Source organism: Denitrobacterium detoxificans (genome assembly GCF_001643775.1).
Classification (GTDB): Bacteria; Actinomycetota; Coriobacteriia; order Coriobacteriales; family Eggerthellaceae; genus Denitrobacterium; species Denitrobacterium detoxificans.
Map to the genome: position 1 here is coordinate 1,316,371 of NZ_CP011402.1, position 57,671 is coordinate 1,374,041.

General features: G+C 57.8%; 49 protein-coding genes and 1 tRNA gene (2 of these 50 only partly in view). 16 read left to right on the forward strand and 34 right to left on the reverse strand.

What is annotated here, in order from left to right:
* The 6 genes in view from AAY81_RS05630 to gluQRS are tightly spaced (at most 34 nt apart) and all read left to right on the forward strand, a layout consistent with a single transcriptional unit that may run on beyond the window.
* Positions 1–1,519 carry the 3' portion of a VanW family protein gene (locus tag AAY81_RS05630; protein WP_169815798.1) on the forward strand. Its footprint begins 380 nt before the window's first position, so only the last 1,519 of its 1,899 coding nucleotides appear in the window; the start codon falls outside the window, past its left edge; the stop codon is at positions 1,517–1,519.
* 12 nt (positions 1,520–1,531) lie between these two features.
* Positions 1,532–2,932 carry a D-alanyl-D-alanine carboxypeptidase family protein gene (locus AAY81_RS05635; protein WP_082867883.1) on the forward strand — a complete coding sequence of 467 codons (1,401 nt, stop codon included), beginning with the start codon at positions 1,532–1,534 and terminating at the stop codon, positions 2,930–2,932.
* A 26-nt stretch (positions 2,933–2,958) separates the two neighbouring features.
* A complete protein-coding gene (locus tag AAY81_RS05640; protein ID WP_066662458.1) occupies positions 2,959–3,414 on the forward strand; it encodes an FHA domain-containing protein in 456 nt (151 codons plus the stop codon).
* A 34-nt stretch (positions 3,415–3,448) separates the two neighbouring features.
* Positions 3,449–5,203 carry a thiamine pyrophosphate-dependent enzyme gene (locus AAY81_RS05645; RefSeq protein WP_066662461.1) on the forward strand — a complete coding sequence of 585 codons (1,755 nt, stop codon included), beginning with the start codon at positions 3,449–3,451 and terminating at the stop codon, positions 5,201–5,203.
* Positions 5,200–5,805 (forward strand): indolepyruvate oxidoreductase subunit beta, encoded by a 606-nt coding sequence (locus AAY81_RS05650; RefSeq protein WP_066662464.1) that lies wholly within the window; start codon positions 5,200–5,202, stop codon positions 5,803–5,805. Before AAY81_RS05645 ends, AAY81_RS05650 begins: the two co-directional genes overlap by 4 nt.
* Positions 5,806–5,813: 8 nt before the next feature.
* Positions 5,814–6,758: a tRNA glutamyl-Q(34) synthetase GluQRS gene (gluQRS, locus tag AAY81_RS05655; protein ID WP_066662465.1), complete on the forward strand. Its 945-nt coding sequence runs from the start codon at positions 5,814–5,816 to the stop codon at positions 6,756–6,758.
* 35 nt (positions 6,759–6,793) lie between these two features.
* On the opposite strand, the gene AAY81_RS05660 is transcribed toward gluQRS, so the two are convergent.
* Entirely contained in the window at positions 6,794–7,738 is a 945-nt protein-coding gene (locus AAY81_RS05660) for a prenyltransferase (RefSeq protein ID WP_066662466.1), read from the reverse strand.
* Between the two features lie 166 nt (positions 7,739–7,904).
* Here AAY81_RS05660 and galE point away from each other — a divergent pair, with 166 nt between their 5' ends.
* The 5 genes from galE to AAY81_RS05685 all read left to right on the forward strand — a co-directional run bounded on the left by galE (position 7,905) and on the right by AAY81_RS05685 (position 14,971).
* Positions 7,905–8,924: a UDP-glucose 4-epimerase GalE gene (gene galE / locus AAY81_RS05665; protein WP_066662467.1), complete on the forward strand. Its 1,020-nt coding sequence runs from the start codon at positions 7,905–7,907 to the stop codon at positions 8,922–8,924.
* Between the two features lie 12 nt (positions 8,925–8,936).
* A complete protein-coding gene (locus tag AAY81_RS05670; protein WP_066662470.1) occupies positions 8,937–10,619 on the forward strand; it encodes a phospho-sugar mutase in 1,683 nt (560 codons plus the stop codon).
* Positions 10,620–10,682: 63 nt separating this feature from the next.
* Complete coding sequence (locus AAY81_RS05675; RefSeq protein ID WP_066662472.1) at positions 10,683–11,660, forward strand: biotin--[acetyl-CoA-carboxylase] ligase; 978 nt, start codon at positions 10,683–10,685, stop codon at positions 11,658–11,660.
* A gap of 154 nt (positions 11,661–11,814) precedes the next feature.
* Entirely contained in the window at positions 11,815–12,018 is a 204-nt protein-coding gene (locus AAY81_RS05680) for a hypothetical protein (RefSeq protein ID WP_066662474.1), read from the forward strand.
* Positions 12,019–12,130: 112 nt separating this feature from the next.
* Positions 12,131–14,971: a clostripain-related cysteine peptidase gene (locus AAY81_RS05685; RefSeq protein WP_066662476.1), complete on the forward strand. Its 2,841-nt coding sequence runs from the start codon at positions 12,131–12,133 to the stop codon at positions 14,969–14,971.
* 525 nt (positions 14,972–15,496) lie between these two features.
* Here AAY81_RS05685 and AAY81_RS05690 read toward each other — a convergent pair.
* The 4 genes from AAY81_RS05690 to AAY81_RS05705 all read right to left on the reverse strand — a co-directional run bounded on the left by AAY81_RS05690 (position 15,497) and on the right by AAY81_RS05705 (position 17,490).
* The gene (locus AAY81_RS05690; RefSeq protein ID WP_066662477.1) at positions 15,497–15,895 is read right to left on the reverse strand and encodes a MerR family transcriptional regulator; all 399 of its coding nucleotides are present in this window, start codon (positions 15,893–15,895) and stop codon (positions 15,497–15,499) included.
* 179 nt (positions 15,896–16,074) lie between these two features.
* Positions 16,075–16,518 (reverse strand): dUTP diphosphatase, encoded by a 444-nt coding sequence (dut, locus tag AAY81_RS05695; protein ID WP_066662479.1) that lies wholly within the window; start codon positions 16,516–16,518, stop codon positions 16,075–16,077.
* A gap of 20 nt (positions 16,519–16,538) precedes the next feature.
* A complete protein-coding gene (gene nrdR, locus AAY81_RS05700; RefSeq protein ID WP_066662481.1) occupies positions 16,539–16,982 on the reverse strand; it encodes a transcriptional regulator NrdR in 444 nt (147 codons plus the stop codon).
* Between the two features lie 160 nt (positions 16,983–17,142).
* Entirely contained in the window at positions 17,143–17,490 is a 348-nt protein-coding gene (locus tag AAY81_RS05705; protein ID WP_066662483.1) for a hypothetical protein, read from the reverse strand.
* A gap of 109 nt (positions 17,491–17,599) precedes the next feature.
* Between AAY81_RS05705 and lexA the strand changes: the two genes are divergently transcribed.
* Complete coding sequence (lexA, locus tag AAY81_RS05710; protein WP_066662485.1) at positions 17,600–18,238, forward strand: transcriptional repressor LexA; 639 nt, start codon at positions 17,600–17,602, stop codon at positions 18,236–18,238.
* On the opposite strand, the gene hflX is transcribed toward lexA, so the two are convergent.
* From hflX to dapB, 18 genes are all read right to left on the reverse strand, one after another.
* The gene (hflX, locus tag AAY81_RS05715; protein WP_066662487.1) at positions 18,222–19,526 is read right to left on the reverse strand and encodes a GTPase HflX; all 1,305 of its coding nucleotides are present in this window, start codon (positions 19,524–19,526) and stop codon (positions 18,222–18,224) included. The two genes, lexA and hflX, sit on opposite strands and share 17 nt — an antisense overlap.
* Before the next feature lie 14 nt (positions 19,527–19,540).
* Positions 19,541–20,461: a diaminopimelate epimerase gene (gene dapF / locus AAY81_RS05720; RefSeq protein ID WP_066662489.1), complete on the reverse strand. Its 921-nt coding sequence runs from the start codon at positions 20,459–20,461 to the stop codon at positions 19,541–19,543.
* On the reverse strand, positions 20,458–21,459 hold the full coding sequence (miaA, locus tag AAY81_RS05725; RefSeq protein ID WP_066662491.1) for a tRNA (adenosine(37)-N6)-dimethylallyltransferase MiaA: 1,002 nt from the start codon (positions 21,457–21,459) through the stop codon (positions 20,458–20,460). Before miaA ends, dapF begins: the two co-directional genes overlap by 4 nt.
* Entirely contained in the window at positions 21,459–22,808 is a 1,350-nt protein-coding gene (miaB, locus tag AAY81_RS05730; protein ID WP_066662493.1) for a tRNA (N6-isopentenyl adenosine(37)-C2)-methylthiotransferase MiaB, read from the reverse strand. The genes miaA and miaB overlap by 1 nt, the downstream gene beginning before the upstream one ends.
* 23 nt (positions 22,809–22,831) lie before the next feature.
* Positions 22,832–23,152: a stage V sporulation protein S gene (locus AAY81_RS05735; RefSeq protein WP_066662499.1), complete on the reverse strand. Its 321-nt coding sequence runs from the start codon at positions 23,150–23,152 to the stop codon at positions 22,832–22,834.
* Between the two features lie 166 nt (positions 23,153–23,318).
* A complete protein-coding gene (locus AAY81_RS05740; RefSeq protein WP_066662503.1) occupies positions 23,319–24,440 on the reverse strand; it encodes an ATP-binding protein in 1,122 nt (373 codons plus the stop codon).
* 1 nt (position 24,441) lies between these two features.
* Complete coding sequence (rny, locus tag AAY81_RS05745) at positions 24,442–26,013, reverse strand: ribonuclease Y (RefSeq protein WP_066662511.1); 1,572 nt, start codon at positions 26,011–26,013, stop codon at positions 24,442–24,444.
* Between the two features lie 241 nt (positions 26,014–26,254).
* Positions 26,255–26,827: a regulatory protein RecX gene (locus tag AAY81_RS05750; RefSeq protein ID WP_082867885.1), complete on the reverse strand. Its 573-nt coding sequence runs from the start codon at positions 26,825–26,827 to the stop codon at positions 26,255–26,257.
* A gap of 6 nt (positions 26,828–26,833) precedes the next feature.
* On the reverse strand, positions 26,834–27,898 hold the full coding sequence (recA, locus tag AAY81_RS05755) for a recombinase RecA (RefSeq protein WP_066662516.1): 1,065 nt from the start codon (positions 27,896–27,898) through the stop codon (positions 26,834–26,836).
* Between the two features lie 139 nt (positions 27,899–28,037).
* Entirely contained in the window at positions 28,038–29,207 is a 1,170-nt protein-coding gene (gene pgsA / locus AAY81_RS05760) for a CDP-diacylglycerol--glycerol-3-phosphate 3-phosphatidyltransferase (RefSeq protein ID WP_066662518.1), read from the reverse strand.
* 1 nt (position 29,208) lies between these two features.
* On the reverse strand, positions 29,209–30,498 hold the full coding sequence (rimO, locus tag AAY81_RS05765; protein WP_066662521.1) for a 30S ribosomal protein S12 methylthiotransferase RimO: 1,290 nt from the start codon (positions 30,496–30,498) through the stop codon (positions 29,209–29,211).
* A gap of 78 nt (positions 30,499–30,576) precedes the next feature.
* Positions 30,577–31,074: a YajQ family cyclic di-GMP-binding protein gene (locus AAY81_RS05770; protein WP_066662522.1), complete on the reverse strand. Its 498-nt coding sequence runs from the start codon at positions 31,072–31,074 to the stop codon at positions 30,577–30,579.
* A 38-nt stretch (positions 31,075–31,112) separates the two neighbouring features.
* The gene (locus tag AAY81_RS05775) at positions 31,113–32,270 is read right to left on the reverse strand and encodes a helix-turn-helix domain-containing protein (RefSeq protein WP_066662525.1); all 1,158 of its coding nucleotides are present in this window, start codon (positions 32,268–32,270) and stop codon (positions 31,113–31,115) included.
* A gap of 2 nt (positions 32,271–32,272) precedes the next feature.
* Positions 32,273–34,726, reverse strand: coding sequence for an FtsK/SpoIIIE family DNA translocase (locus tag AAY81_RS05780; RefSeq protein ID WP_066662528.1), 2,454 nt, complete (start codon positions 34,724–34,726; stop codon positions 32,273–32,275).
* A 228-nt stretch (positions 34,727–34,954) separates the two neighbouring features.
* Entirely contained in the window at positions 34,955–39,157 is a 4,203-nt protein-coding gene (locus AAY81_RS05785) for a S8 family serine peptidase (protein WP_066662534.1), read from the reverse strand.
* A gap of 246 nt (positions 39,158–39,403) precedes the next feature.
* Entirely contained in the window at positions 39,404–41,248 is a 1,845-nt protein-coding gene (locus AAY81_RS05790) for a ribonuclease J (RefSeq protein WP_082867886.1), read from the reverse strand.
* A 15-nt stretch (positions 41,249–41,263) separates the two neighbouring features.
* Positions 41,264–42,160, reverse strand: coding sequence for a 4-hydroxy-tetrahydrodipicolinate synthase (gene dapA / locus AAY81_RS05795; protein ID WP_066662536.1), 897 nt, complete (start codon positions 42,158–42,160; stop codon positions 41,264–41,266).
* A 119-nt stretch (positions 42,161–42,279) separates the two neighbouring features.
* Positions 42,280–43,041 (reverse strand): 4-hydroxy-tetrahydrodipicolinate reductase, encoded by a 762-nt coding sequence (dapB, locus tag AAY81_RS05800; protein ID WP_066662538.1) that lies wholly within the window; start codon positions 43,039–43,041, stop codon positions 42,280–42,282.
* Between the two features lie 147 nt (positions 43,042–43,188).
* Here dapB and AAY81_RS05805 point away from each other — a divergent pair, with 147 nt between their 5' ends.
* Positions 43,189–44,550, forward strand: a complete 1,362-nt coding sequence (locus AAY81_RS05805; RefSeq protein ID WP_066662541.1) for a radical SAM/SPASM domain-containing protein — start codon at positions 43,189–43,191, stop codon at positions 44,548–44,550.
* Positions 44,551–44,615: 65 nt separating this feature from the next.
* Here AAY81_RS05805 and AAY81_RS05810 read toward each other — a convergent pair whose 3' ends face one another.
* The 7 genes from AAY81_RS05810 to ybeY all read right to left on the reverse strand — a co-directional run bounded on the left by AAY81_RS05810 (position 44,616) and on the right by ybeY (position 50,774).
* On the reverse strand, positions 44,616–45,182 hold the full coding sequence (locus AAY81_RS05810; RefSeq protein ID WP_066662544.1) for a TetR/AcrR family transcriptional regulator: 567 nt from the start codon (positions 45,180–45,182) through the stop codon (positions 44,616–44,618).
* Positions 45,183–45,288: 106 nt separating this feature from the next.
* Positions 45,289–47,535 (reverse strand): polyribonucleotide nucleotidyltransferase, encoded by a 2,247-nt coding sequence (locus AAY81_RS05815; RefSeq protein WP_066662547.1) that lies wholly within the window; start codon positions 47,533–47,535, stop codon positions 45,289–45,291.
* Positions 47,536–47,724: 189 nt separating this feature from the next.
* On the reverse strand, positions 47,725–48,012 hold the full coding sequence (gene rpsO / locus AAY81_RS05820) for a 30S ribosomal protein S15 (protein ID WP_074777282.1): 288 nt from the start codon (positions 48,010–48,012) through the stop codon (positions 47,725–47,727).
* Positions 48,013–48,257: 245 nt separating this feature from the next.
* Positions 48,258–49,025: a DNA repair protein RecO gene (gene recO / locus AAY81_RS05825; protein ID WP_066662550.1), complete on the reverse strand. Its 768-nt coding sequence runs from the start codon at positions 49,023–49,025 to the stop codon at positions 48,258–48,260.
* Positions 49,025–49,933 (reverse strand): GTPase Era, encoded by a 909-nt coding sequence (gene era, locus AAY81_RS05830; protein WP_240480557.1) that lies wholly within the window; start codon positions 49,931–49,933, stop codon positions 49,025–49,027. Before era ends, recO begins: the two co-directional genes overlap by 1 nt.
* A 2-nt stretch (positions 49,934–49,935) precedes the next feature.
* Entirely contained in the window at positions 49,936–50,316 is a 381-nt protein-coding gene (locus AAY81_RS05835) for a diacylglycerol kinase family protein (protein WP_066662555.1), read from the reverse strand.
* Entirely contained in the window at positions 50,313–50,774 is a 462-nt protein-coding gene (gene ybeY, locus AAY81_RS05840; protein ID WP_066662557.1) for an rRNA maturation RNase YbeY, read from the reverse strand. Before ybeY ends, AAY81_RS05835 begins: the two co-directional genes overlap by 4 nt.
* Positions 50,775–51,252: 478 nt before the next feature.
* Here ybeY and AAY81_RS05845 point away from each other — a divergent pair, with 478 nt between their 5' ends.
* The gene (locus tag AAY81_RS05845) at positions 51,253–52,626 is read left to right on the forward strand and encodes an ISL3 family transposase (protein ID WP_066660379.1); all 1,374 of its coding nucleotides are present in this window, start codon (positions 51,253–51,255) and stop codon (positions 52,624–52,626) included.
* A 587-nt stretch (positions 52,627–53,213) separates the two neighbouring features.
* Here the strand turns inward: AAY81_RS05845 and AAY81_RS05850 are convergent.
* The 3 genes from AAY81_RS05850 to AAY81_RS10450 all read right to left on the reverse strand — a co-directional run bounded on the left by AAY81_RS05850 (position 53,214) and on the right by AAY81_RS10450 (position 54,949).
* Positions 53,214–53,286: transfer RNA gene (locus AAY81_RS05850), tRNA-Trp, on the reverse strand.
* 202 nt (positions 53,287–53,488) lie between these two features.
* The gene (locus AAY81_RS05855) at positions 53,489–53,731 is read right to left on the reverse strand and encodes a hypothetical protein (RefSeq protein ID WP_066662559.1); all 243 of its coding nucleotides are present in this window, start codon (positions 53,729–53,731) and stop codon (positions 53,489–53,491) included.
* Positions 53,732–54,622: 891 nt separating this feature from the next.
* Positions 54,623–54,949 carry a hypothetical protein gene (locus AAY81_RS10450; RefSeq protein ID WP_143117411.1) on the reverse strand — a complete coding sequence of 109 codons (327 nt, stop codon included), beginning with the start codon at positions 54,947–54,949 and terminating at the stop codon, positions 54,623–54,625.
* Positions 54,950–55,897: 948 nt separating this feature from the next.
* On the opposite strand from AAY81_RS10450, the gene AAY81_RS05865 reads away from it, so the two are divergent.
* Both AAY81_RS05865 and AAY81_RS05870 read left to right on the forward strand, forming a co-directional pair.
* Complete coding sequence (locus AAY81_RS05865) at positions 55,898–56,341, forward strand: hypothetical protein (protein ID WP_066662563.1); 444 nt, start codon at positions 55,898–55,900, stop codon at positions 56,339–56,341.
* Between the two features lie 118 nt (positions 56,342–56,459).
* Positions 56,460–57,140: a TIGR00266 family protein gene (locus AAY81_RS05870; protein WP_066662565.1), complete on the forward strand. Its 681-nt coding sequence runs from the start codon at positions 56,460–56,462 to the stop codon at positions 57,138–57,140.
* 131 nt (positions 57,141–57,271) lie between these two features.
* Here the strand turns inward: AAY81_RS05870 and amrS are convergent, their stop codons facing one another.
* Positions 57,272–57,671: the end of an AmmeMemoRadiSam system radical SAM enzyme gene (gene amrS, locus AAY81_RS05875; protein ID WP_066662572.1), read on the reverse strand. Its footprint extends 431 nt past the window's final position; the window shows 400 of its 831 coding nt (coding positions 432–831); its start codon lies off the right edge, out of view — the gene reads right to left on this strand; it ends in the stop codon at positions 57,272–57,274.

Consider the following 57,671-nt stretch of genomic DNA (forward strand, 5'->3'; position numbering starts at 1 on the left):
GGTGTGGAACACCAATGCAGCGAATCTGAATGCGTCCATTAACTATGACGCGCTCATCGATGCGGCTATGGCCGAAGGTCGCGGCGGCATCTTCGATCGCATTGGCTTGTTCTTTGGCGCACGCGAGCTATCCGTCGTCGTGTCGTTCGGCGAAGACGACCTGGAATGGCTGGCGAGCCAGATAGACTCGTCCATGGGCGAAGCCTACGAAAACTACGGCATCACCATTTCGAAGGGGCAGGCCAGCGTTACCGAAGGCCACGACGGCATGATGGTCGACCGCTCCTGGTTCGCCGATAAGCTATCGACGTTGCTCACCAGCGACGACAGCGTAACGCGTGCGTTCGTTGCCGAGGTAGTGTATACCCCCATGAAGATCAACGAGGCAGCCGCGCAGGCCACCTGCAACACCATCAACAACGCCATCGCTTACGGCCTTACGTTCTCGGAAGAGGGGAGCGAATGGCATGCCACGTCTTCCGACCTGGGAGACATGATTACTACCGACATCGTTCAAAATGACGACGGCACGTATACGCTTGCGCCCACGGTCGATAGCTCCAAGGTAAAGCATTACCTGGTCACTCAGTCGCTTTCGGGCGCCGATGCAAACAATCTCACGGTGGCCTTCGAAAAGGAGAGCGACGGCATTTACGTAAACGTGACTTCTGGCGGGCTTATGCCCGAAACCGAAGATGCGGTAGCCCAGATTACGAATGCGCTCTTCGGTGGCGAAGCCCCCAGCTCAACGCCCACCATCACGCTGAAGCTCGTGGATATGCCCAGTCACATCTCGGTAGACGAGGCCATTTCCCTGGGACTTATCACGAAGATCAGCTCATATACCACCGAATACACCGCTCGCTCGGAGGCGCGCAACCATAACATCCACCTGGCTGCCGACCTGCTCGACAACTCCATCGTATCGAGCAACGGGGGAGTCTGGAGCTTCAATGACACGGCTGGCGAATGCAACCAGGAAGCCGGATTCCAGGTAGCGGGCGTCGTGGTGAACGGCGTAAGCGAGGAGGACTTCGGAGGAGGCATCTGCCAGGTTGCCACTACCGTATTCAACGCGGTATACAACGCCGGCTACCCCGTGAAAGAACGCCATAACCATTCCAGCTACATCGCCTCGTATCCCGCAGGTCGAGACGCCGCCATCAGCTACCCGTCCCCCGATCTGAAATGGACCAATGATGGCACTTCAGATGTTTTGCTGGACATGTCTTACACCGACACGACCGTTACCGCTACACTGTATGGAATCGACCCAGGGTACGTTGTCTCCACCGAGACTGGCGAATGGCAAGAAGGCGCCGCCTATGGCACCACGTACACCTACGACGACACCATTGCCGCGGGCACGCAATACGTGCAGACCGAGGGCAAGAACGGCTCGAGCATCAGCGTTACGCGCACGGTGAAGGATTCCGAGGGTAACGTCCTGCACAAGGACCTCTTCCAATCCACCTACGTTGCCGTGAACGAGGTCGTTGTTGTCGGAACGAAAAGCTAGAGAGGTCACCACGTGAAGCAGCTTTCATCCAAACGAATCACCATCTCGTTCGGCATGCTTGCCCTGGCACTTGCCACCGTACTGGCGCTTGCACCTGCGCAGGCTTACGCAAACGTGCAGAAGAGCGACGTCATCGCAGGCGAAGCAGTAGCGAACCGCAATCTTTCCGCAGCCCAATGCCCCAGCGTAGAAGCCACGTCGGTGCTGCTCATGGATTCCGATGGTAACGTGCTCTTCGAGCGAAATGCCGACGAACACGTAAACATCGCCAGCATCACCAAGGTCATGACGGCCGTAACCGCCGTAGAGTACGCAAGCCTCGACACCGAAATCACGGTGAGCAGCACGGCCGCCGCAATCGGCGAATCCTCGGCAGGCCTGCAAGCGGGAGATACCCTTACGCTGCAGGAAGCCCTGAAAGCCATGCTCTGGCCCAGCGGCAACGACGCAGCTCAATCCATCGCCGAATGCGTGGGTGCGCTCATCCTGAAGGAACAGGGCAACGCTTCGCCTACGTCCACCGAATCCGTTGAGGCATTCGTGCAAGCCATGAACGATACGTCGGCCAAGCTCGGCATGACGAATTCGCTGTGGGCGAACCCCCACGGTCTCGACGATGGCGTATACGCCAGCCAGGAAATGTACAGCACCGCACGGGATGTGGCCACCTTGGCCAACTACGCCATGAAGATTGATGCCATCAGGTCCATCACCAGTCAGGACGGTGGTACGGTAACCGTCATCCGCGATGGCGCGACCACGGGCGTCGAGCTGGAATCCACCGATGAGCTGTTTGGCGTGGTCGACGGCGTCCTGGGCGTGAAGACGGGCTTCACCGACGCAGCAGGCGAGTGCTTTGCTGGTGCCGTCGAGCAAAACGGCACGCGCCTCATTTCCGCCGTGCTGAACTCCACGTCGTCTTCCATGCGCTTCACCGATACGCGCACGCTCTGGGAATGGGCATACGAGAACATGATCGATTATGCCGCCGCGCAGACGACGCAGACTACCGTCAATGCGAATGGCACTACGGTTCCCCTGGTGGCGGAAGTAGCTGATGCGGCTTGGACCGACAAGACGGTTCCCGCAACGCTCGAAAACCCCAACCAGACGTTCCGCGTATTCGCGCTAGCTGGCAACGTGAGCCAGGAAGTTACCTACTACGACATCAACGGCAACGTGAAGGCTGGCGACGTCGTGGGCAAAATCACGTACTACCAGCAGAACGAAGTCATCGGCACGGCCAACCTGGTAGCCACTCAGGATGTGGCCGCTCCCAACCCGCTCGAGGCCCTGGGAATCTGGTGGTCTCGCCTGATAGGGGGCTTTTCTGGGGATGACGGCGTAGCCGATAGCGTATGCTATAACGAAGTAGAACTCATTTACGACAAGTCGAGTCTCTCTGCCGCATAGCAAGACTCCGCGTGAAAGGATGTCACATGGAAACATGCCCCGTATGCAATGGTCCGGTGAGCCCGCAGGATGCGGCGTGTCCGTCGTGCGGTTTCAAGCTCACGGGCTCCACGCAGAAGTTCCAGCCCATCAACCTGAACGACGACGCACCGCGCGACAAGCAGGCTGCTGAGGCCAAGGTCGCTGCGCAGCCGAGCGCATCGTTCACCGTGGTACGCGGGCCGCAGCAGATCGACACGAAATACTCCCTCGAGGCGCGCGAGCTCACCATCGGACGCTCGCCCAAGTGCGATATCTTCCTGAACGACATGACGGTTTCCCGTCATCATGCCGTTGTCATGCCCGTAGGCGACCGCTTCGCCATCCGCGACGAGGATAGCTTCAACGGCGTTTGGATCAACAACGAAAACGTCACCCAGCGCGTTCTGGAAAAGGACGACATCGTTCAGATTGGGGCATTCTGCCTCCTGTACAGCGAATAAGCCTGCACAACAAAATCCAAGAGAAGGGGATCGCATGCAGCTCTTGTCCGGCAACGAGGCCATCGCCCAGGGCGCCTGGGAAGCAGGCGCGCGCATAGGCGTTGGATATCCGGGTACGCCCAGCACGGAAACCATGGAGTCCTTCGGCGCGAAGGAAAACGTGTACGCCGAATGGTGCGCCAACGAGAAGGTTGCCGTGGAGGTTGCCGTAGGGGCAAGCGCCGCCGGCGCGCGTGTACTGGCCACCATGAAGCATGTGGGCGTAAACGTTGCCGCCGACCCCCTGTACACCGCAGCCTACACGGGTGTAAACGGTGGCCTAGTAGTGCTTGCCGCCGACGACCCGGGCATGCATTCCAGCCAGAACGAGCAGGACACGCGCTTCCACGCGCAGGGCGCGCATATTCCCGTCGTGGAGCCCTCCGATTCCGCCGAAGCACGTGAATACACCATGCAGGCGTTCGAAGCGTCCGAGCGTTTTGACATTCCGTTCTTCGTACGTAGCACCGTGCGCGTGAGCCATGCTAAATCCCCTGTTGAAGTAGGCGAGCGCGTTGAACGCGACCTTATTCCCTACGAAAAGGACCCATCCAAGTGGGTCATGATGCCGGCATATGCCAAACCGCGTCGCACGTCGCTCGACGCCCGCATTGCGCAGGTGGCACAATGGGCCGAAACGAGCCCGCTGAACCGCCTCGAGCTCAACGATACATCCATCGGCGTAATCTGCGCCGGCGCATCGTACCAGTACGTGCGCGACGCACTTCCCAACGCATCCATCCTGAAGCTTGGCATCACCTGGCCCATTGCCACGGGACTCATCGCCAAGCTTGCCAACCACGTAGATGCTCTCTACGTGGTGGAAGAGGGTTCCGACTATCTGTCCATGCAGGTAAAGGCTACGAGCGTAACGGTTTCCGAGCCTCCCGCGCATGCGCTTCCGAAGGAGGGGGAACTTACCCCTGGAATCATTCGCTCGGCGTTTGGCTTGGCTCTCCCCGAAGAGCTTCCCACCCAGCAAGACGTCCCCGGCCGTCCGCCGGCGCTGTGCGCTGGCTGTCCGCACCGCCTGGTATTCAAGGAGCTCTCGCGTGCGAAGTGCATCGTAACGGGCGACATCGGCTGCTACACGCTGGGTGCGCTGCCGCCGCTCGCAGGCATGGATTCCACGCTCGACATGGGCGCGTCCATTTCCATGGCACACGGTTTCGAACTGGCGCTTGCCGGAACCGAACATCACCCCGTCGTTGCCGTCATCGGCGATAGCACGTTTGGCCATTCTGGCTTCACGAGCCTGCTTTCCACGGCATACAACAAGGGGGCAGGCACCATCTGCATCCTCGACAACCGCACCACGGGCATGACGGGCCATCAGGGAAATCCCTTCAATGGCATCACGCTGCAGAACCGCCCTTCGCGCGAACTCGACCTAGAGGGCATGGTTCGTTCACTGGGCATCAGCGATGTCCAGGTGGTAAACCCCAACAACATGAAGGACGTACGCGCCGCCATCAAGGGAGCCACGTCCCGCACCGAAGAACTATCGGTCATCATCTTCCGCAGCCCCTGCGTGCTGCTCAAGAAGGTATTCGAACGTCAGGCACCGTACACGATCACGTCCGATTGCCGTGCCTGCGGCGTATGCGTAACGCTGGGCTGTCCGGCCATCGCGCGCATCGAGGAAACGGGCGAGGCCTGCATCGACCCCGACCAATGCGTCGGTTGCGGCCAGTGCCAGGCATACTGCGGATTTGGCGCCATCGTGCGCATGGAAGGAGCACTTCGATGAGCGTGTACAGTGACGGCGCCACTACGGTACTGCTGGCGGGCGTAGGCGGGCAGGGCACTATCCTTGCCGCCGATCTGCTAGCGAAAACGGCCATTTCCAACGGCCTTCAGGTGAAGCTCTCCGAAATCCATGGCATGGCTCAGCGTGGCGGCTCGGTTACCACCGTCGTGCGTCTTGGCGAGCAAGTGCACTCCATGGTCTGCGACCGTGGTTCGGCCGACTACCTGCTCTGCTTCGAGGCAACGGAAGCTCTGCGTAATCTGCCGTTCCTGGCGCAGAACGGAAAGCTTCTGGTCAATGACGTGTCCATCAAGCCGCTGCCCGTGCTCACCGGCAAGGCATCCATGCCCAAGCGCGTTCACGAGCGCCTGGGTGAATACAACGCGCAGCTAGTCGACGCCAACAAGCACGCACGCGAAGCTGGCTCCCTGAAGTGCGCAAACGTCGTACTGTTGGGCGCCTTGGCTGCCAACATGCCCTTCTCGATGGAAAGCTGGGAAGAGCAGATTCGCCTGAAGGTGCCGCCCAAAACGATCGACATGAACATCGACGCCTTCCATCGTGGCGTTCAAAGCGTTGCAAGCGAGGCGAACCGCTCGTAGCGGCGCGCATGACGCTTCCCGAAACACCCGATAGCAGCCATCCCGTTCCACGAGGGCGTTTTGCGCCTTCGCCCACGGGCCGCATGCACGCGGGTAACATCTACGCATCCCTGGTTACCTGGCTCTATTGCAAGCAGCGGGGTGGGGAAGTGGTACTTCGCATTGAAGACCTGGATCCGCAACGCTGCAAGCCCGCCTACGCCGAGCAGATTATGGCGGATTACAGCATGCTCGGCCTGGGATGGGATGGCCCCATCATGTACCAGAGCACGCGAACTAACGTGTATTGCGATGCGTATAACGAACTGGGGAAGCGCAATCGCATCTACCCATGCTTCTGCACGCGTGCCGACCTGCACGCCGCCTCGGCGCCGCATAAGGGCGAGAAGCATGTCTACCCAGGTACGTGCCGCAAACTTTCACCCGAAGAAAGAGAGGCGCGTTCGCAATCGCGTAAGCCCGCGTGGCGCATTCAGGTACCAGAGCGCACCATACGCCTACACGATATCTTCCAAGGAGACTACAGCCAGCAGCTCAGCGAAGACTGCGGTGACTTCCTCATCCGGCGCAGCGATGGTGCATACGCGTACCAACTCGCCGTGGTGGTAGACGACGCGGCCCAAGGAGTAAACACGGTTATCCGCGGCGTCGATTTGCTCTGCAGCACGCCCCAGCAGATCTTCCTGCAGCAGGAACTAGGTTTTGACCAGCCAAAGTACGGTCACGTACCGTTGCTGGTGGAGCGGGAAAACAGGCGCCTTTCCAAACGCGATCACGACGCCTCGCTCGAGCAGTTGCTTGCCCAATACGGCAGCGCAAGGGGAGTGGTGGGGCACATCGCCCACGTAGCGGGCCTCATTCCCGAATTCGAACCGCTTACGCCCGAAGAGCTGCTTCCACGTGCGTCGTTCGACAACCTGCACAACCTCATTCAAATCGCATGGCAGGCATAGCCCAAGTTGCTTAGAGTTACTCTAAGCAACAAATCCTAGAACGTGAGCGTCACCGTAGAGGCAAGAATGCAAAGGCTGTAAAACGAGCCGAACAGAATGTTCAGGGTGGAGCACTGGCCAAAGGCACCCGCGCGAGACTGCGCGGTAAGCGGATTCGCAAGCAGCATACGACCCGGAGCGTGAGCCGCCAGCAACATGAACGGGAGCACGATGGCGCCAGGCGTGAAGGCTACGGCAACGATGATGCAGATGGAAAGCACCCAGGCGTACACGACGCCATGATAGAGCTTCACCGTACGCTCATGGCCAAGCAGCACGGGGAGCGTCTTGCGATTCGCTTCCGTGTCCTTTTCGATGTCGCAACCGTTGTTCGTGAGCATGATGAGCCCGATGCCCAGAATCTCGGGGATGGAGTAAACGAGGACCATAAAATCGAGGGAGCCCGTGAGCACCTGGTAGCTTGCCAAGGTAATGAGGCCGCCCATGGTGAAGCCGCTGGCTAGCTCGCCCAACGGCAAGTAGGAAATGGGAAGCTTGCCACCCGAGTACAGGAAGATCACGACGACGCCAATGAGCGCGATAACAAGCGGGGCGATGCCCGCAATGACGATGCAGTATACGCCCAACGCAAAGGCAACAACGATGAGGGCGATGGCATAGGCAAGCGCATGACGAGGATTGACGTTGTTGTACACGAGCACGGCATCGGTGGGGTCGAGCTGATTCTCCTCGGTGTCGGTGCCCTTCACATAATCGAAGTAGTCGTTGATGGTGTTCACGGCGCTCTGCAGCAGCACGCTAATGGCAAGCAGAACCAGAACCGAGGAAACGCTCGTGGGCTTGCCCATCGACGCATTGAACACGAAGGCAAGGCAGGTGGCCAGAAGAACGGGAAAGATGGAAGCCGCCCACGTATGGGGCGCAGCAAGCTGCACCATGAACGTAGGGGTAAGAGGTTGATACGCATTCTCTTTGGCCATGAAATAACTCTCTCTTACTGCAACACTCGTCTAAGCCGTATGTACTATACCCTAAACACCAGAAGAGAGTGATGTTTTCACGCAAGTTAGGCGCGGGCGAACCGTTGGCGCTACACTGGGGAATGGCCGAAAGGCCGTTTCTACTACCTAACGCAAAGGAGCGTGCATGGAAACCATCCTGGTTACCGGTGGCACGGGCTTCATCGGAAGCCACACCTGCGTCGAGCTCATCAACGCGGGTTACGATGTCGTCGTCTTTGACAATCTCGTTAACTCGAAGGAAGAATCCCTGAATCGCATCGAGCAGATCACGGGAACCCGTCCGCGTTTCTACAAGGCCGACATGCTCGATCGCCCCGCGATTGAGGCGATCTTCGACGCCGAGAACATCTCCTCGGTTATCCATTTCGCTGGCCTGAAGGCAGTGGGCGAGAGCGTCGTAAAGCCCTGGGAGTACTACCAGAACAACATCGAGGGCACGCTGATCCTCCTCGACGTTATGCGCAATCATGGCGTAAAGAACATCGTCTTCAGCTCTTCGGCAACGGTGTACGGCGACCCTGCTTTCGTGCCCATCACGGAAGAGTGCCCGCTGGGCAACCCCACGAACCCGTATGGCCAGACGAAGAAGATGCTCGAGCAGATGCTTCATGACATGTGGGTGAGCGACAACGAATGGAACGTTTCGCTGCTTCGCTACTTCAACCCCATCGGTGCGCATCCTAGCGGCCTTATGGGCGAAGACCCGAACGGCATCCCCAACAATCTCATGCCCTACATCACGCAGGTGGCATTGGGCAAGCTGGAATGCCTGGGTGTCTTCGGCGATGATTACGACACCCCCGACGGAACGGGCGTGCGCGACTACATCCACGTAGTCGACCTGGCGCGCGGCCACGTGAAAACGCTCCAGGCCACCGCAGGCCAAACGGGCGTGCACGTGTGGAACCTGGGCACGGGCGTGGGTTATAGCGTCCTCGACGTAGTGAAGGCGTTCATCTCCGCCACGGGCGTCGACGTTCCGTACCAGATCAAGCCTCGTCGCGCAGGCGACATCGCCCAGTGCTACGCAAGCGCAGCCAAGGCCGAAGCCGAGCTTGGCTGGAAGGCGGAATACGGCATCGAGACCATGTGCCGAGATAGCTGGAACTGGCAGAAGAACAACCCCAACGGATACGCCGACTAGATAGGTAGCCTCATGATCAGGGAAGACGTAGTAAACCGCTGGAACGAGAAGGTCACCGACCCCATCGTTCGCGAACAGCTCGACGCACTGCTGAATGCCAACGACGAATCGGCCATCGACGATGCCTTCTTCCAAGACCTGGAATTCGGCACCGCGGGCCTGCGTGGCGTTATCGGCGCTGGCACCAACCGCATGAACGCCTACACGGTGGGCAAGGCAACCATGGGCGTTGCCGCATATCTGAACAGCACGTTCAGCGAACCCACCGTTGCCATCGCACGCGATAGCCGTAACATGGGCAACGAATTCGTGCGCCACACCGCGCGCATCCTGGCCTCGCAGGGCATCAAGAGCTTCATCTACCCCCGTATCGAGCCCGTCCCCGCACTCAGCTTCGCCGTGCGCCACCTGGGCACTTCCGCGGGCATCTGCATGACGGCCAGCCATAATCCCGCCGAATACAACGGCTACAAGGTCTATGGTGCCGACGGTTGCCAGATCACGAGCGATGCCGCCAGCAACATTTCCGCTGCCATCGCCGGCATCGATGAATTCAGCACGCTGGAAATGGCTTCCTTCGAGGAATACGAAGAGCAGGGGCTCATCACCTGGATCGACGATAGCGTAATCACCGCATTCATCGACGCCGAACTGGAAGCCAGCATGGCCGACCCCGATGCTTCCGATGTATCGCTGAAGCTCGTGTACACGCCGCTGAATGGCTCGGGCCTGGAATGCAATTCGCTCATGTTCGAGCGCATTGGCGTCACCGACGTCACCGTGGTGGAAGAGCAGGCCGAACCGAACGGCGATTTTCCCACGTGCCCGTACCCGAACCCCGAAATCCGCGAAGCCATGGAAAAGGGCATCGAGACGTGCGAGCGCGTGCATCCCGACCTGCTGCTTGCCACCGACCCCGATGCCGACCGCGTGGGCATCGCCGTGAAGAACGGGGGAGACTACCAGCTGCTCACGGGCAACGAAGTGGGCATCCTCATGCTCGACTACCTGTGCCGCATGCGTAGCAAGGCAGGTAAGCTTCCCAGCGATGCAGTTGCCGTGAGCACTATCGTCTCTACGGTTATGATCGACAAAATCGCAGCTCACTGGGGTGTTCGTATCCAGCGTACGCTTACCGGCTTCAAGTACATCGGCAACGTGATCACCGACCTGGTGAACGCCGGGCGCGAAGAGGCCTACGTACTGGGCTTCGAGGAAAGCTACGGCTACCTGGCCGCCACGCACGTGCGCGACAAGGACTCCATCTGCGCCAGCATGATCATCTGCCAGATGGCCCAGCACTACCGCAAGCGCGGCATGAACCTGGCTCAGGCCATCGAAGAGCTGTACCGCGAGTACGGCTACTTCCGCAACAAGACGGTGAGCATCTCGTTCCCCGGAGCCGACGGCGCACGTAAGATGGCCGGCATCATGTCCACGCTGCGTACGCAGGCCCCCTCGGATATCGCGGGATATCCCGTCCAGGAGGTCATCGATTACCAAGACGGCTACAACGACCTTCCAAAGGCCAACGTGCTGGAATTCCGTCTGCCGAACATGAACAAGGTCATCATTCGCCCCAGCGGCACGGAGCCCAAGATCAAGGCATACCTGTTCAGCAATGGCGAAACGGCCGAGCTTGCCGACGAGCTTACTGGCAAGCTGGAAGCAGCCGCACGCGAACTGCTTTCGTAACGCATCAGAACATCTAGCAGGGTAGGGCGCACCTTGAGTGCGCCCTACGTATGGGAAGGCACCATGAGTACCCGAGAACAGCTTCTAACGCTCCTTTCGCAGGCCGCACTCAACCAGACCTGGGTGTCAGGAGAAGACGCCGCACGTCAGCTCGGAGTATCGCGCGCTGCCATATGGAAGGCCATCAAGACGCTGGAAGAAGAAGGGTATCACTTCGAGGCGCAGCGAAATCGTGGGTACCGCTTGGCCGAACACCAAGATGTCATCACGAAAAGCGACTTGGACGTCGCTTTGTCAAACGCAAAGCTTCCCGTGGAAACGCAGGTTGTCTTTTCCACGGGAAGCACCAACAACGACGTAAAGTCCCTTGCCGAGCAGGGGAAAGAAGAGTTGTTCGCCCTAGTTGCCAGCAAGCAGGAAAGCGGAAAGGGAAGGCGAGGGCGCTCGTTTTTCAGCCTTGGCGACCGCGGCGTGTACCTGAGCATCCTCATCCGTCCGTCCATGCCCATCGCCCAGGCTTCCGCCATCACTGCCGTAGCGGCCGTGGCAACCTGCCGAGCCGTAGAATCGCTGTTCGACGTGAAGCCATCCATCAAATGGGTAAACGATGTCTATCTGGGAAAACGTAAGATTTGCGGCATCCTCACCGAAGCGGCGACCGACCTTGAGACGGGCATGCTCTCGTATGCCGTCGTGGGCATTGGCGTGAACGTCTACGAGCCCGAAGGCGGATTCCCCGAAGAGATTCGCGAGCGGGCAGGAGCCATATCCACCGAAATCAAGCAGGGGACGCGTGCGGCTCTTGCAGGTGCGATCATCAAGGAATTCGTAGAGCTCTACGACAAGGATTCGTTCGGAGCGTTTTGCGATGAATATCGAGCGCGCTCGTTCGTGGTCGGCAAAACCATCACGGTCATCGACGGGAAAGGGGAGCAGGAGGCTCTGGCGCTGGGAATCGATGACGACCTGTCGTTGCACGTTCAATTCGAGGACGGTTCCGAGGCGCACCTTCATTCTGGCGAAGTGAGCCTACGCGTGTAGCACAAGCAAGCTACACCCATCTAACCTGCGTTTACGCTGCAGTCACCCATAACAACACGTCGCATACCGCTCACCCAACGAGCGTCTATTGTTCATTGACACTGTCGAGTTTACAATTGATGCAAACGGGGGATCTCCAGAAAAGGGGAGCGAGATGGACTTCATGAACAACTTCGTTATTCGTCTCATCGTTTGCGTCGTTGCGATGCTGGTCATTTGGAATCTCGTGTTCTACCTCATGGAAACGTTCCTCTGGCATGGCACGTGGACGTTCTCGATCGTATGGGGGCTCATTCTTCCCGTAGTAATGGGCATAATCGAAGCGGTCTTGATGAAACCCGCAGATCAGAAGCAATAATTAAGCCAGAATTGATCCTTTGCGTCTGGCAATGCCTAAGGATCCAGCCCAGATAGAACGGCTCCTTAAGTATTTGCTACACAACGGGGAACACGCACGAGGGGGCTTCAGCATGAATTCATTGAACGGCGCAGTCGCAAGACGTTTCTTACTTGCCCTTGGCATCATGCTTGCAATGGCTGCGGTGATGCTTGGCATCGCCATTTCACCTACCGCATTCGCCGAAGACGGCGATCCCGCTGCAACCGAAGAGCCAGCCCCCGACGACAGCGGGCTTGTTGCCACCGAAGATCCGTCTCCCGGTGATGGCAGTAAGCCTTTCCGCACCATCATGATTTACCTGGATGGCGCCAGTTCCGAGGAAAACAATCCCGTATGCTCCGCCATGCTTAAGGAATACATGGCATCGAAGTTCGATCGAAGCGACTTCCGCATCATTGTCATGACGGGCGGATCGCTCAAATGGCACCTCGATGCAAACTACCTGCGAGACAAGGATGGCAACGCGGGAACGCTCACCGAGATCAGCAGCGAATACAACCAGATCTGGGAAGTGTACGGAGCCACCGATGACGCCGAAGGCTACCTGAGGCTGCTAGACGGCGATGGCGTAAGCGGTGACGGAGCTAACGCCAAAACGTCTGCCGAGGAGCTCATGAGCGACCCCGACACGCTGCAGCAGTTCATCAACTACGCCTATAGCGTCGCCCCGGCGGGCAAATACGACCTGGTTCTAAACGACCATGGCTCGGGTCCTGGACGCGGATATGGCTACGACGATCACGATACAGAAAGCCCAGATGTAGGGTTATCCTTACTCGAACTGCGACAGGCGATATCCGGAAGCGAAGTCGTGCAGGATGTGGGCAAGTTCGACTTCATCAACTTCGACTGCTGCCTGCTGGGTAATTTTGAAACGGCGCTCGCCTTGGAGGATTACACAGATTATTTCCTCGGGTCGGCAGACGTCGACCCAATGCCTACAGTCGATTACACGGCAGTGTTCGACTTCCTCGCAACAGACCCCGATATGGATGCTTGGGTCTTGGGATGCAAGCTCGTAGACCTCTTCGTTGATTACTATGACGAGAACACCAGCGCGATTTCGATTGGCCCCTCGGAAACCTATTGCGTAGTTAACACGGACAAGCTCAAGCAGAGCGGAATCGTGGACAAACTGCTCGCAATTGCAAGGCAAATGCGAGCAGAGGCGACAGCTGGGAGCTTCTACGACGAGATTTGCGTTCCAAAAGACTCCTACCGTTTCGGCTACACCAACCTACAAGATTTCGCAACCGTGATGGAGCAACTTGGGATTGGACTATACGAATCCGATTGGGAAGAGCCGGGGTTCTTGAACGCCTATACGCAATCGGCACTCGAGATTCAAAACATCCTGCATGACGAAGACGTCGTCTATTCAAGGCACACTCAGAGGTCGAATAAAACGCATGCATTCTTCGGCAGAGACGACGATGGAAGCATAACGGCACGGGCTACGAAATCCCCGACAAGCGGGTTGAGCATCTTCTCCTTCGCCAACCCATCCAACGGCGACGTTTCCTACGAGGTAGCCTTCTACGCAGAGGCCATGGAGGAGCTGTCTGGCGCATACGGAGAGGGCTCAACCGAAAAAGAGCTATTCGAAACGTACATGCAGGCGATTCTCGATTACGAGCTGATCTGCAACACCGGCGTTGCCGTATCTAATCTCGTTGAGGACGGATGCGATCCCAACGAGATCGACTACGACAAGGTCCATGCCTATCTCCAGTCCCAAAAATCCGGGGAATCCAAGCGGGGATGGGAATACATATCGAAGGCATTTGATGCCAGCGACCGAGATGTCGAAGCATGGCTGGGCGGGATCATAGAAATCCAGCGCGAGGAGGTTTTGAATCACGACAAAGTCTCTCTCAAGACGGAATCCCATGATGGGACGGATTACTATCGCCTCGATGTAGCGGACACTCCCAAGCGAGTCATTGACGTTCCCGTACTTACAGTGACCGCAAACAGGGAAGATGAGGTTTTCAACAAGCCAACCAGGACGTTCTACGGCACGCGGATGGCCAGCGATGGGGAAGAGTCTGCAGGCGATTACATGAGCGCTACCGACTCTTCCTATCAAATTCCGAAATTCGACGGGCAGTGGTATGCCGTCCAGGATGCGGATGGCGGCGTTTATTTGGCATCCGATGCGTCAGACCATTCTGTATACGCCAATTTCTATTCGATGGATGGCAAGTCGATGGGTGCAGGGGAGCTGCTCTTCGATGCGGACGGGAACGCGGATAGCATTTATCTTTACGGCAACACGATACCGATTTCCCTCGACACGTTCGAGGAAATGGTGACGGTGGCCCTTTGCAATGACCCGAGCTACGGAGGCGAAACGGTCTTGGGCTCGTTCGTGCTAGAAGGGAAGAATGCCAAGCTCGTAAAGGATAGTTGCTCGAATCTGGGCATAGACGACGTTGAATTAACGCTCGCCATCTCGGATATGTACGATGCCCGGCATGAGGTGAAGCCAGAGCTTACATTCGATCCTGCCGGAGGGCAGTGGGAAGACGGCACGAATGCAATCAAAAAATATGAGACTACCCTCGAGTCCTCCTTCGACATCATCGATGCTCCTACGCGCGAAGGTTACACCTTCGTGTGCTGGCAAGGATCTGAATATCAGCCGGGGGAGAACTACCTCGCAGACAGCGACCATACATTCACAGCCCTGTGGGAAAAGAACCCTGAGAACGACCCCGGCACTACGGACCCAGAACATAGCGACGACGCGGACAATCAGGATTCAGATAACCAAGGGGAAACCGACAGGGGCAAATCGAGCATCATCCCAAGCCTGGGAGACCTCCTGAACCTGATGTATCTACTACTGGTTTCAGCGGCATTAGGCGGGGCGATCGCAGTGGCCGCAAAAAATCGAAAGCGCAACTAGGAGCCAGTGAATGAATCACCCTGGACTAGAATGTTAATTTCTATCTACTTTACATAATATATATTATCGATAATCTATGTACGAATACGCGAGAGGACAGGCAATTCAGATTATGCGGGCGTCCGTCTAGCCAAAAGCTCACTGCTTTATGCGTACCGCATGCGCGTGCGAGCTTCCGTTGTTCCAACCCATGCTACGCCCTTACGTAACCGCGCTTTAAAACTACCACTGGCAGCTTTCGCACACCATTCGATTTGCCGGTCGATGCATGCGTTCGCATCTCTAAACCCTACGCATGGCTACCGCCTGAAACGCTTTCCCAGAGAATCGTTCTAGATGCTTTTCTGAGCCACAACCCGAGTCATCCATCAACCTGAAGCAAATAAAAAGATTCTCCAGACCGCCAAAATAGGCCTCTTTTGGCGCATTTTCGATAAGTAAGACAAAACAAGCCTGTGACCTGGGGTTTCACAAACGAGGCTCTGAGAGCCGTTCTAAGACCCCATTTTGACTTTAGATGAGTATTTATACCTGGGAAATTTCTGCCTTTTGGGCAATTTCGGACGCATAGGCCTCTAGAGCGCCTTGGCACTCCTCGATTTCGCGCATTTTCAAATCGAGCGAGAGCTTCTGCTCAGACAGCACGCGCATCAACTGCTTGACGCCATCACGTCCGCGCAGTTGCATGCGAACGAAATAGCCAATGCCCTCAATAGACAGACCGCTATACCGGAGAGCCTCGATAAGCGTGAGCTGTTGCAAATCGGAATCGGTGAAAAAGCGGCGTCCGCGCGAATCGCGCCCAAGATTCGGAAAGAAGCCGCACTTGTCGTAATAGCGAATAGTATGAGCGGTAATGCCCGTCATATCCTCAACTTCGGTAATGGAATAGCCCGGGCGATCTTCCTTGCTTTTCGCAGCCATGGCAGCCTCTATTTCTACTTAGAGTAACTCTAACCGAAACTATACCATACTTAGAGTAACTCTAAGTAGAAGAATCGCCAGAAGAGCCGAGGATCGAAAACAAATTGAAGCATAAAAGAGAACGACCCACGCTTCGCAGTTGGAAGCGTGGGTCGAAAAGCTTTAGGCGATAGGCAGCGCTACTTTACGCCACTGCTACCGAAGCCGCCCTCCCCTCGCTGGGTTTCGGACAGCTCGTCCTGCACGAGGAGCGAGACATTTTCGACGCCCATGATAACCAGCTGCGCGATACGATCCCCCACCTTCACGTGAATGGGCTCGTTCGCATCGAGGTTGATGGCAATGCACATAAGCTCGCCGCGGTAACCGCTGTCGATAAGGCCCGGAGCGTTCACCAAGGACAGGCCCTGCTTGATGGCGGAGCCTGAACGCGGAAGCACGAAGCCAGCGTAGCCTTCAGGGATGGCTACGCAAATGCCCGTATGGATGAGCGCGCGCTCGAACGGCTGGAGCGTGATATCCTCCACGGAGCGCAAATCGATGCCAGCATCGCCTTCGTAAGCGGTTTCAGGCAAAACGGCATTGTCGTTTACCACCTTTACGGGCAACGTAAGAGAAGACATATGAAACCTTTCGAAATAGCCTAGAGACCCTTGATGGCCTGATTGAATTCGTCGACGTTCTTGAAGTCTTTGTACACGCTGGCAAAGCGAATGTAAGCGACTTCGTCGAGGTTCCTCAAACGCTGAAGAACCATGTCGCCCAGAGCCTTGGATTGAATCTCGGTATAGTTCTTGTTCCTGAGCTCGGTTTCCAGATCGTCGACGACGGAATTGATCTGGTCGGGCGTGATATGGCGCTTTGCGCAGGCGATATACAGACCGCGAAGGATCTTATCGCGACGGTACACTTCCGACGTACCATCGGACTTACGCACAACAAGAGGATTTTCGCCGAGACGTTCGTACGTAGTGAAGCGACGATTGCATTTCAAGCACTCACGACGGCGACGAATGCTCGTGCCATCTTCGGAAGGACGGGAATCAACAACTTTGGAATCGGTATGCCCGCAGGATGGACAGCGCATGTGAATTCCTCTCTTTCGGCCTGGTGTCAGATTACCATACCAACTGGGATAATATTAGGCCGATTCGAGAGAATCAAGGTATTTTATTCGCCCGAGTCCGCCGGAAAGAGCAGGCTCGGACATTTACGCAGCTACCACAGAACGCAGCATCTGGGGTGCCCTAGAGGGTAAGGCAGATAGCGCCAATGGCCACGGCAGCATAGACAGATGCCGCAGCGATAACACGGCCCATGCAAGGCTCGGTAACCTGCATACCACGAACGTTTCCGTAACGGAAATCGGTGAGGATCTGGCTTTCCGATGCAAGACGAGCACAACGAGCATGCACGCGTTCGCGCATGCGGGCACGGTACGCATCTTCAATGGGATTGACCGCATACTTCTTTTCGTATGCCGCAACAGCGCGCGTGAAGTCGATGATGTGCTCGTTTTCATTGCTGTACCGAGAACAATCAGGCTTACGTGCGGCCGTTCCGTCGATGGGATACATGACGTTCAGGTCCTTCATTTCTGCCTCCTTGCTCTTGCATAGAACCTTTGTTCGTGTATACTCTAAATCGAACATAAGTTCTTGTCAACAAATTTATCAAACATTTGTTCGTGTGAAAGGGTGCAGCATGTCAAAGGACATTACGAAACGCCAGCAAGCAGTCCTCGATTGCATTACCGCCTGCATCGAAGAAAACGGATACGGCCCCACCGTACGCGAGCTGTGCGAACGCATGCAGCTCTCCTCCCCTTCCACCGTTCACGTGCATCTGAAGGCCCTGGAAGACAAGGGCTACATCCACCGCGATCCGCTGAAGTCCCGCTCCATCACGCTTGCGGGCGAAGCGGCTAGCCCGGTTAGCGAACCCGCAGCCATCGCCTCGTACGGCAACGTAGTGCAGCTTCCCCTCGTGGGGAACGTCGCCGCGGGCGTACCTCTTCTGGCCGACGAAAACATCACCGAAACCATCACGCTGCCTACGGAAATCGTGGGCGATTCGGCATCGTTCCTGCTTTCGGTGCATGGCGAATCCATGATCGAAGCCGGCATCAACGACGGCGATTACATCGTGGTAAAGGAACAGAACACGGCGAACAACGGCGAAATCGTCGTTGCACTCGTGGAAGACGGCGCCACGGTAAAGCGCTTCTATCGCGAGAAAGACCACATTCGTCTGCAGCCGGAAAACTCCAGCATGGAACCCATTATCGTGCGCGATTGCGCAATCGTGGGCAAGGTCGTGGCGCTCTTTAGGCGCGTACGCTAAACGGCTCGAACCTACTCGCCAGCGACGGGCTCACGCGAATTGTCATCCACGTTCCCTGCTCGTCGTAGTGTTCTTCCACAATGTAGCAACGCTCATGCGCTAGCGCCACAATATCGCCGCGCGTATACGGCACCAATACGTGCAGAATCTCATCCTGGGCAGCAGCAAGCTTCACAATACGCGCAATCAGCGCATCCAGGCCCTCGCGCGTAACAGAAGAGATTTGCATGGCATTCGGGAAATGATAGGCCAAGGCTTCACGACCCTCGTCGTCAAGCAGATCTATCTTGTTGAGCACCAGAATCGAAGGGATATCCTGCGCGCCAATCTGATTCAGTACGTCATCTACCGCACGCATCTGCCCTTCGAAATAATCCGAAGAGGCATCCACCACATGCAAGATGATATTCGCTTCGCGCACCTCATCGAGGGTGCTCTTGAACGACTCAACAAGCGTGGTAGGCAGCTTCTGAATGAAGCCGACCGTATCGGTAAGGGTGATCTCGCGTCCCTCGGGCAGCGTGTATTTACGCGTGGTGGAATCGAGCGTGGCAAACAGCTTGTCGTAGCTAAGCACCGACGCATTCGTAAGCGCATTGAGCAGACTCGACTTACCCGCATTCGTATAGCCTGCTAGGGCCACACGCAGCATACCGCTTTCCTGACGCCCCTGACGCTGCACGGAGCGGTTCTTATCGAGCTCGGCAAGCTCGCGGCGAATAGACGTAATGCGATTGCGCACAATGCGGCGGTCGACCTCGAGCTGGCTTTCGCCTTCACCGAAGCGACTACCAACGCCACCGCCCATGCGGTTACTGGCAAGATGAGCCCACATGCCACGCAGGCGCGGATAGAGGTACTGATTCTGGGCAAGCTTCACCTGCAGACGACCCTCACGCGTGGTCGCGTGGAGCGCGAAGATATCGAGAATAAGGGCCGTGCGGTCGATGACCTTCACGTCACGACCCATGATCTTCTCCAAATTGCCCTGCTGAGAAGGCGTAAGCTCATCGTCGAAGATAACGATATCAGCGCTATACGCCGTGCAGAGCTCGGCAATTTCAACCGCCTTGCCACTACCCACAAACGTACGGGGGTTGGGTGCATCCAAACGCTGAGTGGTCTGCGCAACCACTTCGGCACCTGCCGTGGCGGTAAGGCGCTCTAGCTCCGCCATGGTCTCCGAAAGGGGCCATGCAGCGCCAGGCCTATCGATGCCCACGAGGATTGCTCGTTCGGCAACTTCGGCGGTTTCGCGAAGCGGAAAGCGGTTTTTGTTGACCGACATGCCCAGCGCCTACGCTAGTCGATTTCGATTTCGCCCGTGAAGGAAGCGGCAGCGGGACCCGTCATGAACACGTGCCCATTGCTGGACCAATCGATGTGAAGCACGCCGCCGCGCAGGTGAACGTCATTCACGCGGCCTGCACGCCCCGTAAGAGCTGCCGCCACGTTGCTCGCGCACGCACCAGTGCCACAGGCAAGCGTCTCGCCATCACCGCGTTCGTATACGCGCATATGCAGGCCGTCTTCGCAAACCTGGATAAACTCAATATTGGCCTTTTCGGGGAAGGCGGGGTTGCTCTCGTAGAAGCGACCCACGGTGTTCAAGTTGAGCGTTTCGAGCGACTTATTGCTAGGATCATCGAAAATGGCATCCGGCAACGCCTGGAAATCCTCGATAAACGTAATGGCATGGGGGTTACCCATGGAAACGCACGTGAACTCGAAAGCGCCCCAAGGGCTCTCGATGGCTGTCTCGCGCACGTAGCCAGCCTCTTCATACTGAGCGTTCTCGGGAAGCGCCACGGGCACTTCCGCAGCCGCCAGGATGGGCTGACCCATATCGACAGTGGCAACGGTCATCTTACCCGCTTCGTCAACCTGGAACGAAATGGGCCTACGACCGGCAAGCGTGTCGGCCACGAAGGAACCCGCAGACGCATCGACATAGCCATGGTCGATGAGGAACTTCGAGAAGCAGCGCACGCCATTGCCGCACATTTGGGCAAGGCTGCCGTCTGCGTTGTAGTAATGCATGTAACCAGCGCAATCGTCCTTTTCGCTCGGACGAACCAGAATAACGCCATCGCCACCGATGCCAAAATGACGATCGCACAGATAGGCGACCTGACGGGGTTCGAGTTCGATGGCGCCTTCCATGTCGTCAATCATGACGAAGTCGTTGCCCAGGCCATCCATCTTGGTGAATGAGAGTTTCATGCGCAGCCCTTTCCGTAGCGTTTTTCATCAGTATCCACGATTTCAAGAGCGCGACAAAGCAGCTCTTCCCCATTATCACGGTCTGCGCATATCCAGGTGATGCGCTTGTCCTTGCGAAACCACGTGCGCTGGCGCTTGGCATAGCGATGCGTGGCAAACTTGATTTGCGAAATGGCCTCGTCAAGCGAAATGACACCGTCGAGCGCCTGGACGATTTCCTTGTAGCCAATCGCCTGATTAGCGGTAAGCGCATCGCGCAGACCCTCGGAAAGCAACGAACGCACCTCATCTACCAGGCCATTTTCGACCATCTGGTCCACGCGAGCGTCAATGCGATGCCGCAGGATTTCGGGGTCAACCTGCAGGCCAATCATGGTAACCGGGAAATGCACGCCGATGGCATGCAGCTTGGCATGCTGTTCCGCATACGACGTACCCTCGCTGAGCAGCTCGAACGCGCGAACGACGCGTTTGGCGTCATGTGCATTGATAAGCGCCGCGGAAGCAGGGTCGCGTTGGTTAAGCTCGGCCCAAACGGCATCGCAGCCACATTCCGCGATGCGCGCATTGTAGGCATCGCGCACCGGATTTCCCACCTGCTCGCCTGCGGGAAAGTCGTACGAATCAACGAGGGCGCGCACGTAGAAACCCGTTCCACCGCACACGATAGGGCGACAGCCCTGCTCGTACGCACGAAGCACCACTCCCCTGCCATACTCCTGGAACAAGGAAGCGGAATAGGCGCTGCCCGGAGCAGCCACATCGAGGCCATAATACGGCACCGTTCGGTCGGCGGGTGCAATCTTGCCCGTGCCGATATCCATGCCGCGGTAAATCTGCATGCTATCGGCGGAAAGGACGCAACCACCCAGGCGTTCCGCCATACGCTGCGCCAACGCCGTCTTGCCCGAAGCCGTGGGACCCACCACGCAAACTAGGGGCGCATCAAGCGGGCATACTACCTGGCTTTTCTCACCCGAGGCAGCAGGCCACTGCATTAGAGCATCGTCCCCCACAGGTACCAGGTATGGGCTTCGTCGATGCGAATGTCCACGATGGAACCAGCGAAATCGCTCGCACTCATGCCCTGAGGTACGCGCGCATGAACCGTCTGGTTGCGAGGACTCTTGCCCGCAAGGATGGAAGGATCGTTCTTGCTGGCGCCCGTAACGAGCACGGGAAGCACCACGCCCGCCTGGTTCTGTTCCAGGTTCAAGCGCTCAGCGTTGCGCTGTACCAGGTCGACCAGACGATCGAAGCGTTCCTGAATGACCTCACGCGGAGTATCGTCCTGCATTTCGGCAGCGGGGGTTCCCTCGCGCTTGCTGTAGATGAACGTAAACACCTGGTTGTAGCCAACCTCGTTCACCAGGTCGTACGTAGCCTGGAAGTCTTCTTCAGTCTCACCCGGGAAACCGACGATGATGTCGGTGGAAAGCGCGATATCGGGGCAAACCTTGCGGAGCTTCTCGATAAGCTCACGATAATGCTCGACGGTATAGCGCCTGTTCATGGCTTTCAGAATGCGATTCGACCCACTCTGCGCGGGCAGATGCAATGCCGGCATGAGGTTGGGTAGCGTGGCGAAGCGCTCGATAACCTCATCAGTAAGGTCCTTAGGATGACTGGTAGCGAAGCGGATACGCTCGACGCCCGTTTTCGAAACCACGTCGAGGACCTGGGCGAAGCGCGGTTCGCCATACAAATCGCGACCATAGGAGTTCACGTTCTGGCCCAGAAGGGTGATCTCCTTCACGCCGGCATCGACGTAGGCCTGCGCTTGCTGGGCAATCTCCTCGATGGGGCGACTCAGCTCGCGACCACGCACGTACGGCACAATGCAGTACGTGCAGAAATTGTTGCAACCCACCGTAATGGGCAGCCAAGCAGCCCAGGGATGCTCGCGATCCTCGGGAAGGTCGTCGTGGAACTCGGCGCGGCCATCCACGAGCTCGGCACGGCGCATACCGCCCTCGATGGCCTCCTGCAGCAGATGCGGCAGGGCCTCCATGTTATGCGTGCCAAATACGACATCGGCGTTTTCCAGCTGATCAAGCAGCTTCTGGCCGTCGCGCTGGCCAATGCAGCCGCCAATGGCCACGAATCGCTTGCCGAAGGGGCTACCTGGACGCACCGGGTCGTTCTTCATGGTGGCCACGGTGCCCATAAGGCGCTCGTCGGCCTTTTCGCGCACGCAGCACGTGACGAAAATAGAGAAGTCGGCTTCAGCATTCGTCTGAACGGGCACGGAACCCAACGACGACATAAGGCCCGACAGCCTTTCGGCGTCGTGCTTGTTCATCTGGCATCCGAAAGTCGTGATGCAGAAGGTAGTATTTTCGAACATGAAGTGGAACCTTTGGGTTTGAATTACACGTTTTCGCCGATGGTGGCACCGTTCTTCAGGTAATGGAGAATAACCTTGAAGCGAATGGCAGTGCGATATTCACCATCGATAACAATATCGGCGAAATACGGAATGCAAGCAACTTCAATACCGATAGGAGAAAGAAAACCACGCGAAATAGCTATAGCTTTTACCGCCTGATTGACCGCACCGGCGCCCACTGCCTGAATTTCGACATCGACGCCATCTTTAACCATGCCGGCGATAGCACCGGCTACGGAAGCCGGCGAAGACTTGGAAGAGACTTTCAAGAAGCCAATTTGTTGCTGCGAATCGTTCGGCACGTTGTATTTCCTATCGTAGTGCGACTTTGCTGCGATATTGCATCTTATCGAGTCATTTTATCCGTATTTTGCGAACAGGGCAATTGCGTGAGCCCCCTATTCGTGGTGAAACCATGCTGATTCTGCGCAGCAAAACGCGACGGCAGCATCTGCGAGGAAGGCGGAGCTACCGCTCCATGACGACGGGGATGGTAATGCGAATGCCATTCTTCTGCACGGAGACCGACGGCACCACGTTTTCATCGAGGTAATACGCTTCGGCAAGATCGGCATAGGCCCGAGCAACGCCTGCGCGAAACGCAGCAAGGTCCTCGGGGGCAATCTTCAGCGAACGCGGGTCGACATGAAGGAGCCCATCATCCGGCTGGTCGGTGGCATGAGCGGTCGCAGCATTCTTCTTGGCACGCAGGGGCTTGGCGTTTTCGTCGCGAATGACTACTTGAGAGGCAAGATCCTGAAGCGGCTGGATTTGGCCATCCATAATGCGGCGAGCACTGCGCGCAGAAAGCTGCAAGCCAAGCGAAGCGGCAATGTCGGCAAACTCCTCGGGCGTACCTGCAATTGAGATGCGCTTCAAAATGGGCAGCTGCGCGGGGTCGTTACAAAACGCAAGCGTCGACTTGCTGAGCACCGAGCGGCCGAAGGCCCACAGCGTTGCGGCGATTTCAATAGCAGAGCCCATGTACACCTGCACGGACGTACGATCGATATAGGCGAACTCGGTTGCCGTACGTACGATATTGCGAGGGCCGCGCACGGTAACGGTTCCAGCAGCAGTTCGAATGAACGCAGGATGCGTACTCTGGTCGGTTTTCTCGGGCAACTTGGTGGCGTCGGTTTCCACCAGGAACGAAGAGCCGCCCGCAGGCATGGTTTCCTGAATACGCGCAAGCTTGGCGTTCTCGCGAATGGCATACAGGGCCATACCGCGGCCATGAATGCCCCACGTATCCATGTGCACCGTATCGAGCTTACTGGTAACGCGGGCTTCGAAGATGCGCTCGCGCATGTGATCGGGTACGCCATCGCCATCGTCGAGCATAACCAGGCGACGCGTATTACCCTCGCGCCCCGTAGCCAGATAGATGCTATGCGCATGGGCGTCGCGCGCATTGCGCAGCATCTCGATGACAATGTCCTCCACGCTGCGAACGTCGTGCTTTGCCTGACGGCGTTCGGCTTCCGCGCTACGTAAACGGACGAAGCCATCCCCGAAGTCGTCTTCGACTCGGAGATGGCTTTCGCCCGTTACTGATTCAACGAATTGAGCGAGGTCTTCAGAAGACATGCTACTTGGCGATGCCGATTGCACGGCTTTCGCGGATAACGACTACCTTGACCTGGCCGGGATACTGCATCTCGTTTTCGATCTGCTGCGCGATGTCGTGCGCGAGGACCGTGGTGGTTGCCTCGTCGACGACCTCGGGCTCAACCATGACGCGAAGCTCGCGGCCAGCCTGGATGGCGTAGGTACGCTCGACGCCCTTGTGGGCATTGGCGATTTCCTCGAGCTTTTCCAGGCGCTTGACGTAGGCGTCGAGGGTTTCCTTGCGAGCGCCGGGGCGTGCAGCGGAAACGGCATCGGCAGCCTGGACGAGCACGTCGAGAACGCTATTGGGCTCGACGTCATTGTGATGAGCCTCGATGGCATGCACGATTTCGGGCTTTTCGCCGAAACGACGGGCAAGATCGGCACCGATGACGGCGTGGCTACCGTCGACTTCGCGGTCGATGGCCTTGCCGATGTCGTGCAGCAGGCCGGCGCGCTTGGCAACGATGGGATCCAAGCCCAGCTCGGAAGCCATGACGCCGGAAAGATAGGCAACTTCCAGACTGTGGTCGAGCACATTTTGGCCATAGCTCGTGCGGTACAGCAGACGACCAAGCGTATGAACCAGCTCGGGATGCAGGTCGTGCATGCCCGTATCGAAGGCAGCTTGTTCGCCCGCTTCGTCGATCTTCTGGTTTACGAGCTTTTCGGCCTTCTTGTACATTTCCTCGATGCGCGCGGGATGAATGCGACCGTCGGCGATGAGGTTTTCCATGGTCACGCGACCGATTTCGCGGCGTACCGGGTCGAAGCAGCTGATCGTAACGCACTCGGGAGTGTCGTCGATGATGAGGTTGGTACCCGTGAGCTGCTCGAACGAACGGATGTTGCGACCCTCGCGGCCGATGATGCGGCCCTTCATGTCGTCGCTGGGAATGTGAATAGCCGAAACGGTGATTTCGGACGTATGGTCGGCGGCAACGCGCTGAATGGCGATGCTCAGGATCTCGCGCGACTTCTTGTCGGACTCCGCCTTGGCGCGGGTTTCGGCCTCGCGGATGATAGCGGCAGATTCGTGCGCCACTTCGTCCTTCAGGTTGTCGAGCAGTTCCGTCTTCGCCTCGTCGGACGTCATGCCGGCAACCTTTTCGAGCTGACGGTTGATTTCCAGATGCTCTTCTTCCACCTCGGCACGACGACGCTCGAGCTGCTTCTCGCTTTCGCGAAGATCGCGGGAACGCTTGTCGACCTGACCCTGCATGCTGGAAATCTGATGCTCGCGCGCATCGAGCGAATCGCTGCGATGGTCGAGCGACTTCTCGCGCTGGTTCAGGCGGTCTTCCTGAGAGCGCACGTCCTTCAGACGCTCGGAGCGTTCGGCTTCGATGGACTGACGCATTTCGAGCGCCTTGTCCTTAGCCTCAACTTCGGCTTCACGACGAAGCGTATCGGCTTGCTTGCGAGCGCTTTCGATGAGCGACTGAGCTTCCTGGGCCGTCTGCTTCTGCTTCGAGGAATTCAATGCGCTAACGGCGACGAAGGCGATAACAGCGCCAACAGCAACGCCGACAACGGCAAAGATTATTTCCATCGGACTCCCCTTCCTGGTAATCCTGTTTAGTGTTTCAAGTGCATAAAAAAGCCAGTGATTACACTGGCATGAGATTGCACGGGTGTAAGGCACCCGACTCTATATATTGAATTGTATATATAAAACACCTTTTCAGGTATGCTTTCTCATGCTCTTCTACTATAGGCGTTGCAGCGAAGATAACACGCGGGAATTGCGAAAATAATGGCAAAAGCCACGAAAGTTTCCGCGGGTGTGCCATTTAGTCACGCGATTCGAACCATTCCCTTGTGGCGCGTGAGGCAACGGAAGGCGCGTATCCCTTTGCGATAAGCTTACGGTACGCACCGCCCCAGACATCCTTACAGCGCGGTTCGTGCTTAAGCAGGAAAGCCACCGCCCGCTGGGTTTGCTCGTCTTCGGAAAGCCCGTAGGAGGCACCTTCGTCTTCGAAAAACGGCGCAGGATCAATGCCGAATTTACGCTGCAATTCACGCTCGATGGCAACGCGACCTTTGCCCATGGAAACGCGTGAGCGAATGTACGCCTCGGCGAAACGCGAATCACTAACCAACCCGCAGGCTGCGGCACGATCGACAGCTGATTGAGACTCCTCTTGCGTATACCCAGCACGCACAAGACGTTCGAGCAATTCATGCTGCGACCTGTCGCGCTGGGCACAGAGGCGAATAATGCGATCGAAGGGTGGCGTGGAGGGGCGTTCCACGCCCGATGCGTGCGCTTCCGAGTTTGAGCGACGCGAACGACGCCGCTTAGGCACGCTTGGCTCGGGATCGAAAGAGGATACGGCCCTACCCCGCCCTTCGGAGTTCATGAGATGCTACTTACGCTTTGCCGGTTTCGGATCGGGCGTGACTTCGGTGGCCTTTGCCTCTTCGGCAGAGGGAAGCACCATGTCGTATTCCTCACGCACCTTCACTTCCAGCTCGTCGCGCAGATCGGGGTTTTCCTCGAGCGTGCGCTTAGCCGCTTCACGACCCTGGCCAAGGCGCTCTTCGCCGTAGGTATACCAGGCGCCACTCTTCTTCACCAGGCCACACTCGACAGCCATGTCGAGGATGCAGCCCGTCTTGGAAACGCCCAAGCCATAGATGAGGTCGAATTCAGCCTGGCGGAACGGAGGGGCCACCTTGTTCTTTACAACCTTGGCACGCACGCGGTTACCCACCGTTTCGCCATTGATCTTCACGTAGTCGCAGCGGCGAACTTCGATGCGCACGCTGCTGAAGAACTTCAGCGCGCGGCCACCCGTGGTGGTTTCGGGGTTGCCGAACATAACGCCGATCTTTTCGCGCAGCTGATTGATGAAGATGCAGGTGGTATTCGAACGAGACAGCGAACCGGCAAGCTTGCGCAGGGCCTGACTCATAAGGCGAGCCTGCAGGCCAACCGTAGTATCGCCGATTTCGCCTTCGATTTCGGCGCGGGGAACCAGGGCGGCAACGGAGTCGACGACCACGGCATCGATAGCGCCACTGCGTACGAGCATGTCGCAGATTTCAAGAGCCTGTTCGCCCGTGTCGGGCTGGCTGATGAGAACGTCGTCGATATCGACGCCCAGGCGGGCCGCATATACGGGATCGAGCGCATGTTCGGCGTCGATAAAGGCAACAACGCCGCCCTGCGCCTGCGCTTCCGCCAAGATGTGCAGCGCAAGCGTAGTTTTACCGCCCGATTCGGGGCCGTAGATCTCGACGATACGGCCACGCGGCACGCCGCCAATGCCCAAGGCGGCGTCGAGCGGAAGGGCGCCCGTGGGAATGACGCCAATATCGAGGTTGTGACCGCCCTCGCCCAGCTTCATGATGGAACCGCGACCAAACTTCTGCTCTATCTGGTCGGTTGTGAGTTTAAGGATTTGTTCTTTGCTCTGACTCTGGGCCATGTTCTCCTCGATTCTGTACGGATTAGCCTAATTATACGAACATTTGTTTGCTCGTCAAGAACGTACCTTAAGAATCGAGGAGCGCAGTGACGGCGCGACACAAGAAAGGTCGCAAAATGATTGCGAAAAGCTAGCGCGATTATTCCGAATACGTGGCAAGCGATGCGCGAACGAGGCGAAGCGCTTCGTGAACCGTTTGGGCGCGCACGCGTTCGCGGTCGCCCTCGAAGTGATAAAGCTTCGCAAACGTCATATTCGCATCGGACAAGCCAATCCACACAGTGCCCACCGGCTTACCGGGAACTGCGCCGCCAGGGCCCGCGATGCCCGTAACGGCCACGGCGGTATCGACGCCCAACGCCTCGCGCGCGCCCTTCGCCATCTGGCAGGCAACTTCCTCGCTCACGGCGCCATGCTCGGCAAGCGTAGACTCCAAAACGCCCAGATGGGACTTCTTCACGTCGTTGGAATAGCTCACGATGCCACCGGCAACCACGGCCGAAGAGCCCGGAATATGCGTGAGCGTGCCGCTGATGAGACCACCCGTGCAGCTCTCGGCGGTGCCAATAACCGCATGGCACTCATTGGCCATGCGAACCACCTCGGCAGCAAGCTCCTCGTTGGTCTGGCGCGGCTCGGCCAGCTTCGTCTTCACCTGCACGCCCGGACCGGCGTCGGCACGCACGAACCCAAGGATCTCGCGCGCCTTCACGAAGTAGTCGAGCATGGAGACGATGGTGAGTACCACGGCCACGAGCATGACGAACCAGCTAAACAGGTACAGGCCATTGCTCAGCACGGAGCCAAGATCGGTGACGGGATGGCTGTCCTTGATGATGAACAACACGATGGCGATGATCTGCGTAACCGTCTTCGCCTTGCCATACCAGCTCGCCGCAATAACAACGTTCTGGCTCGCAGCAAGCATACGAATACCAGACACAATGAATTCCCTGGCCAAGATAATAAGCGCAACCCAAGAGGGCAAAACACCTAGTTCGATAAGAGCCAAAAGCGCCGAAGCGACTAGGATTTTGTCGGCAAGAGGATCCATGAACTTGCCAAGCGTGGTTACTTCGTTGCGACTACGCGCCAGATGGCCATCGATGGAATCGGTTGCGGCAATGGCAATGAACACGCCAGCGGCCACCCAGGGCTTCCACACGGCGGCATCGGCCCATTGCGGGAACCATTCGGGCCACGGGCTGATAATGGCGATGACGAAGAAGGGGATGAGGAGAATGCGAGCCAGCGTTACCTTGTTGGCTGGAGTCCAGAGCTTTTCGCGCTGCGAAGCTGTCTGAGACATGCTATTCGCCCTCCATTTCGTACATAAGCGTATCGTTGATGGTCACGCTCACGATATCGCCAATTTCGCCCTGATGGACGTACACCACGCCATCAACATCAGGTGCCTGGCATTTCGCCCTGCCAAAGAGCTGGCCGTCTTCCTCGCTGCCCAGAACGAGCACGTCAAGCTGCGAGCCCACGCGTGCAGCGACACGCTCGCGCGAAATGGCATCGGCGATGTCGCGCACGGCCTGAGCGCGCTCGATCTTCACGTCATCGTCAATCTGATCGTCGAACGTGGCGGCACGTGTACCCTCTTCGAGCGAATACGGGAATACGCCCACGTAATCGAAGTCGATGTCTTCCACGAAATCGCAAAGCTCTTGAAAATCATCTTCCGTTTCGCCCGGGAATCCAGCGATGAACGTAGTGCGCAGCGTAATGCCCGGCACCATTTCGCGAATATGTGCGATGAGCTTCAGGTATTCGGCGGCGCTCCCCTTGCGGTTCATGCGCGACAGAATACGCTCGTTGGCGTGCTGGAACGGAATATCCAGATACGAGCAAATGTTCTCGTGCGACTGCATGACGCCAAGCAGCTCATCGGTGATACCCTCGGGCTGCAGGTACATGACCCTAAACCACGTCTTGGGATACTTCTGCGCCAGCGTGGACATGAGCAAGGCCAGCGTGGACGGCTCTTCGAAATCGTCTCCCCAACGACCCGTATCCTGCGCAATGAGAACAATCTCACGCGCGCCACGCGCAATTTGCGCGGCAACGTCGGCATCGATGCGGTCGAACGGGAAGCTGTGATACCTACCACGAATGTACGGGATGGAGCAGTAACTGCAGAAGCGATTGCACCCATCGGAAATCTTCACGTACGCGCTAAGCACCTCGGGCGCGGAAGCAATCTCTTCAAGCATCGAGCGATGCGGGAACAATGCATCCAGAATGGCAACGATGTCGTCTTCCTTGCTGCACGGCACGAAGGCGGAAGCCTCGTTCAGCTCGGATGCTAGGTCGTCACCATACCGAGCAGGCATGCAACCAGCAACGATGAGCTTCACGTCGCCCGTTTCCATACCCGGAAGCCCCGCCATCTCGAAGATGGCCTGCAGGCTTTCCTCGGTAGCGCTCTGGATAAACGAACAGGTATTCACGATAACGGCCTGCGCCTCTTCAGGCTCTTCGACCATGCGATACCCGGCAGCCGAAAGGCGTGCGCGCATATTGTCAGAGTCGACCTCGTTCTTCGCGCATCCCATCGTGAGAATGTGGACCGATATTACTTCCGAAACGCTCATGATTCTTCCTCGTACATACGCAACCGAGCGCCCACGTGAAAGACACGCGTGCGCTCGGCGACTTTAAAACACAATAGACTAGCGGTAGTTAGTGAACTGCAGGGGCTGGCCGTAGTCGTTACCCTTCACGAAGGAAATAACATCCTGCAGGGTGTCCTTCGAAGCGCTGGAAACGCGCAGCTTGTCGCCTTCGATGGTGACCTTCGCCTTGAACTTCTGGGCCTTGATGTCCTTGTTGATCTTGCCGGCAGTGTCGCGATCGATGCCCTCGATGATGTTGGCAACCTTGCGCACCGTGCCGCCAGAAGCGTTTTCGGAAGCGCCCCACTTGATAGCGGAAAGATCGATTCCGCGCTTGACCAGCTTGCTGGCGATGATGTCGGTAACCTGGCCGGCCACGAAATCGCTCGGCGCGTTTACCGTGATGGTTTTCGCCTGCTTGTCGAGCGCAATGCTAGAGCCGGAATCCTTCAGGTCGTAGCGCTGGGTAAGCTCCTTCTTGGCCTGGCCGTACGCATTGTCGATTTCCTGCATGTCAACGCTGGAAACGATGTCGAAGCTGGATTCTTTTGCCATGTAGGTACCTTTCTATGCAAACGCAGCGAGAAGACGGACTACTCGCTGGTAGACGACGTAGTTGCGGCGGTGCCGCTGGAGGCCGTATCGCTAATGGCGTCGGGATGCGCCGACTTCCATTCGGCCAGGATGTCGGAGAATTCGTACGTGACGTTCACGATGCCGTTGGAATTCGGCTCCAACGTCTGCTGCTCGCCATTGACCGTTACGGTAACACTGGTGGTGTCGACGCAGATAATCTGCAACGTATCCGTAAAGGTGTACTGCTTCGTGGCAGGCCCCTCCACCGTGTCGGCTTCCTGGTTCGTACCATCCACGTAGACTTCGATGTACGTAGAGCCGCCATCGGCAACCGTGTACGTAAATTCGCCCTGCGTAGGCGCAACCTCAGTGGTGGATGCAGAAGAGGCATTCGTGGAAGTGCTTGAAGCGCTGGTATCGGATGCGCTGGAGCTCGACTCGGAAAGCCCCGTTACCGGCATGGTAGACGTAGCCTGCGAGCTGCTTTCGGACTTATGCGAGAAGAGGAACGAGCATACGATGATGACGATAACGAGAATGACCGCAGCGGCAATGATGAAGGGAAGCTTCGAATGACCCGTCCCATCGGCATTGCGCGCAGAGGCCGACTGGCCCACGAACGACTGCGGGGGAAGCACGGAACCACGCGAAGGATTAACGCGACCGGGAGCACCAACCTTCTTGCCCTTCACCTGGGGAACGCCACGCGAGCGTTCCATGCTCTCCAGGCCCTCCATGTAGCTGGCTTCATTGCGCTTGCGACCGGCCTGGCGACGCGAACCGCCGTCACGCTGCTGACGACGCGGCTTCAGGTTCTGGTCGGAAGCGCGCAAGCGGGACGTACCCCCGCGATGCGGGAAGCGCGTGTTTTCCGGAGCGGCAGACATGTCGAACCCCGTACCACGCTGATGCGCACGGGAGACACCCGACTGGTACGCATAGAGCTCGTCGATGTACATGCCCGTGATATCGGTGGGGTTCAACCCCAAATAGCGAGCATATCCATTCACCATGTTGCGCGTATAGCCACGCGGTGGCATGGCAGCGAAATTGCCCTCTTCAATGGCGCGCAGAATATCGGGACGAATGCGAAGGCGACGAGCGGTAGCGTACAGGTCGAGACCCTTACGCTCGCGCGTTTGCCGAAGTATTTCACCGAAGCTCATATCGCTCATGCTTACTCCCCGGTATTCGCGTCGTTCTGTTCGAACGCTTTCAACGTTTCCAATTCCATGGCGTCAACCAGAACCTCACGCGGCTTGCTGCCGTTCGGAGGCCCAACGATGCCCTTATCCTCAAGCATGTCCATTATACGCCCAGCTCGGGAATAACCCACTTTGAGTCGGCGCTGAATATTGGAAGTGGAGCCCAAGCCGGAATTAACGACGATATCGGCAGCTTCCCAGATAAGCGGGTCGTCGGCCGTAGACGAGCCACCCGAACCATCGGGTGCGGTATCGCCCAGCGAGATGACGTTGGTCTGCAGGATTTCCTGATGGTATTCCGGTTCACCCTGCTCCTTCAGATGCGCAACAACGGCGGAGATCTCCTCTTCGGTGACCAGACAGCCCTGCAGGCGCTGGGGCTTGGAGTACTCGGGCTTCGAAAGGAGCATGTCGCCCCAGCCAATGAGGTTTTCGGCACCCGGGGTATCCAGGATAACGCGGCTGTCGATGCCGCTGGCCACGTTGAAGGCTATGCGGTTCGTAATGTTTGCCTTGATCAAGCCCGTAACAACGTTCGTAGAAGGACGCTGCGTGGCAACGATCATATGAATGCCCGCGGCACGCGCGAGCTGAGCCAAACGGCTAATGGAGAACTCAACTTCCTTGCCCACGTTCATCATGAGGTCGGCAAGCTCGTCGATGATGATGACGATATAGGGAAGCTGCTCGGCATCCTCCTCGCCAATCTGCATGCCATTCTGGCACTTGGCGTTGTACTGGCCAATGTTCCTGGCGCCCACCTTGGAAAACACCTTCAGACGTCGTTCCATTTCAGCCACAGCCCAGGAAAGCGCGCTCGCTGCTTCCTTGCATTCCGTAACGACGGGAACGTACAGATGCGGAATGCCGTTGTAGGGAGTGAACTCAACGCGCTTCGGGTCGATCATGATGAAGCGCACCTCGGCAGGCGTAGCGCGCATCAGAATGGACATGATCATGCCATTGATGGACACCGACTTACCAGAACCAGTGGTACCGCCAATAAGCAGGTGGGGCATCTTGGCCAGGTCGGACACGATGGGATTGCCTTCAACGTCTTCGCCGATGGCAACTTCCAGGGGGCTCTTCCCCGCCTGCGGAAGCACGTCACCCAGCAGCACGGAACGACGCTTCACGTTCGGCACCTCGATGCCAACGTAGTTGGTGCCCGGAATGGGGCTGAAGATGCGCACGCCCTGCGAAGCCATGGCAAGTGCAATATCGTCGGTGAGGTTCGTCACCTTGCTTACGCGCACGCCCGAAGGCAGCGAAACCTTGAACAGGGTGACCGTGGGACCCGCCGCCCAGCCAACGACCTCGGCATCGACGCCGAAATCGGCAAGCGTGGTCTGCAGGAGCATGGCCGTCTCACGCAGCGTCTCCTCGGTTTCCTTGCTGGCAACCTTGGCGCCAGAAGACTTGATGAGCTGCATATCGGGCAAAACGAAGCCCTCGGAAGGCTTGGGCGTGGTAACAACCGTGCCCGCAGCCGCGGAACGCTTGGGAGCCGCGGCGGTAGTTGCACGCTTGCCCAGCCTGCGCGTGAGGGCGGCAGACTTGCCCGATTCAACGGCGGCATCGCGCGCGGCAGCGGCACGCGGAACGGTTTCCGCAGGCGTGGCGCCGAAATCGATCTTCTGGGTAACGCCCGCAGAAGCACCGCGGCCATTCGAGCCACGCTTCATGACGGGGTCACGCTGAGCGCCATCGCGCGAAGAGCGACGCCTCTTCCCCACTTCGAGGGGCTTGTACGCCGGAGCGGGCATGACGTCATTCGGATCCTGTTCGGATTCGGGATTGCGCAGCTCGGCAGCGTGCGCGCGAATCTTGTCAACCACATCGGAAAGCGAGAACCCGATGATGATGAGGGCCACGGCAATGACGCCAATCATGATGATGGTAGTTACCAGCTGCCCGAACAGCAGCAAGAACAGATAGGCCACCAGGGCGCCCACATAGCCGCCTTGGTTCACCAGATTCTCGTGATTGAACAGCACCTGCAAGTTGCCGCTCGAAAGGCCAGGCGTATACGCGGCCAAAATAACGAGTAGGGCGAAAAACAGAATTATGAGGCCCACGGATACGCGCGCCGACATGCGGTTCTGGGTTTCGCCGTTACGCCAAATGAGGCTTACGGCAATGAGCACCAGGACGAAGGGCAGGATATAGGTGCCCAAGCCCAGGCCAATATGCAGAACCGAGGAAAGCCATTGCGTGATGATGCCCGAGCCCGGCATGAGGGACACGATGAACAGCGCTACGGCAATAACGGCGCAGATGACGCCTGCGATATCGCGACGCGAGCGATCGTCGAGAAAGCGATCGCCCGCGGCCTGATTCGAGCGCGCGGCTTGTCTGGCGACAGGCGCCTTCGAACGCGCGCTTCTTCCCTGTTTAGATGAGGTGCCCTTACCTGTGCGCGGCACGTCACACTCCTTTTGCTGCGTTTAAATATCGTTTGGGAAAGTATAGCTTATTTCTTAAGTTACTCGCTACCTGCGTTTCTCCTAATCAAACGGCAAGCAACGACCTGGGATAATACATCACCCATGTGTACGTTTTGTCTGGAAGGGGAATAATTCGCCGTACATGCGCAATGCGGCGGTCACCTCGACCTCGGGTAAGCGAAGCACATCGCGCATGCGCAAGACGAATTAGCTACGGCCCCTCCCCTTGCGCAGGCCATACGCGGCGGATGCAAGCGCTGCAAGAGCGGCAATCACGAGACCCGCCCACAGCAGCATGTCGCCCGTCTTGGGAAGCGTGCTGGAAGACGAAGAAGCTCCCGTGGCGCCATCGCCACCATCATCACCTGGGTCGACAGGGTTATCCGGAATCGATTGGCCGTAATAGGTCGAGCGGAAGTACATCACGTCGGGCTCGGTGGCATTCGTGCCCGTGACGTAGAGATAGCCATCGTCGGACCAGGTAGCCAACGGCTCGAACACATGATGGTACGAGGAGGTGCGATCGTAGGCAAACGCTTCAGAACCGTCATCCTTAATGATATGCGTGTCCTCCCCCAACGTAGACGAACCGATGATGGCAACGCCATCGGGCAAGCCAGCAAGGGTAACGTAAGCCCCGTTAGACTGGTCGCCAATATCCTTGTCGAATTCGGGAACCAAGTCGCTTCCGACCACCTTCGCCGCCTGGGAGCGCAGGTTCTCGTATGACATCGTATTCGCAGCCTTGTCGTACGTTAGCCTGACCAGCCAGTCTGAATCGACGGTATCTTCCTCGTCGTCCGAACCCTTCGGAGCGTACAGATAGATCTTGCTTTCGCTCGAGGCCGCCTTGACGCCATCGAAGCTCATGTTCGCGACATCACCATCGAACGCGCCATCGATTTTCGTAAGCGTACCCGAATCCAAGTCAAGCACTCCGCAATAAAACTTAGTTGAACTGGGCTCTTCTTCCACAGCACCTTCGGCGTCATCGGAGGCCGCACGTAGGCTATAGCCTGTGCCAGCACCCGTTTCATCCGAGCTGGAACTCGAGGCGAATTGGAAGTCCGACATGCCAACCATGATCAGGTCGTCGCCAAGAACGCATATGGCGCCATTAGGCCAGCTACCACCAGTCGGCCGATTGATTTCCGCCCAAGAGTCTGCCGCGATGTCGTACTTCCATATCGTAACCTGCCCCAATTTGTAGTTGGTCGACACCGTGGTGAAGTAGATGTCACCCCTATAGGAAAAGAGGGAGGTCTCCGAAACAGCGGAGCCCTTGCAAACGTAAGGCAGGTCGGCGCAGCGCGACCACCCCTCCTCCTGAGTATCGAAGCGCCAAAGCGCCTGCGCGCAATGGTTCTTGCCCTGCGCGGAAAGGGCATACAGGTCGCCATCGCAAGACGCCATCGCGCCATAGAGACGATCGGTCCTATCGGCGGCAAACTGAGGATCATCAACGGGCACGACATGCGTGCGCTCGTAGAGCGGATTTCCCTTGGCTTCGATATTGGAATACGAGAACGTCGCGCGCATGATGGTGCCATCGGAATTCGTAACCTTAACGACGTGCGAACCGTTATCAAGCCCCAAAGCCGAAATCGAGGCGACGATCGAATCGCTGGACCACGAGACGATATCCCCCGCAGAAACGAGAACGTCGTCTACGGCGAGCGAGCCCGACGTTCCAAAGAAGTACCCCGACACCGCGAGCTCATCGCCATCGGCAATGGCTTTGGTGATGAGCGGGGCCTTCTTGGTGAACTCCGACTGATGCTTCAAATCGACGCGCCCGCCCGTGCGGCAGAGCTTCGACAGGTCGTCATCGTAGTCAACGGAGGCAAGCAGCTTGGAGGCGCGCGCGAGCGAAGCCTGCTCGAGCTCGTCGGCCGTCATTTCCGAGTTGTTCTTCTCGCCCTTCGCGATAACCGCCAAGCAGCCGGTAACGGCAGGAGCGGCCATCGACGTACCGGGCATGTTCTCGTAGCCGGCAACGTAGGCATCGCCCGTCCCTAGGGCCATATCGTCCATGCAAAGCTTGGTACTGCTCGAGGGTTCGGAGCCATGCGCGGCAACGCCAACCTTCACGATAACGTACGTCTTGCCATCGCCAGGTTGCCAGCCATACACGCCCGTCGCCTTGCCGGGATCGTGATAATTCTCGTATCCACCTGCCTCGGTGACCTCGCCAGGAAGCGTCTTGCCCGGGTTGTCGAGAAGCCACTGATGCGCATGGTTCGAAGCGGAAACGAACTCGTCGACGTTGAAGCTGTTGAGCGACCACTGGCACTGGTACGTGGTATACGTCGCAGAGGCAACCCACCCCGAGTTGACCCCTTCATGCCACACGCCGCCATCGTCCTGGTAGAACGCCTTCGAAGCCGTCGTATCCACTTCGTCCGGCTTCGTTTCCCCTTCGATGCTGCAGGTAATCGAGGCGATTCCCCCAATGGGCTTGAACGAATCGCTCATCGCCAGATCCATCGATACGTACTTCACGTTTGCGAGTGCGGCACTCGCATCCGAAACGCTCGTATCCAGGGGAATCGCCGCATACACGTAGCCGCTACTGCCGTTGAAGATGACCGGCTCTTCCTTGCTTGGCTTATGCAACGAAGATACGTTTACGGCAGCCGCATACGTATCGCCATGGCCAACACCCGAGTCGACGAACGAGGTAATCTCTTGTGGGTCGGCGTTCGTCGCGGGGTTTTCCTTGAACAAGCGCACGCCACCGGCCGAACCACCGGAGAACTTCTCGTAGGCCATGAGATTGGAAGCGTCGGTCGCTTCGGGGAAGAACCGCATGAACACGTTCCTACCGGTTAGCTTGCCATCGGTCATGAAATCGATTGTCTGGAAGATGGTCGACGTAATCTGCGTGCCAGGCGCAAACACATCGGTGGAGCTCTGGCCGTAGCAGGAAAACTCCGTTGGCTTGCCGTCGGGTTGGGCCGCGTTGACGGAAATCGAATACGGGCTGTTCATAGCCCCATTATCCATCGTCTCATCCAAGTCGGCAGTGCGGTTGCCAGAGGCGAAGACGACGTTCACGCCGTTCTTGCCAAGCTCGTTCACCATCACCTCGTAGCCAAACTGCGTGATGCCACCGCCCCACGAGCAGTTGACCGCCTTCAAGTTGACATCCTGCGCAACATCTACCAGGAACTCGAAGCCCTTGAGCACGGACGCCTCATCCTGCGTATCGGCGGGCCCGAATATGCGCACGGCGAAGATCTTCGTGCCGCTCGCAATACCCGAAACGCCATCGTCGTTCCACTGGGCCGCAACGATGCCGGCAACATGCGTGCCATGAGAGCCATAGCCGTCGACCGCGGGATTCGAATCGCCACTCGCATTCATGCCATACTTTTGCAGGCCATATTTGGCATGCAGCTCGGCATAGCGGCTTGCGGGGAAATTGCCCGAATCGCTGAAATCGAAAAGAACGGGGACGAGATCGGGGTGCGTCGTATCGATGCCCGTATCCATGATGCAAACGGTACCCGTCGTGGCGTTCACGCTGCTCGAATCATGACGGCCCGAAGCCCAACCAGGCACGTTCATGCTATAGGTTCCCTGCGGCGAACGAGGGGTGGTGTTGTAGCCGTAGGCAGCCACGGACTCATCGAGCGACCACTGCTCGCACGTGAGGTCCTTGGGGTTATCGCCAGCCGACTGGGCGAACAGCGGCGAGGCAGCATCTGCCGCAAGAGGAAGAACGGAACCCTCGGAAGCAACGCCATCAGCGCTCAACGCAGACACATCGCCAGCAGATGCGTCATCCTGGGTCGCAAGCGCCGAACCCTCGGTTGCGTCTGCACTAGGCTGAGCGCTCAGCGGCGCATCGCCGTCACGAGTCACGTCATCTAGGTCATTCGATACGGGCTCGTCGAATTCCAACGCACCTTCCTGCGAAGACGACTCCGAAGCGCTTTCGAAAGCGCCATCCTGCGCATCGAGCGAATTTGGGTTCTGAATGAGGTAATTGGGCTCGGCCGACACCACATCGGGGTCGTCATACAGCTCACGAAGAATCTGCTCGGTCGTACGCACATGATCCACGACATGCCTGATCTCATATCGATCGGCAGAGACCGAATTCACGCGTTGGGCCACTTCGGCGTCGACGGCACTTTCCGAATTCGCAGCGCCCGCGGCGGCAAGCTCAACGGAATCGGCTTCCACCTCGGTAAGGGACTCGGTTTGAGCGGAAACGTCGACATCGGCGCCTGCACGCACGATGGCAATCGCCTCGCCTTCCACGTAATCGCCCTTTGCGAGAAGCTCCTCAACCGGCACGCGGACGCCGTCGGAAGCCGACTTCTGGGCGAAAGCAGCAGATGGAATGAGAGCCACCGTTAGCAAGAAAGCGCATAGGCACGAGAGAAAGCGCGTCGTCCTCATGAATACCCCCTCATCATGGCGAGCGACCTACATTACGCACACTCCTTACAGTATGACGAGCAAAGCGCAATCATTCGCCCACTTCGACGGGATGTTGACTATCGTTTGATTAGCGGGAATCGCAAACAAGCGGGCAGCATTGTACGCCAATGCAAAAAAGGAGAGACGCAAAAACGTCTCTCCCCGTTCAGAAGCAAGTTTTCGAAACCAGGCGCCCAATTGCGCGGGTGCCGGAAACGCCAGAGTCTAAATCTCGAGCAAGTTCACGATGACCAGCGGGCGCTGCTTGATGCGGTCCCACAAAACAGACTGCAGCGACTGACGGCAAGCCTTTTCCAGGTCGCGCTTCTTGCCACCCTTGGAAAGAGCCTTCTCCAGGCCGTGACGCACGGCGGAGGCAGCGTCTTCCAGCAGGTACTCGTCGTCACCACCGGAAATACCACGCATCTGAACAGCCACATCACCCGTGATCTTGCCCGTCTTGGAAGAGATGGCGCACGCAACGGAGGCGATGCCCTGCTCGACCATGGCACTGCGCTCGTTCAGGACGTCCTGGCTGGTGTCGCCCACGGAAAGGCCGTCGACAAACACGATGCCGCTTTCCACGGGCTCGCCACGACGCACTCCCTTGGCGGAAAGCTCGAGCGTATCGCCATTTTCCAGGATGAAGATGTTGTCCTCGTTCACGCCGGTGGCAGCCGCCAGCTTGGCATGCGCACGCAAATGCGTGGCCTCGCCATGCACGGGCATGAAGCACTTGGGCTTCACGATGGACAGCACGAGCTTCAGCTCTTCCTGGCCCGCGTGGCCGGAAACGTGCACTTGGGCGCGGCTCTTGTCGAACACATCGGCACCCACCTTGGAAAGCAGGTTGATAACGCGCGTAACGGCCTTCTCGTTGCCAGGAACGGGCGTGGCGCTGATGATGACCGTATCGCCGGGATCGATCTCGATGGTCTTGTGCTCACCTGCAGCAATGCGCGCCAGTGCGGAAAGGGGCTCGCCCTGCGAACCGGTGCACATGACCACGACCTTCTCGGGCGGAATGCCCTTCAGGTCGTACGCGTCGATGATGTCGGCGTCGGACACGTTCAGATAGCCCAGCTTACGGGCGATGTCGGTGTTCTGCACCATGGAACGGCCCGTAACGACCACCTTGCGGCCAGCGGCAACCGCCGCATCGCAGATCTGCTGCATGCGATGAATGTGGCTGGCGAAGCTGGCGATGATGACGCGGCCCTTTGCCTGGCCGATGATCTTACGCAGCGTAACGCCCACGGTGGCCTCGGAAGGCGTGAACGTGGGAACGGTGGCGTTCGTGGAGTCGCTCATCATGAGGTCGACGCCCATCTTGCCGAAGCGAGCCAGCGCGCCGAAGTCGGTGGTAACGCCGTCGATGGGCGTCTGGTCGAGCTTGAAGTCGCCCGTATGCAACACCGTGCCTGCCGGCGTCTGGAAGAAGATGCCCACAGCGCCCGGAATGGAATGGTTCACCGCGAAGAAATCGCAAGTGATGCAACCCATCTGGATGCGCTGGCCAGGCTTGATCTCGATCAGCTTGGCGTTCTTAATGCGATGCTCGGCAAACTTGCCCTCAATGAGGCCCAGCGTAAGCTTCGTACCGTAGATGGGAACCTGGCGATCCAGGTCCTTCAGCAGATACGGCAGCGAACCGGTATGGTCTTCGTGGCCATGGGTAATCACGATGCCGCGCAACTTGTCGGCGTTTTCCAGCACGTAGGTGTAGTCGGGAAGAATGAGGTCGACACCGGGATGGTCGTCGTCGGGGAACATGAGTCCGGCGTCATCGAGCACCATGTCGCCATTGCACTCGAAGGCCGTCATGTTCTTGCCGATGGCATCCAGGCCACCCAGAGGAATAACCTTGAGCTTGGCCTTCGGATCCTTCTTCGCGGCCATGACCTGGGGCGCCTGCTGCTTCTTCTTACTCGTGCGACGACGGCGCTTGGGAGCTTCGCCGTCTTCCTTCGACAGCTTGGGGCGTTCGCGCTGAATGTCTACGTGCTTGTAAGAACGCGACTGCCCACGCTTACCAGTGCCCTGTTCGGGCTGGTTATTCTGTTGTTCCAAAACCTTTCCTTACTGCTAGTCGAGCACTCCGCACACGCGCATGGTCTCGGCAAGCTGCGCGGCCTGCTCGGGTGTTGCGTCGACAAGCGGCAGGCGAAGGCTGCCCACATTGAACCCCTGGAGGTTGAGCGCCTTCTTGACCAGGATGGGATTGGCCGTGAGGAAAAGGCCCTTCATCAGCGGAAGAATGGCCTCATGTGCCGAGGCTGCGGCTTCCCAATTGCCCTGGGCGGCGTTATCGACGATCTTCTTCATAGCGGCGGGGGCGCAATTGGCCGTAGTGGAGATGACCCCTACGCCTCCCCGCTTCATTACTTCATACGTGAGGGCGTCGTCGCCGGAATACACGGCAAAGCCCTCGGGAGCGGCATCGCAGATTTCGGCAATCTGATCGAGATTACCCGATGCCTCTTTCACGGCTACGATGTTCGCGCAATCGCGCGCCAGGCGCAGCGTGGTTTCGGCCGTCATGTTGATACCGCAACGACCGGGAATGTTGTAAAGGATGATGGGCAGGTCGACTGCTTCGGCAATAGCGCGGAAGTGGCGATACAGGCCCTCTTGCGGAGGCTTGTTGTAGAACGGCACGACGGCCATGAGGCCATCGACGCCGCAGGCAGCGGCCTTCTTCGCCATTTCGATGCTGTCTTCGGTGCAGTTCGTGCCCACATTCGCGATAACGGGAGCGCGACCAGCCACCATATCGACTACGGCCTTGATGACCTCGAGCTTCTTTTCCACGTGGATCGTGGGGCCTTCGCCCGTGGTGCCGAACAGCAAAATGGAATCGCACCCGCCATCGAGCAAACGCTTGGCCAGCTTGCAGTTCTGCTCGACGTCAACCTGCAGGTTTTCATCAAAAGCGGTGACCATCGCCGGAATGAGACGGCCAAAAACTGGTGTGCTGGACATGGTTCCTCCTTGTGCGTGTATGAGTTTCCTCATTATTGCACAGCAAAATAGACGTTCGCCTGCATTCAAGAAATCAATGCAGACGAACGGTACGAACTTGAGCTATGGAAGGTTTTGGCCTACATGAAGCTTTCCAGGCCCACCACAAGGCCCTTCTGCTCACCAACATTGCGAATGCCCAGGAGCACACCCGGCATGTAGCTTTCGCGATCCCAGGAATCGTGCGTGATGGTGAGCGTCTGGCCCATGGAGCCGAAGATAACCTGCTGGGTGGCAACGTAGCCCATGGAACGCACGGAATGAACGGGCACGCCATCGATAAGGGCGCCACGTGCGCCTTCGGCACCTTCGAGCTCGGTTTCGGAACCAGGAGCGGTGCTCGTGAAGTCGCGCGCTTCGGCAATCATCTGAGCCGTGCGCATGGCCGTGCCGCTGGGAGCGTCCTTCTTGCGGCAATGGTGGAACTCGATGACTTCGGCTTCGGGGAAATAGGGAGCCGCAGCCTTGGCAAACTGCATCATGAGCACGGCACCCGTGGTGAAGTTGGGAGCATAGAACAGGCACGCGTCGTTCGTAGCGCACGCAGCCAGCTCCTGAAGCACGTCGTTGGAAAGGCCCGTAGTGCCCACCACGCAGTTCACGCCAGCAGAGAGGGCAACGCGCACATTGCCGGCGACAACGGAAGGCTGCGTGAAATCTACCAGCACGTCGACCTGTTCGCTTTCGATGGCCTGAGCCACCCCGCCATACAGGGGAAACGGAACATCGGCCTGGAGCAGATCAATTCCGCAAACGAGCTCCATGTCGTCGGCCGACTGAACTGCCTTGACGACAGCCTGGCCCATGCGACCCATGCAACCGGCAACTGCAACCTTAATCATGTAGGTACCTTTCTATTGGCTTCTTCTTTCGAACTAGCATATTTCACCGCTCAATCACGTACAACGCTCCTTACACTTCCACCATCTTGTAAATTCACACAATCCACACGTCTGATGCATAATAGGCAAACAAGGTTAGGAGGCAAAATGAGTATTGCAGATTCGGCAAAACGGTTTGGCTTCAACAGGGTGTACGACTATCTCGACAAGGATCCTCGTGCGAACCTTCCCAAGATCATGGAGCTTGTGGACAAGATAACCCCAGGTGACATGATGAAAACGCAACGTGCGGCGTTTCGAAGGGTACTAGCCGACCCCGACAACAACTGGAACAAGATGATCATGAGCCTGTGGGATGACATCGATCCATTCATCCTGAAGAAGGCGTTCCAGAACTTCATCATCAACGGCAGCATCACCGGCTGGGAACAGCAGCAGAAGATGCGCAAGGAACACGGATGCAACATTCCGTGGGCCATCCTGCTCGACCCCACCAGCGCCTGCAATCTGCATTGCACGGGCTGCTGGGCCGCCGAATACGGCAACCGGCTTAACCTTTCCTTCGACGAGATTGACAGCATCATCGAACAAGGCAAGGAACTGGGCGTTTACATCTACATCTACACGGGCGGCGAACCGCTCATGCGCAAGAAGGACCTCATCGCCCTATGCAACAAGCACAACGATTGCGCATTCCTCTGCTTCACGAACGGCACGCTCATCGACCAGGCATTCTGCGAGGAAGTGCTGCGCGTGGGCAATTTCATCCCCATCGTGTCGGTAGAGGGCTTCGAAGATGCCACCGACTTCAGGCGCGGCGAGGGCGTGTACAAGAAGGTAAGCGACGCCATGGACATCATGCGGAAGAACCGCCTGGGCTTTGGCATTAGCTGCTGCTATACCGCGAAGAACGTCGACGTCATTGGCAGCGAGGAATACTTCGATTGGATGATCGAGAAGGGCGCGAAGTTCTGCTGGTTCTTTAGCTACATGCCCGTGGGCGCCGGCGCCGACAAGAGCCTTATCACGCAACCCGAACAGCGCGAGCACATGTACGAAGTCGTGCGCGGTTTCAGGACCACGAAGCCGCTGTTCACACTCGACTTCTTCAACGACGGCGAATACGTGGGCGGCTGCATCGCCGGCGGGCGCCGCTATCTGCACATCAACGCGAATGGCGACATGGACCCCTGCGTGTTCATGCACTACAGCGACACGAACATCCGCGACTACTCGCTGCTGGAGGGCTTGAAGCGACCACTCTTCATGGCGTACCACAACAACCAGCCCTTCAACGAGAACATGCTGCGTCCCTGCCCCGTGCTCGACAATCCGGGCAGGCTCACGCAGATCGTGGAGGAAACAGATGCGCACTCCACCGAAATTCTGCAGCCAGAAGACGTGCACGTGTATTCCGACCGCTGCATAGAAGTAGCCGCGGAATGGGCGCCGCGCGCCGATAGGCTCTGGGCCAGCAAGGAACACAACCCCGCACTGCTCGTGAAATAGCAGCGCACCTGCTTACGCCACGCGCCCCGCATGCCCGCCTTCTCGGCTGCATGCGGGGCGCATTTTTATGCGACGGGCGAAAAGCGTGCGGCCATGCGCTCCCGAAATGGCACGACCATATACTTGTCGAACTTCTTGAAATATTCGCGCGGCTGCGCATCGATGGCGTGATCGAGAACCGACTCCACAATGCCAATAAGGGCGTACGTGAGCGTAACCAGGAAGAATTCAACTTCCTCGTCTTGTACATCGCACACGCCGAAATCGTGTTCGAAGCATCGCTTCAGGATGTCATAGATGAAGTGCGAGTTCATCTTGCGCAGGATGTCTCGATCGAGATGGGCGTAGTCGCCGAATACGTGAAGCGTATCGGTTTCATATAGGTCGATAATCACATCCACCATGTTAGACCAGGCATTGCCATCTTCGGGGAGACTGCGAAAGACCGCGTCGACGTATTCGCGTTCGCGAAACTCGACCAGATCGTAGATGTCCTTGAAGTGATAGTAGAACGTGGCGCGGGAAACCCCAGCCCTGCACGCCACCTGAGTCACGGAAATGGCCTGAGAGCCACCTTCCTCGACCAACTGCTGATACGCAGCAACAATGTGATGCTTTGCGTCGTTGTCCACGTTACCCCTTTCCGCGTACAGGGGAAATGATACCCCAACGGGTACGTAAAACAAAAAATAAGGCGGCCCGAAGGCCGCCTTCCGAAGCACGAGCTAGCGCGATGAACTAGTCGCGATTGCGCGAGCGGGGCTTGCGATGGTCGTCACGACCATGGCCTCCCCTACCGCCGCGGTCGCCACCACGATCGCCGGGACGACGACGGGGACGATCGCCATGCTCGGAGCGCTCGCCGCGATCTTCGCGACGAGGACGCGCGGAGCCTTCGGGCGCGTCGGGCTTCTCCAGGCGATCGAGGCTGATCTTGCCGTTCTCGCCCACTTCGATGACCTGGACCTTTACCTTGTCGCCCAAGTTGAGCACGTCTTCAACGCGACCCACGCGACCATTGGCCATGCGGCTGATGTGCAGCAGACCGTCCTTGCTGGCGGTAAGCTTCACGAATGCGCCGAAGTCCTTGATGCCCACGATTTCGCCTTCAAAGATCTCGCCGACTTCGGGCTCCTTCACGATATCGAGGATGGCCTGCTTGGCAGCTTCGCCTGCGGGGCCTTCCACGGCGGCAATATGCACGGTACCGTCTTCCTCGACCTCAATGGTGGCACCCGTTTCGTCCTGCAGGCCACGAATGACCTTGCCACCGGTGCCGATGACGTCGCAAATCTTGTCGACTGGGATCTTGATGGTCTCGATGCGCGGAGCGAACTCGGAAAGCTCGGAACGAGGCGCGGGGATTTCCTTCAGCATGGCTTCCAGGATGAACGCACGGCCTTCCTTGGCCTGCGCCAGAGCGCGACCCAGGATTTCCGTGGAGAGACCACGGGCCTTGTTGTCCATCTGAAGTGCGGTGATGCCGTTTTCGGTACCCGTTACCTTGAAGTCCATGTCGCCCAGGAAGTCTTCCAGACCCTGGATGTCGGACAGGATGACGACGTCGTCGCCTTCCTTGATAAGCCCCATGGCGATACCGGAAACGGGAGCGCTGATGGGCACGCCAGCATCCATGAGGGCCAGAGTGGAACCGCAGGTGGAAGCCATGGAGGAGCTACCGTTGGATTCCAGGACCTCGCTGACTACGCGAATGGCGTAGGGGAAGGTGTCCTCGTCGGGCAGAACGGGCAGCAGAGCGCGTTCCGCCAGGGCACCATGACCAACTTCACGACGCTTGGGAGCACCCATGCGGCCAACTTCGCCCGTGCAGTACGGCGGGAAGTTGTACTGGTGCATGTAGCGCTTGCCCTCGGCGGGGTCGATAGTGTCGAGGCGCTGACCTTCACGCAGCGTGCCAAGGGTGCACACCGAAAGAGCCTGCGTCTGACCGCGCTGGAACAGACCCGAACCGTGCACGCGGGGCAGATACCCAGGACGGATGTACAGCGGACGGATTTCCTTGGCGGTACGGCCATCGGCACGCTCGCCGGTCTCGATGACCATGCGACGCATGGCGCGCTTTTCCAGGGCCTTGCACGCAGCAGCGATGTCAGAGCCCCAGGCAGCCTGCTCCTCTTCGGAGAAGTCGTTAGCCTTGATAGAAGCCTTCAGCTCTTCCACCTTGCCGATGCGGGAAAGCTTGTCGGCATCATGCAGAGCGGCGCTCATTTCGTCGAAATGAGCATCGACGCGTTCGGCGATGGAAGGATCGGCCTGATGAACCTTGTACTCCAGCGGCTGGGGGTTCACCTTGTCGAGGAAGCGCTGCTGAGCGGCGCAGAATTCCGCGATGGCCTTCTGGCCGAAGTTCATGGCAGCGAGCATGTCTTCCTCGCTGATTTCCTTGGCGCCGGCTTCCACCATGGAGATGTAATCGGCGGTACCCGCGATGGTGAGGTTGAGATCGCTCTCTTCCAGCTCATCGTAGGAGGGGTTGCAAATGAAGTCGCCCGTTTCGGGGTTGCGGCCAACGCGCACGCAGGCAGCAGGGCCGTCGAACGGGGCGCCGCCCACCAGCAGAGCCGCCGAAGCACCATTCACGCAGATGCAATCGGGAGCGTTATCGCCATCGACAACCAGCGTGGTTGCAACGATATGCACTTCGTTCTTGAAGCCATCGGGGAAACCCGGGCGAATGGGGCGGTCGATGAGACGAGCCGTGAGGGTGCCCTTGTCGCTGGCCTTGCCCTCGCGCTTCAGATAGCCACCGGGGATGCGGCCCACGGCGTACATCTTCTCCATGAAGTCCACCGTGAGGGGGAAGAAGTCGTAATCCTTCTCTTCCTTGCTCACCACAGCGGTAACCAGGCAGGTGGTATCGCCCTGGGTAACCAGAACGGCACCCGTGGCCTGCTTGGCAAGCTCGCCGGTTTCGAAGCGATACTTCTTACCGTACAGCTCGAACTCTTCTACGATTTTTTCCATATTTCACTTTCTCTTCCCTCGCCTCCCTATGAGGCGAAGCTTCTTCGACGGGGCCTACCCCCGCCGCGAGCAGCTGCGGATCCTTCCGCGGCCGACCGCACCACACGCGAACCTCATCCGTTCGGCTCGCGCCGAAACCGCTATGCGGCTTCGAAAAGCAAAAGCCCGCACGAAGCGGGCTTTATGCATTTACACGTTGTCGCGAATGCCAAGCTTCTTGATGAGCTCACGGTACTCGGTGATGTCGCGGTTCTTGATGTACTTCAGAAGACCGCGGCGCTTACCGATGAGCATCATGAGACCACGACGGGAATGGTTATCCTTCTTGTGGGTCTTCAGGTGCTCGGTGAGGTTGCGAATACGCTCGGAGAGGATAGCGACCTGCACTTCAGCAGAACCGGAATCGTTCTCGTTCTTGCCGTATTCCTTCATGAGCTCGGCTACGCGCTCTTTGGAAATGCTCAGCTTATCAGCCATGCTTCCACCTTTCATTCCGCCCCAACGGGGCAACGTGTATTGATCTTTCCTCCGAGGACGCATGCAAGGTGGCGCGTGCGTGCTAAGGGGAAAGCCCTGCTAATGCAGCCTGTCCATTATACACATCCTGGGAATTGGCAGCTACGCGGTATACGAAGCATCATGGTCTGCACATATGGGGCGCGCTGGCACGCTCCACCAAGAAGGCAGGTGTGCCACCGGATGCGCAAAAAGAGAGTGCACGATTAGAATAACCCACTCGTGAGCAGGAAGTTCAGGGACTTGAGGTTGAGCCCCATATGCTCGCGGAACCACTGGTGCGCGAAATGGAGCACGGCAAACGACGCCTGAAGGGGAACGTGCGATTCGCGTACGTGGGCAAACGGTTGGCCCAGCAGCGTTTGCACCCACAGCAACGTGGTAGCCTCGATGCGCTGCGTCTGCACGTGCGAACGGCAATCAACGCACACCGCTCCCCCTTCGACGAACGAAAAATCACGCCATGCACCATGCTCGAGCGGCACCTGTGCCCCGCACGATACGCACGTGGACACGCGCGGGCGAAAGCCCAGCATGGCAAAGAGCTTCACCAGAAACGCAGCACAAATGGCGGGCGCATCGTCTTCCTGGCAGGAGCGTAGTTCGTCGAGTGCAGCGCAGGCCATGTCAAACAGGCGCGGTACGGGAAGGTCGGGCTGGCCGCACTTGGCAAGTGCGTCGAGAATGGGAGAAGACGCAGCGTTGAACAGCACGTCTTCGCGAAGGCGCGCATGGGCGTTCACGCAGCGCGCCTCGGTGACGATGGGAAGGCCCCTCCCCTTTGCAATGAGCACGTCGGCCAGGCAAAAGTACTCCAGACGCGAAGCGAACGTGTTGCCCGGCTTGCGCGCGCCACGGGCAACGGCTTGCCCGAGCGAGCCATCTTCGTGCAAAAAGGCGATGATGAGGTCGGTTTCCCGAAGCTTGGTCTTTCGAACGACCAGTACGCGGCAAGATTTCGTGGGCGTGGCCACTACATGCCTTCTCCGTAGCCGAAGCGCCTGATCTGATTCAGGTCGCGACGCCAGTTCTTGCGCACCTTCACGCGCAGATCCAGGAAGACACGCGAGCCAAGCATCTGCTCCAGATCGGTGCGGGCTTCGCTGCCAATGGCCTTCAGCGCGCGACCGCCCTTGCCGATGATGATGCCCTTCTGGCTATCGCGTTCCACGTAGATAAGCGCATAGATGCGCTCGAGGTTCTTGCGCTTGTCGTATTCCATTTCCTCGACGACGACGCCAATAGCGTGGGGCACCTCGTCGTGAAACGAACGAAGGATCTTCTCGCGAATGAATTCGGCGATGAGCACTTCCGTAGGCTGGTCGGTTTCCATGTCGGAGGGGAACCATTGCGGACCCGGCGGAAGCAGGTTCGCCGCCGTTTCCATAAAGGCCTCCACGCCGTCTCCGGTAACCGACGAAACCTCGAGCACGGCGTCCCATTCGGCCAGAGCCTGCGCGGCTTCGCGCTGCTTGGCGATGGTTTCGGCGTCGACCAGGTCAGTCTTGGTAATGACCAGGATCTTCTTTGCCTTCACTGCCGAAATCTGGCGGACGACCCATTCGTCGCCACGGCCCGCGGGCTTCGATGCGTCGAGCAGGAAGGCCACGGCGTCGATGCCGTCGAGCGCTTGGATGGCCGACTCGTTGAGCTCTTCGCCCAGCACGTCGTGCGGCTTGTGCAGGCCCGGCGTGTCCACCAGCACCAACTGGTAGTCGTCGCGCGTGACGACCGCACGGAAGCGGTGACGCGTGGTTTGCGCGGTGTCGCTGGTAATGGCAACTTTCTTGCCCATGATGGCATTGATGAGCGTGGATTTACCCGCGTTGGGGCGCCCGATGAGCGTGACGAACCCCGAGCGGAAGTCTTCGGAGAATTCCATGATTACCATCCTAGAAGAGGAAGCACATGCGGGATGAACACGATGCACCCCACAATGGCGGAAGTAAAAGCAAAAATGTAAACGGCGCCGGCAGCCATGTCCTTTGCGGCCTTGGCAACCGGATGAAGCTCTGGGCTAGCAAGGTCGACGGCATCTTCAATAGCGGAATTAAAGCACTCGCCGCCAACAACCAAGCCGCAGCAAATGAGCACGGCACACCATTCCCACGGCGCCAAGGAGAATACAAACCCCAACACAATGACGAGAACGGCACCAGCCGTTTGGACGCGGATATTGAACCCTGTACGGTACGCTTCAAAAACGCCTTGAATGGCGTACTTGAACGACTTTACGAACGGGGTCTTGCCCGCGCCGGGTTTCACGATTGGCCTCGCCAGGCAGCCAGAAGCTCACGCTCGCGGGCCTCCATGACCTCTGCCTCTTCGTCGACGATGTGGTCGTAGCCGCATAGATGCAGGCAGCCGTGCGTAATGAGCAGCTCGAGCTCTTCTTGGAAGGTGGTGCCGTATTCCTGCGTCTGACGCTTGCAGACATCAACCGCGATTACGATATCGCCCAGCTCGTACGGAGCGTCTTCGGGCGCGTCGGCATCGAACTCGTCATCGAGGTTGTCGCATTCGAAGCTCAGGACGTCGGTGGGACCCTGCTTTCCGCGATAACCTTCGTTCAGGCGGGTCATTTCCTCGTCATCGACGAAGCTGATGGACATTTCGGTGTTGGCCGGCTTGCCCTCGTGCGAGACGACGAATTCGGCGAGCTGCGCAATGGGCAGACTTTCGACGTCTTCTTTGCCGTAATCGTAATTGACGGTGATTTCCATTCCTATCCTTCCCGAGGAGGACGCAACCACAGTAGCTGGAGGCCCTTCCCCGCAGACACGGGCTATGTTGTGTTTTGAGGTAATTATACGCGCTCGATTGAAAACGGGGCAGCTGGGGCAATGCCTGTCACCCTACGGACACAAGCGCGTTCGGCGCGTATAGGCGCTAAAAATGGCATTTGGGCAAAAATAGCCCGCCCGATGTAAAAAATTCAACGCTGTACAGGTAAATCGGCTACGAGCGGCAACGTAAATGACTTCACGAAATAACTGACCTGGGGAAACACAGGATCAGAACTATAGAAACGATCGAAATATTGGGCTCTTCGGTGGTTTCTGTGGGAGAGATTCCGGCATAGGCCCAGCTCAGCGGGCGAAAACAACGATCTGGAACTGAAACGGCCCCGGGAGGGGCCGTTTCCGCGTCATCCGCCTATGATTGCTAAGCCAAATTCAGACAACCGAAGAGGTGTGACGCATGAAGAGTCTACTACTTCTCGCCCTCGGTCTGGCCCGCACGGTCGTCCTGGGCGCGCGCATCGAGGCCGAGCGCATCGTCGTGAGCGTCCGGCCCTACAAGCGCGAGCAGCGCCGCTGCCCCGTATGCGGCAGGGCCTGCGACTTCTACGACATGGCGAACCGCGGGGCCCCCAGGCTGTGGAGGGCGATGGACCTGGCGCGCTCGGCCTGCTACCTGGAGTACGCGCCCTGCAGGGTGCGCTGCCCGGAGCACGGCGTGCGCACCGAGGCCGTCCCCTGGGCGCGGCACGGGGCGCGCTTCACGCGTGACTTCGAGGACTGGGTGGCGTGGCTGGCGGTCCGCTGCACCGCCTCGGCGGTCTCCGAGCTCGCCCGCGTCGAGTGGCACAGCGTGGGCGGCGTGTGCAGGCGCGTCTACGCCGAGCTGGAGGCCGCGCGCGGCGCCTCGAGGTTCGACGGCGTGCGCCGCATCGGCATCGACGAGACGTCGTACAAGAAGGGCCACAAGTACGTCACGGTGGTCGTCGACCACGACCGCGGCTGCCTCATCTGGGCGCACGAGGGCACCGGCAAGGACGTGCTCAACCTGTTCCTCGACGAGCTCACGCGCGAGCAGAGGCGCGCCATAGAGGTGGTGACCGCCGACGGCGCGAGGTGGATAAGGCAGCTGGTCAAGCGCCGCTGCCCCAACGCGAGGTGGGTCATGGACCCCTTCCACGTGGTCCAGTGGATGAACGACGCGCTCGACGCCGTGCGCTGCGAGGAGTGGAACGCCGCCAGGGCCGCCGCCAGGGCCGCCAGGCCCAGGCCCGAGGGCAAGCGCGGCAGGCCTGCCAAAGGCGAGCTGCCGCCCGAGGAGGTCAGGGCGCTCGAGGAGGAGGCGGCCTCCATCAAGGGCAGCCGCTACGCGCTCGTGAAGAACCCCGAGGACCTCACCGACGGCCAGAGGGCGAGGCTCGAGGCGCTCAAGAAGAGGGCCGGCTCGCGGCTGGTCAGGGCCTGGGAGCTCAAGGAGGACCTGCGGGCCGTCTTCCGGGCAGCCGACGGCTCCGAGGCCGCCGAGCTGCTCGACGACTGGATGCACAGGGCCGCCTACTGCAAGATCGCCAAGGTCGTCGCCGTGGAGAAGAAGGTGCGCCGCCGGCGCGACGACATCATCGCCGCAGTCGAGCTCGGCATCAGCAACGGGCGCGTAGAGGCCATCAACAACAAGATCAAGGTGACGGTGAGGATGGGCTACGGCTTCCGCAACACCGACAACCTCGTGGCCCTGCTCATGCTCAGGTGCGGCGACTGCCAGCCCCAGCTCCCGGGTCGCCCGGTGAAGGCGAGGAAGAAGGGCGTGAAGGGAGCGAAGAGCGTTGCTGCCTAGGCTAGCCCCTTGTCACACAAACTACCGAAGCCTCAAATATTGCTTCGATAGCAGCCGCAACCTGTACAGCATTGATTATTTGCATATGATCGTCCGGTTTTCGCCCAATGACCCCAATATGACACAAATCACAGTTCCTCATCAGTGCACGGCAAGTCATGTCCACATTGCTGCGGGCCCTGTCGTGAGTCAAATTTGGCACCTACGTGCCGCCCCAAGGGCTTTTTAGGCTTAGCCGTTATTTTGACTCGTAGTGTTGTCCTGACTGGTAATCAAACGGAAGTGGAGGCGTGAGCGCATGCTGACGTATTCGAAAATAGCAACCATGGGTCATACTGCGCTTTTCGAGTATTATCCCGAGGGCGATACCTCAAAACCAGGTGTTGTATCCTTCGATTTCGATAGCGGGGAATGCGAAATCACTTGCTTAGCGGATGGCGACCGTCATTCGCGATACGCCAACCATCTCGCTAATGCCTTAGAAAGCCAGCATGCTGGCGATGGGGTCGTTCCGTCGGGTACGATAATGTGGTATTAAAATTTTTCGAACAGGCTATGAGCCGCCTATGGGCGGCCGGAATGGCCATTGGCACGCCACTGAAGAGTCGAACCCGATACGCGGCTTTGGAGGCCGACGCTCTTCCATTGAGCTAGTGGCGTATGGTATAAAGATTGCGAAGGGTTCCCCCTCGGTCTTGGACGGAGGCTGGAACCCTTTCTCTGTTCTCGCTTTATTCGACGTATCACCCCATCCTCGGTTTTGGAGCAGCGTCATTCTGACTGGTAATCAAACGTTATGCGCGTATTTGATATACTACGCATGGAAGCCCCCACGATTTACAACTGAGTCGCCGGGGCTTCTTCATTTTCTGATCACGTCAATCAAGTTTCCACTCTTATCAAGAATGGTCACCCAATCGAACTCCGCCGCATACTCTTCGTTTTTGATCAGACCACGAATGGCTGCGCACAAGTCGGAATCGGTTATATGCAGAGACTCGTAGTTGTCGATCACGAGCCTCTTCATTCCTTTCTTGCCGATGGACTTATCAAAGTAATTCTTGACGGCACCATGAGCGTTTCGCGACGTAAGCAGCGTTTTCATCTCAATACCATTCAGCAATCGGCCGTCTTGTCCCAAATTACGCGACCATCGTTTTGGAGCAGCGTCATTCTGACTGGTAATCAAACAGATTCGGGAAAGAAAAAGCCAGTTAGGTGAACCCTCAACTTAAGCGGGCCGCTAACTGGCTTGCCAAAAATATAACATTTTGAGCAATCGAATGAAAGCTTTGCATTCTTCTTATGGAGGGCAAGATGAAGGTTCCTAACCGCGTCAACATCCTGGGCATCCCGTATGATGTCGTCTCTGACGATATGGAGACAATGAGGATGGCTTTATCTCTCCTCGTAGGCAAGTCATCATGTTGCGCAAGGGGCTGCCCCGCGAGAAGCGCGAGCAGACGTATCTGCACGAGCTGGTTCATGGCATCTTGGATCAGCTTGACTACTTGGAGCTGTACGAGGACGAGCACCTGGTGCAGTTTTGGAGCAGCGTCATTCTGACTGGTAATCAAACCGCGCCATCGCGCAGCCATACCCCTGGCGCGCGTGGTAGTCCACCTCGTGCCCGCATCGGTCGAGCCGCCATAGGCTCTCGGACGTGGCACGCTATATGCGCCCATCGAACGTGGGCACCTCGATGAAAATGCGCATAATCACCTTCTAATCTAATGTAAGTGGCGCTATAATGATTTAGGCGGTACTTGCCCGGTCATGGACGGGGTGTAGGCCGCTATCTTTTTACTCTAAGCATGCCCCTCTGCTTATCAGGTTTTGGAGCAGTGTCATTCTGACTGGTAATCAAACATGAGAATGCGCATGTTGCTCCCTTAGGCATGAAAAAGCGCCTATGAAGTCGCTAAATTGCTTGATACATAAACTCTGTTTGATATAATTTATTCGAAGCCCGACGCGGCAACGCAGCGTCAGGGCTTCATTTGTTTTCCCATCTTGTAACGCTGCCGTCCTTTAAGGCAAAAAGGATTTCTTGAACATTCGAGTAATCAGACTCAGGATCACTCAACGATTCCTCAAAGTGTTTCAAGAATCGCTTGTCATTCATAGCGCTATCAAGATTGCTCAGAACAATCCTTAATCTGCTTTCCGCCTTTCGAAACTTTGTATCTGCTTTTGCTATATTGCCAGCAACCGCCAAATAGCCATTTCCATCAGGGCATTTTGCTTCCCAGAGTACACCGACAGCTCCTATAGCATAATCAAACTTCGGTTTTGGAGCAGTGTCATTCTGACTGCTAATCAAATACCCTCCTCGACCTTACATACGCACTTCCCTACGGAAAGACCCTGGGCGCTGAAGCCCGTCATGTGGGGCGATATGGCCTAACGCCAAAGTCAACCTCGATGATGCGCCCGCAATATCTGGGCTTGGCGGGAGCAGGAATCGGACCGGGCTCGCGCTGCCCCATCTCGGCAGCCTTCGGAGCAATCACCGTCTGGAACCAGCCGCAACATCCGCAGTGCCACACTGCCCCATCCCACGTAAGTTCCAACGGCCTAAGCTCGAGGCGGTGCCCACATCTGGGACACATGTGCGGCTGTCTCGATATCGCCTTGAAATAGGGGCTCAGCTCCAGCATACGCCCACCTCCCACTCGTTTGATTGTCAGCCAAAATGACTCCGTTGAATACAAATGGCCCGAATCGTCAATATCGAAAGCCGCCCTTACTTCTGCATCTTCAGAAGGTCCTTCAGGATCATTAACGGAGTCGCAAGAATAAGCAGAATCGCATACCCTGCAAAGGAAGGGTCGCCCGACCCACCAAAAAAGACATTCCCTTTGCCAAGCCTTCGTTTGCGTGAACGATTCAAACCAAAAGATGGTCGTTATGAGCATCGTAGCCCAGACAACTCATTCACGCGTCCATCATGTAGGACACGCAAACAGCCAAATGCAAATACACTTTTCATCAGGAAGGATGCAATTTCAAACGAAGGGCAATGGCCCTAGCACTGCCGCGCAACGAGGAACGGGAGGGAAACGATAATGGCAATATTCGCACTACTTACTGCGCCAGCAATGATCATCTCGGTGTTTGCGTTATGCGCCTAGCAGAACTCATGGGTCGAGCCAACCAACCCAGGAAGCAAACCCCACGTCAATAGCGTATTGACACCTCAACCATCGCATTATATTCTAATCATGTGTTTTTTGCGTTTATTTGGGGTACAAGGAAGGTAGGTAGCGAAATGGAACGCAGTGGAAGTCAGAAGGTGTTGTTGGTACTGTCCATCATCGAGATTATAGGCGCCGCGTTGTCCCTTATTACGGGCATCCTGTTCTTCGTAGGTGCAGGCGCGGTGCTATCCGATGCAAGCGTCGTCGCGGGAACAGGCGCCACTCAGGGCCAAGCAGCCGGTATTTTCGTAATCCTATCGTGTATTCTCATTGTCGAGGGTATCTGGAGCCTCCTGTGCGGCATCTTCGGCGTTCGCGCCGCCAACGATAACCAGAAGATCATGATCGTTTGGGTCTTCTGCCTCATTGGCGTGATCATGGCAATCATTGGCATCATCGCAGCCATCGTAAACGGCCAGTTCGGCAGCCAAGTTTGGTCGCTCGTTTGCTCGCTGGCAGTCTCGGGCATCATGTTCTTCATCGCCAACAACATCAAGAAGGAAGCCGGCAAGTAAGACTAACCACTTACACAGGCATCATCCAGCACCCTGCCTTCGTCGAATCCGACAGCCAGAAGGGAGGGTGCTGGTTTTTATCACCCACACTAGGGCAAACAAGTCGAAAGGATGACCCATGAATTACGAGATCGTTGGAGAACCGTATCCGGCAGTCGTATGCCATCTGCAGCGCGGAGAGCAAATGAAAACTGAAAAGGGCTCCATGGTGTGGATGGACCCCGTCATGAAGATGGAAACCAACACCGGGGGTGGAGGAATCGGCAAGATGTTCGGACGCATGCTATCAGGTGAGAGCATGTTCCAAAACGTCTACACGGCGGAAAGCGACGGTATGATCGCGTTCGGATCGAGCTTCCCCGGCCAGATCCTTCCCATCGAGATTCAACCTGGTCAGGATTTCATCGCGCAGAAGATGGCGTTTCTGGCATCCGAGATGGGCGTAACGCTCGACACGTTCTTCAACCAGAAGCTCAGTGGCGGCTTCTTCGGCGGCGAAGGCTTCATCATGCAGCGCCTGAGCGGCCAGGGCATGGTATTCCTCGAGTGCGACGGATCGCTCGTTCGCTACGAGCTTGCCGCCGGCCAATCCATGGTAGTCGACACGGGCAACGTACTCGGATTCACGGGCGGCGTAAATCTACGCGTAGAGAGAATTCAAGGCGCAAAGAACGTCATGTTCGGCGGCGAAGGCCTCTTCAACACGGTGCTCACCGGCCCGGGCACGGTCTACCTGCAAACGATGCCGCTCGCCAACCTCGTCGACGTGATTGCGGCCCATATGCCTAAGACAGACTAAATCGAAGCGCTCTGAACAAGCGTAGACAAGCATTATCACGCAACGCGAGCACGAAACTCGCCCAAACAAGCAGGGCCAGCTAGCAACCAAGCATCGTAAGGGGTTCGGCTAGCTGGCTTTGTTCTGCCCGCCTATACATTACCCAATAGGACCGTATGCAAGTGACGCTCGGCTACGCTGGCCAGCTCATGCAGCGTAGCGATGGGCGTAGGAGGCACATCACTCATACGGTGCTGCGGGAAGAAACGCGTAAGATGGTACGGGATGGCGGGGTCGAGCGATGCAAGCCACTGCGCCATTTCCTCTATCTGTTCTGCATCATCGGAAAGCCCAGGCACTACGAGCGTAGTTACCTCCAGATGGCACGTAGGCAATGCGGCCAGCAACTCAATCGTACGCTTCACCGTACCCAAATCGCCACTGAGCTTGCGGTAACCCTCCGCAGTAAAGCATTTCAAGTCGATGTTGGCAGCATCCACGAAGGGGGCAATCTGCTCCACCACCTGCTCGCTCGCGAACCCATTGGAAACG

Excerpts from the sequence above, each read along its gene's own strand:
- AAY81_RS05865 (WP_066662563.1), top strand. The coding sequence starts at position 55,898 with ATGGAACGCAGTGGAAGTCAGAAGGTGTTGTTGGTACTGTCCATCATC.
- AAY81_RS05870 (WP_066662565.1), top strand. The coding sequence starts at position 56,460 with ATGAATTACGAGATCGTTGGAGAACCGTATCCGGCAGTCGTATGCCAT.
- AAY81_RS05640 (WP_066662458.1), top strand. The coding sequence starts at position 2,959 with ATGGAAACATGCCCCGTATGCAATGGTCCGGTGAGCCCGCAGGATGCG.
- dapA (WP_066662536.1), bottom strand. The coding sequence starts at position 42,160 with ATGTCCAGCACACCAGTTTTTGGCCGTCTCATTCCGGCGATGGTCACC.
- AAY81_RS05645 (WP_066662461.1), top strand. The coding sequence starts at position 3,449 with ATGCAGCTCTTGTCCGGCAACGAGGCCATCGCCCAGGGCGCCTGGGAA.
- AAY81_RS05660 (WP_066662466.1), bottom strand. The coding sequence starts at position 7,738 with ATGGCCAAAGAGAATGCGTATCAACCTCTTACCCCTACGTTCATGGTG.
- AAY81_RS05690 (WP_066662477.1), bottom strand. The coding sequence starts at position 15,895 with ATGGCTGCGAAAAGCAAGGAAGATCGCCCGGGCTATTCCATTACCGAA.
- hflX (WP_066662487.1), bottom strand. The coding sequence starts at position 19,526 with ATGTCGGTCAACAAAAACCGCTTTCCGCTTCGCGAAACCGCCGAAGTT.
- ybeY (WP_066662557.1), bottom strand. The coding sequence starts at position 50,774 with ATGGAAATCACCGTCAATTACGATTACGGCAAAGAAGACGTCGAAAGT.
- AAY81_RS05805 (WP_066662541.1), top strand. The coding sequence starts at position 43,189 with ATGAGTATTGCAGATTCGGCAAAACGGTTTGGCTTCAACAGGGTGTAC.
- nrdR (WP_066662481.1), bottom strand. The coding sequence starts at position 16,982 with ATGCGCTGTCCATCCTGCGGGCATACCGATTCCAAAGTTGTTGATTCC.
- miaA (WP_066662491.1), bottom strand. The coding sequence starts at position 21,459 with ATGCAGTGGCCTGCTGCCTCGGGTGAGAAAAGCCAGGTAGTATGCCCG.
- rpsO (WP_074777282.1), bottom strand. The coding sequence starts at position 48,012 with ATGGCTGATAAGCTGAGCATTTCCAAAGAGCGCGTAGCCGAGCTCATG.
- AAY81_RS05750 (WP_082867885.1), bottom strand. The coding sequence starts at position 26,827 with ATGAACTCCGAAGGGCGGGGTAGGGCCGTATCCTCTTTCGATCCCGAG.
- recA (WP_066662516.1), bottom strand. The coding sequence starts at position 27,898 with ATGGCCCAGAGTCAGAGCAAAGAACAAATCCTTAAACTCACAACCGAC.
- AAY81_RS05650 (WP_066662464.1), top strand. The coding sequence starts at position 5,200 with ATGAGCGTGTACAGTGACGGCGCCACTACGGTACTGCTGGCGGGCGTA.
- era (WP_240480557.1), bottom strand. The coding sequence starts at position 49,933 with ATGGAATTCTCCGAAGACTTCCGCTCGGGGTTCGTCACGCTCATCGGG.
- rny (WP_066662511.1), bottom strand. The coding sequence starts at position 26,013 with ATGGAAATAATCTTTGCCGTTGTCGGCGTTGCTGTTGGCGCTGTTATC.
- AAY81_RS05685 (WP_066662476.1), top strand. The coding sequence starts at position 12,131 with ATGAATTCATTGAACGGCGCAGTCGCAAGACGTTTCTTACTTGCCCTT.
- AAY81_RS05770 (WP_066662522.1), bottom strand. The coding sequence starts at position 31,074 with ATGGCAAAAGAATCCAGCTTCGACATCGTTTCCAGCGTTGACATGCAG.
- rimO (WP_066662521.1), bottom strand. The coding sequence starts at position 30,498 with ATGAGCGTTTCGGAAGTAATATCGGTCCACATTCTCACGATGGGATGC.
- AAY81_RS05740 (WP_066662503.1), bottom strand. The coding sequence starts at position 24,440 with ATGTCTTCTGAAGACCTCGCTCAATTCGTTGAATCAGTAACGGGCGAA.
- AAY81_RS05785 (WP_066662534.1), bottom strand. The coding sequence starts at position 39,157 with ATGAGGACGACGCGCTTTCTCTCGTGCCTATGCGCTTTCTTGCTAACG.
- miaB (WP_066662493.1), bottom strand. The coding sequence starts at position 22,808 with ATGTTCGAAAATACTACCTTCTGCATCACGACTTTCGGATGCCAGATG.
- dut (WP_066662479.1), bottom strand. The coding sequence starts at position 16,518 with ATGTCTTCTCTTACGTTGCCCGTAAAGGTGGTAAACGACAATGCCGTT.
- galE (WP_066662467.1), top strand. The coding sequence starts at position 7,905 with ATGGAAACCATCCTGGTTACCGGTGGCACGGGCTTCATCGGAAGCCAC.
- AAY81_RS05845 (WP_066660379.1), top strand. The coding sequence starts at position 51,253 with ATGAAGAGTCTACTACTTCTCGCCCTCGGTCTGGCCCGCACGGTCGTC.
- pgsA (WP_066662518.1), bottom strand. The coding sequence starts at position 29,207 with ATGTCTCAGACAGCTTCGCAGCGCGAAAAGCTCTGGACTCCAGCCAAC.
- lexA (WP_066662485.1), top strand. The coding sequence starts at position 17,600 with ATGTCAAAGGACATTACGAAACGCCAGCAAGCAGTCCTCGATTGCATT.
- gluQRS (WP_066662465.1), top strand. The coding sequence starts at position 5,814 with ATGACGCTTCCCGAAACACCCGATAGCAGCCATCCCGTTCCACGAGGG.
- dapF (WP_066662489.1), bottom strand. The coding sequence starts at position 20,461 with ATGAAACTCTCATTCACCAAGATGGATGGCCTGGGCAACGACTTCGTC.
- AAY81_RS05680 (WP_066662474.1), top strand. The coding sequence starts at position 11,815 with ATGGACTTCATGAACAACTTCGTTATTCGTCTCATCGTTTGCGTCGTT.
- AAY81_RS05855 (WP_066662559.1), bottom strand. The coding sequence starts at position 53,731 with ATGAAAACGCTGCTTACGTCGCGAAACGCTCATGGTGCCGTCAAGAAT.
- AAY81_RS05815 (WP_066662547.1), bottom strand. The coding sequence starts at position 47,535 with ATGGAAAAAATCGTAGAAGAGTTCGAGCTGTACGGTAAGAAGTATCGC.
- AAY81_RS05675 (WP_066662472.1), top strand. The coding sequence starts at position 10,683 with ATGAGTACCCGAGAACAGCTTCTAACGCTCCTTTCGCAGGCCGCACTC.
- dapB (WP_066662538.1), bottom strand. The coding sequence starts at position 43,041 with ATGATTAAGGTTGCAGTTGCCGGTTGCATGGGTCGCATGGGCCAGGCT.
- AAY81_RS05775 (WP_066662525.1), bottom strand. The coding sequence starts at position 32,270 with ATGAGCGATATGAGCTTCGGTGAAATACTTCGGCAAACGCGCGAGCGT.
- AAY81_RS05670 (WP_066662470.1), top strand. The coding sequence starts at position 8,937 with ATGATCAGGGAAGACGTAGTAAACCGCTGGAACGAGAAGGTCACCGAC.
- AAY81_RS05705 (WP_066662483.1), bottom strand. The coding sequence starts at position 17,490 with ATGAAGGACCTGAACGTCATGTATCCCATCGACGGAACGGCCGCACGT.